At 55.5% G+C, this 57,671-nt stretch carries 53 protein-coding genes, 1 tRNA gene, 1 pseudogene and 1 riboswitch (1 of these 56 running past the window's edge); of the genes and pseudogenes, 40 read left to right on the top strand and 15 right to left on the bottom strand.

Going from position 1 to position 57,671, the window contains the following annotated elements; all coding sequences use genetic code 11:
* From nusA to M0Q23_02455, 15 genes are all read left to right on the top strand, one after another.
* Positions 1-913, top strand: partial view of a transcription termination factor NusA gene (gene nusA / locus M0Q23_02525; GenBank protein ID MCK9527520.1) — the 3' portion only. Its footprint begins 449 nt before the window's first position; 913 of the gene's 1,362 nt are visible here — the last part of the coding sequence; its start codon lies off the left edge, out of view; it ends in the stop codon at positions 911-913.
* A gap of 46 nt (positions 914-959) precedes the next feature.
* Positions 960-3,452: a translation initiation factor IF-2 gene (gene infB / locus M0Q23_02520; GenBank protein ID MCK9527519.1), complete on the top strand. Its 2,493-nt coding sequence runs from the start codon at positions 960-962 to the stop codon at positions 3,450-3,452.
* A 126-nt stretch (positions 3,453-3,578) separates the two neighbouring features.
* On the top strand, positions 3,579-3,917 hold the full coding sequence (locus M0Q23_02515; GenBank protein MCK9527518.1) for a DUF503 domain-containing protein: 339 nt from the start codon (positions 3,579-3,581) through the stop codon (positions 3,915-3,917).
* Positions 3,907-5,235 carry a 30S ribosome-binding factor RbfA gene (gene rbfA / locus M0Q23_02510; GenBank protein ID MCK9527517.1) on the top strand — a complete coding sequence of 443 codons (1,329 nt, stop codon included), beginning with the start codon at positions 3,907-3,909 and terminating at the stop codon, positions 5,233-5,235. Before M0Q23_02515 ends, rbfA begins: the two co-directional genes overlap by 11 nt.
* Complete coding sequence (gene truB, locus M0Q23_02505) at positions 5,222-6,193, top strand: tRNA pseudouridine(55) synthase TruB (protein ID MCK9527516.1); 972 nt, start codon at positions 5,222-5,224, stop codon at positions 6,191-6,193. Before rbfA ends, truB begins: the two co-directional genes overlap by 14 nt.
* Positions 6,194-6,237: 44 nt before the next feature.
* Entirely contained in the window at positions 6,238-6,504 is a 267-nt protein-coding gene (gene rpsO / locus M0Q23_02500) for a 30S ribosomal protein S15 (GenBank protein MCK9527515.1), read from the top strand.
* A 22-nt stretch (positions 6,505-6,526) separates the two neighbouring features.
* A complete protein-coding gene (gene pnp, locus M0Q23_02495; GenBank protein MCK9527514.1) occupies positions 6,527-8,653 on the top strand; it encodes a polyribonucleotide nucleotidyltransferase in 2,127 nt (708 codons plus the stop codon).
* A 26-nt stretch (positions 8,654-8,679) separates the two neighbouring features.
* Entirely contained in the window at positions 8,680-9,120 is a 441-nt protein-coding gene (gene dut, locus M0Q23_02490) for a dUTP diphosphatase (GenBank protein ID MCK9527513.1), read from the top strand.
* Positions 9,121-9,223: 103 nt separating this feature from the next.
* Positions 9,224-10,402 carry a homocysteine biosynthesis protein gene (locus M0Q23_02485; protein MCK9527512.1) on the top strand — a complete coding sequence of 393 codons (1,179 nt, stop codon included), beginning with the start codon at positions 9,224-9,226 and terminating at the stop codon, positions 10,400-10,402.
* 172 nt (positions 10,403-10,574) lie between these two features.
* Positions 10,575-10,844, top strand: coding sequence for a septum formation initiator family protein (locus M0Q23_02480; protein ID MCK9527511.1), 270 nt, complete (start codon positions 10,575-10,577; stop codon positions 10,842-10,844).
* 27 nt (positions 10,845-10,871) lie between these two features.
* The gene (locus M0Q23_02475; GenBank protein ID MCK9527510.1) at positions 10,872-11,966 is read left to right on the top strand and encodes a pilus assembly protein PilM; all 1,095 of its coding nucleotides are present in this window, start codon (positions 10,872-10,874) and stop codon (positions 11,964-11,966) included.
* Positions 11,963-12,508 carry a PilN domain-containing protein gene (locus M0Q23_02470; protein MCK9527509.1) on the top strand — a complete coding sequence of 182 codons (546 nt, stop codon included), beginning with the start codon at positions 11,963-11,965 and terminating at the stop codon, positions 12,506-12,508. The genes M0Q23_02475 and M0Q23_02470 overlap by 4 nt, the downstream gene beginning before the upstream one ends.
* A gap of 3 nt (positions 12,509-12,511) precedes the next feature.
* Positions 12,512-13,114, top strand: a complete 603-nt coding sequence (locus tag M0Q23_02465; protein MCK9527508.1) for a type 4a pilus biogenesis protein PilO — start codon at positions 12,512-12,514, stop codon at positions 13,112-13,114.
* Positions 13,115-13,127: 13 nt separating this feature from the next.
* Positions 13,128-13,634 carry a pilus assembly protein PilP gene (locus tag M0Q23_02460; protein MCK9527507.1) on the top strand — a complete coding sequence of 169 codons (507 nt, stop codon included), beginning with the start codon at positions 13,128-13,130 and terminating at the stop codon, positions 13,632-13,634.
* Entirely contained in the window at positions 13,631-15,328 is a 1,698-nt protein-coding gene (locus M0Q23_02455) for a hypothetical protein (GenBank protein ID MCK9527506.1), read from the top strand. Before M0Q23_02460 ends, M0Q23_02455 begins: the two co-directional genes overlap by 4 nt.
* A gap of 85 nt (positions 15,329-15,413) precedes the next feature.
* On the opposite strand, the gene M0Q23_02450 is transcribed toward M0Q23_02455, so the two are convergent.
* The 6 genes from M0Q23_02450 to M0Q23_02425 form a co-directional block, all read right to left on the bottom strand.
* Positions 15,414-16,034 carry a hypothetical protein gene (locus tag M0Q23_02450; protein MCK9527505.1) on the bottom strand — a complete coding sequence of 207 codons (621 nt, stop codon included), beginning with the start codon at positions 16,032-16,034 and terminating at the stop codon, positions 15,414-15,416.
* Between the two features lie 285 nt (positions 16,035-16,319).
* Positions 16,320-19,469 (bottom strand): PilC/PilY family type IV pilus protein, encoded by a 3,150-nt coding sequence (locus M0Q23_02445; GenBank protein ID MCK9527504.1) that lies wholly within the window; start codon positions 19,467-19,469, stop codon positions 16,320-16,322.
* Positions 19,470-19,478: 9 nt separating this feature from the next.
* Positions 19,479-20,003: a pilus assembly PilX N-terminal domain-containing protein gene (locus tag M0Q23_02440; GenBank protein MCK9527503.1), complete on the bottom strand. Its 525-nt coding sequence runs from the start codon at positions 20,001-20,003 to the stop codon at positions 19,479-19,481.
* The gene (locus M0Q23_02435; protein MCK9527502.1) at positions 19,987-20,703 is read right to left on the bottom strand and encodes a prepilin-type N-terminal cleavage/methylation domain-containing protein; all 717 of its coding nucleotides are present in this window, start codon (positions 20,701-20,703) and stop codon (positions 19,987-19,989) included. The genes M0Q23_02440 and M0Q23_02435 overlap by 17 nt, the downstream gene beginning before the upstream one ends.
* Positions 20,700-21,146 (bottom strand): prepilin-type N-terminal cleavage/methylation domain-containing protein, encoded by a 447-nt coding sequence (locus M0Q23_02430; protein MCK9527501.1) that lies wholly within the window; start codon positions 21,144-21,146, stop codon positions 20,700-20,702. The genes M0Q23_02435 and M0Q23_02430 overlap by 4 nt, the downstream gene beginning before the upstream one ends.
* Positions 21,124-21,612 carry a GspH/FimT family pseudopilin gene (locus tag M0Q23_02425; protein ID MCK9527500.1) on the bottom strand — a complete coding sequence of 163 codons (489 nt, stop codon included), beginning with the start codon at positions 21,610-21,612 and terminating at the stop codon, positions 21,124-21,126. The genes M0Q23_02430 and M0Q23_02425 overlap by 23 nt, the downstream gene beginning before the upstream one ends.
* A 426-nt stretch (positions 21,613-22,038) precedes the next feature.
* Here M0Q23_02425 and M0Q23_02420 point away from each other — a divergent pair.
* A pseudogene (locus M0Q23_02420) lies at positions 22,039-22,146 on the top strand (prepilin-type N-terminal cleavage/methylation domain-containing protein).
* 650 nt (positions 22,147-22,796) lie between these two features.
* On the opposite strand, the gene queF reads toward M0Q23_02420, so the two are convergent.
* Positions 22,797-23,123 (bottom strand): preQ(1) synthase, encoded by a 327-nt coding sequence (gene queF / locus M0Q23_02415; protein MCK9527499.1) that lies wholly within the window; start codon positions 23,121-23,123, stop codon positions 22,797-22,799.
* Positions 23,089-23,712: a queuosine precursor transporter gene (locus tag M0Q23_02410; GenBank protein ID MCK9527498.1), complete on the bottom strand. Its 624-nt coding sequence runs from the start codon at positions 23,710-23,712 to the stop codon at positions 23,089-23,091. The genes queF and M0Q23_02410 overlap by 35 nt, the downstream gene beginning before the upstream one ends.
* A gap of 167 nt (positions 23,713-23,879) precedes the next feature.
* On the opposite strand from M0Q23_02410, the gene M0Q23_02405 reads away from it, so the two are divergent.
* The 6 genes from M0Q23_02405 (at position 23,880) to holA (ending at position 28,997) form a co-directional block, all read left to right on the top strand.
* Positions 23,880-25,010 (top strand): Xaa-Pro peptidase family protein, encoded by a 1,131-nt coding sequence (locus tag M0Q23_02405; GenBank protein ID MCK9527497.1) that lies wholly within the window; start codon positions 23,880-23,882, stop codon positions 25,008-25,010.
* A gap of 68 nt (positions 25,011-25,078) precedes the next feature.
* Positions 25,079-25,474, top strand: a complete 396-nt coding sequence (locus M0Q23_02400) for a glycine cleavage system protein H (protein MCK9527496.1) — start codon at positions 25,079-25,081, stop codon at positions 25,472-25,474.
* 7 nt (positions 25,475-25,481) lie between these two features.
* Entirely contained in the window at positions 25,482-26,303 is an 822-nt protein-coding gene (locus M0Q23_02395) for a lipoate--protein ligase family protein (GenBank protein MCK9527495.1), read from the top strand.
* Between the two features lie 317 nt (positions 26,304-26,620).
* The gene (gene rpsU, locus M0Q23_02390) at positions 26,621-26,812 is read left to right on the top strand and encodes a 30S ribosomal protein S21 (protein MCK9527494.1); all 192 of its coding nucleotides are present in this window, start codon (positions 26,621-26,623) and stop codon (positions 26,810-26,812) included.
* A gap of 81 nt (positions 26,813-26,893) precedes the next feature.
* Positions 26,894-27,547: a TIGR00730 family Rossman fold protein gene (locus M0Q23_02385; GenBank protein MCK9527493.1), complete on the top strand. Its 654-nt coding sequence runs from the start codon at positions 26,894-26,896 to the stop codon at positions 27,545-27,547.
* Between the two features lie 67 nt (positions 27,548-27,614).
* Entirely contained in the window at positions 27,615-28,997 is a 1,383-nt protein-coding gene (gene holA, locus M0Q23_02380; GenBank protein MCK9527492.1) for a DNA polymerase III subunit delta, read from the top strand.
* Here holA and M0Q23_02375 read toward each other — a convergent pair.
* Complete coding sequence (locus M0Q23_02375; GenBank protein MCK9527491.1) at positions 28,984-29,520, bottom strand: NYN domain-containing protein; 537 nt, start codon at positions 29,518-29,520, stop codon at positions 28,984-28,986. The two genes, holA and M0Q23_02375, sit on opposite strands and share 14 nt — an antisense overlap.
* A 150-nt stretch (positions 29,521-29,670) precedes the next feature.
* Here M0Q23_02375 and M0Q23_02370 point away from each other — a divergent pair, with 150 nt between their 5' ends.
* The 17 genes from M0Q23_02370 (at position 29,671) to M0Q23_02290 (ending at position 49,352) form a co-directional block, all read left to right on the top strand.
* Positions 29,671-30,741 (top strand): branched-chain amino acid ABC transporter permease, encoded by a 1,071-nt coding sequence (locus M0Q23_02370; protein MCK9527490.1) that lies wholly within the window; start codon positions 29,671-29,673, stop codon positions 30,739-30,741.
* A gap of 93 nt (positions 30,742-30,834) precedes the next feature.
* Positions 30,835-31,710, top strand: coding sequence for a branched-chain amino acid ABC transporter permease (locus M0Q23_02365; GenBank protein ID MCK9527489.1), 876 nt, complete (start codon positions 30,835-30,837; stop codon positions 31,708-31,710).
* A gap of 199 nt (positions 31,711-31,909) precedes the next feature.
* On the top strand, positions 31,910-32,386 hold the full coding sequence (locus tag M0Q23_02360) for a hypothetical protein (protein MCK9527488.1): 477 nt from the start codon (positions 31,910-31,912) through the stop codon (positions 32,384-32,386).
* 162 nt (positions 32,387-32,548) lie between these two features.
* Positions 32,549-33,739, top strand: a complete 1,191-nt coding sequence (locus M0Q23_02355; protein MCK9527487.1) for an ABC transporter substrate-binding protein — start codon at positions 32,549-32,551, stop codon at positions 33,737-33,739.
* Positions 33,740-33,848: 109 nt separating this feature from the next.
* The gene (locus tag M0Q23_02350) at positions 33,849-34,628 is read left to right on the top strand and encodes an ABC transporter ATP-binding protein (GenBank protein ID MCK9527486.1); all 780 of its coding nucleotides are present in this window, start codon (positions 33,849-33,851) and stop codon (positions 34,626-34,628) included.
* The gene (locus tag M0Q23_02345) at positions 34,628-35,410 is read left to right on the top strand and encodes an ABC transporter ATP-binding protein (protein ID MCK9527485.1); all 783 of its coding nucleotides are present in this window, start codon (positions 34,628-34,630) and stop codon (positions 35,408-35,410) included. The genes M0Q23_02350 and M0Q23_02345 overlap by 1 nt, the downstream gene beginning before the upstream one ends.
* A 62-nt stretch (positions 35,411-35,472) precedes the next feature.
* Complete coding sequence (locus M0Q23_02340) at positions 35,473-37,278, top strand: AMP-binding protein (GenBank protein MCK9527484.1); 1,806 nt, start codon at positions 35,473-35,475, stop codon at positions 37,276-37,278.
* 723 nt (positions 37,279-38,001) lie between these two features.
* On the top strand, positions 38,002-38,988 hold the full coding sequence (locus M0Q23_02335) for a diaminopimelate dehydrogenase (GenBank protein MCK9527483.1): 987 nt from the start codon (positions 38,002-38,004) through the stop codon (positions 38,986-38,988).
* Between the two features lie 135 nt (positions 38,989-39,123).
* A riboswitch (cobalamin riboswitch) is annotated at positions 39,124-39,293 on the top strand.
* Positions 39,294-39,870: 577 nt separating this feature from the next.
* The gene (locus M0Q23_02330; GenBank protein MCK9527482.1) at positions 39,871-40,893 is read left to right on the top strand and encodes an iron ABC transporter permease; all 1,023 of its coding nucleotides are present in this window, start codon (positions 39,871-39,873) and stop codon (positions 40,891-40,893) included.
* Positions 40,894-40,897: 4 nt separating this feature from the next.
* Positions 40,898-41,674, top strand: coding sequence for an ABC transporter ATP-binding protein (locus M0Q23_02325; GenBank protein ID MCK9527481.1), 777 nt, complete (start codon positions 40,898-40,900; stop codon positions 41,672-41,674).
* Between the two features lie 340 nt (positions 41,675-42,014).
* Positions 42,015-44,069, top strand: a complete 2,055-nt coding sequence (locus M0Q23_02320) for a TonB-dependent receptor (protein ID MCK9527480.1) — start codon at positions 42,015-42,017, stop codon at positions 44,067-44,069.
* A 381-nt stretch (positions 44,070-44,450) separates the two neighbouring features.
* The gene (locus M0Q23_02315; protein MCK9527479.1) at positions 44,451-45,419 is read left to right on the top strand and encodes a cobalamin-binding protein; all 969 of its coding nucleotides are present in this window, start codon (positions 44,451-44,453) and stop codon (positions 45,417-45,419) included.
* Positions 45,420-46,070: 651 nt separating this feature from the next.
* A complete protein-coding gene (locus M0Q23_02310) occupies positions 46,071-46,691 on the top strand; it encodes a MotA/TolQ/ExbB proton channel family protein (protein MCK9527478.1) in 621 nt (206 codons plus the stop codon).
* A complete protein-coding gene (locus M0Q23_02305; GenBank protein ID MCK9527477.1) occupies positions 46,688-47,149 on the top strand; it encodes a biopolymer transporter ExbD in 462 nt (153 codons plus the stop codon). Before M0Q23_02310 ends, M0Q23_02305 begins: the two co-directional genes overlap by 4 nt.
* A complete protein-coding gene (locus M0Q23_02300) occupies positions 47,146-47,883 on the top strand; it encodes an energy transducer TonB (GenBank protein MCK9527476.1) in 738 nt (245 codons plus the stop codon). Before M0Q23_02305 ends, M0Q23_02300 begins: the two co-directional genes overlap by 4 nt.
* A gap of 238 nt (positions 47,884-48,121) precedes the next feature.
* Complete coding sequence (pyrE, locus tag M0Q23_02295; GenBank protein MCK9527475.1) at positions 48,122-48,703, top strand: orotate phosphoribosyltransferase; 582 nt, start codon at positions 48,122-48,124, stop codon at positions 48,701-48,703.
* 427 nt (positions 48,704-49,130) lie between these two features.
* Positions 49,131-49,352 (top strand): divalent-cation tolerance protein CutA, encoded by a 222-nt coding sequence (locus M0Q23_02290; GenBank protein ID MCK9527474.1) that lies wholly within the window; start codon positions 49,131-49,133, stop codon positions 49,350-49,352.
* On the opposite strand, the gene nfi is transcribed toward M0Q23_02290, so the two are convergent.
* Positions 49,327-50,022 (bottom strand): deoxyribonuclease V, encoded by a 696-nt coding sequence (gene nfi, locus M0Q23_02285; GenBank protein ID MCK9527473.1) that lies wholly within the window; start codon positions 50,020-50,022, stop codon positions 49,327-49,329. The two genes, M0Q23_02290 and nfi, sit on opposite strands and share 26 nt — an antisense overlap.
* A gap of 323 nt (positions 50,023-50,345) precedes the next feature.
* Positions 50,346-51,281: a bifunctional riboflavin kinase/FAD synthetase gene (locus tag M0Q23_02280; protein ID MCK9527472.1), complete on the bottom strand. Its 936-nt coding sequence runs from the start codon at positions 51,279-51,281 to the stop codon at positions 50,346-50,348.
* 157 nt (positions 51,282-51,438) lie between these two features.
* Between M0Q23_02280 and M0Q23_02275 the strand changes: the two genes are divergently transcribed.
* Positions 51,439-51,525: transfer RNA gene (locus M0Q23_02275), tRNA-Leu, on the top strand.
* A gap of 1,011 nt (positions 51,526-52,536) precedes the next feature.
* Here the strand turns inward: M0Q23_02275 and M0Q23_02270 are convergent.
* The 4 genes from M0Q23_02270 to M0Q23_02255 form a co-directional block, all read right to left on the bottom strand.
* Positions 52,537-54,231: an ATP-binding protein gene (locus tag M0Q23_02270; protein ID MCK9527471.1), complete on the bottom strand. Its 1,695-nt coding sequence runs from the start codon at positions 54,229-54,231 to the stop codon at positions 52,537-52,539.
* Positions 54,232-55,260, bottom strand: coding sequence for an SIR2 family protein (locus tag M0Q23_02265; GenBank protein ID MCK9527470.1), 1,029 nt, complete (start codon positions 55,258-55,260; stop codon positions 54,232-54,234).
* 95 nt (positions 55,261-55,355) lie between these two features.
* The gene (locus tag M0Q23_02260) at positions 55,356-56,141 is read right to left on the bottom strand and encodes a nucleoside 2-deoxyribosyltransferase (protein ID MCK9527469.1); all 786 of its coding nucleotides are present in this window, start codon (positions 56,139-56,141) and stop codon (positions 55,356-55,358) included.
* A gap of 76 nt (positions 56,142-56,217) precedes the next feature.
* Positions 56,218-57,084, bottom strand: a complete 867-nt coding sequence (locus tag M0Q23_02255; protein ID MCK9527468.1) for a hypothetical protein — start codon at positions 57,082-57,084, stop codon at positions 56,218-56,220.
* Positions 57,085-57,671 lie beyond the last annotated feature (587 nt).

Genomic DNA, 57,671 nt, shown 5'->3' with positions numbered 1-57,671 from the left:
CATCATCGTGAATCTCGGAAGGGCGGAGGGAATCATTCCGACATCTGAACAGATTTACCGGGAGACCTTCAAGCGGGGTGAGCGCATCAGGGCCTATATCGTGGATGTCAAACATATATCGAAGGGTCCCCAGATCATCCTGTCGCGAACACACCCCGCTTTTATCAAGTGCCTCTTTGAACTTGAAGTCCCGGAAATATCGGAGGGTTTTATCGAAATTGTCAACGTGGCACGGGAACCGGGCCACCGAACAAAAATTGCCGTCAGAACAAAGGACCGCGATATCGATCCCGTGGGTGCCTGCGTGGGCATGCGCGGATCGCGGGTCCAGGGGGTTGTCCAGGAACTGCGGGGAGAAAAGATCGATATCGTCCCCTACGCCGACAATCCTGTTTCCTATGTCTGCAGCGCCCTTTCACCGGCAAAGGTTGACCGTGTTTTCATCGACGAGGAGGGACGGTCAATCGAAGTCATCGTCCCCGACGATCAGCTTTCTCTGGCCATCGGCAAGAACGGGCAGAACGTGCGACTGGCGGCACGCCTGACGGGCTGGAAGATAGACGTTAAGAGCGGCTCGTCCGTGGACGCCCAGAGAGAAGAGGCGATCAAGGCGCTCCAGAGAATCCCCGGTGTGGACGCCACAACCGCGGAGATGCTCTTCAACCAGGGATTCAAGACAATTCCCATGATAACCTCGGCCGATCCCGAGGTGCTCGGAACCGCCCTCAAAGTAACCAGAGACAAAGCGGCCTCATGGATCGCCCAGGCCTCACGGTTCGATGGAGCCGACGAGGAGGAGGAAGCCGAACAGGAGCATGAGCACATCGATGCCGGAGCACGCACTGTAACTGAACCAGAACCGGAACCGGATGAAGACAGGGAAGAGATCAATAAAGACGCGCCCGCTCAATAGAGGATGCTCCGCGAAAGCACCCGGCGTATAAGCAGGAGTTTCAAGCATGCCCAAAAAAAGAGTGTACGACCTTGCAAAAGAACTCGCCATCGAAACGAAAGAACTCATCGCTCGCCTGGAAAAAATCGGCATAGCCGTGAAGTCTCATTCCAGTACTCTCGAAAAGAGTGACGTCGATCGTGCCAAGCGGGAATTTGCCTTGGGCGAACCTGACAAAGTTGTAGAAAAGCGTGTAAAATCAACGGTTATTCGCCGAAGAGCAGTTCGGAAAGAAAAGCCGGCGCCACCCGTCGTGGAAGAAACGCCGGAGGACAGCAAAGCCTCTGAAGCCGCGACGCCTGAACCTGCGGCAGTTGAACTTGCGGCACCGGAACCCACGGCACCCGAGCCTTCGGCACCGGCGGAAGAAGAACGGCGAGCGCCTGAAAAACCGAAAGAAGTCAAACGCGATAAAGTCGCCGACAAGTCACCGGTTCAGCCGGAGGCGGACGTGATTCCGATCCCTCCCGAGGCGGAGAAAGAACTGGAGGAGAAAGAAAAACCGGCCACAGCCGCCGAGGACGCCGTCCCGGAAGCGAAAAAGAGGAAGCGGCCCGTTCCCGTCCCCGTGGAGGAAGTGCCCGCCCGCAAGAAGGCCTTTGTCAAACAGATCGTGGAACGAAAGGAACGGCGTGGCAGGAAGGAACGGGACCCCGAAGCGGTCGTTGCCTGGAAGGCACAGAGAAAGCCGGTTGCCGTCGTCCCCAAAAAAACGGAAATCACCACGCCCAAAGCGATTAAAAGGCGGATAAAGGTGGACGAAGCTATCCAGGTCGGCGATCTGGCAAAGAGAATGGGTGTAAAAACAAACGAGGTGATCTCGAAGCTCATGGGCATGGGCATGATGGTAACCATAAACCAGTCCATCGACGCCGACGTGGCGACGCTGGTGGCCGGTGAGTTCGGATACCAGGTGGAAACGGTGACTTTCGAATACGATGAGGTTATCCCCAAGACAGAAGCCACGCCCGAGAAGCTCCGTCCCCGGGCCCCGGTGGTAACCGTCATGGGACATGTGGATCACGGTAAAACATCCCTCCTGGACGTTATCCGGAAGACCAACGTCATTGACGACGAAACGGGGGGAATCACCCAGGCCATCGGCGCCTACCACGTTCATATCAACGACCGGGACATTGTTTTCCTTGATACGCCGGGCCATGAAGCCTTTACCACCATGCGTGCCAGAGGCGCCAAAGTAACCGACATCGTGGTTCTTGTTGTCGCGGCCGACGACGGGGTCATGGACCAGACCGTGGAGGCCATCAACCACTCTCGTGCCGCCGGTGTTCCCATTATCGTGGCCGTCAACAAAATCGACAAACCCGGAGCCGACAGGGAAAGGATCCGGACTCAATTGTCCCAGCACGGTCTGGTCCCGGAAGACTGGGGCGGCGACACCATATTCGCGGATGTTTCAGCCAAGGAGAATCGAGGGATCGACGACCTGCTCGAACTGATCCTGCTTCAGGCAGACATTCTGGAACTCAAGGCCGATCCCGACAGGCCCGCCCAGGGCATCATCATCGAAAGCAAGCTCGACAAGGGCCGGGGGCCCGTGGCGACGGTCATCATACAGGAGGGAACGCTTCACGAGGGAGACGCCTTTGTTTCAAGAACAGAATACGGAAAAGTGCGGGCCATGATTGACGACCAGGGGAAAAGAGTCTCATCGGCCGGCCCCTCGACGCCCATCGAAGTTATCGGTTTCTCGAAAGTTCCTTCCGTGGGCATCGATTTCGTCTGCGTTGAGGATGAGAAGAAAGCCAGGGAAATAGGAGAGTACATGGCCCGTAAGGAGCGGGAGAAAAAGCTTTCCATGACCTCCAAGGTCACCCTGGAACAGCTCTATGAGCGGATTAAAGAAGGGGCGAAGGAACTCAGGGTTGTACTCAAGGGCGACGTGCAGGGATCCATCGAGGCTCTTTCGGAAGCCCTGCAGAAAATCAGCACAGATGAAATCAAGCTCTCCATTATTCACGCCTCGGTGGGAACTATTAACGAGAATGACGTCATGCTCGCCTCCGCTTCAGAGGCGGTCATCATAGGCTACCGGGTCCGTCCCGACGCCCGCATTATTGACCTGGCAGAACAGGAAGGCGTGGATCTCAAGTTTTATGAAATCATATACGAAGCCATCGCTGAAGTCAGGGCCGCAATGGAAGGTCTCCTGGAACCCCTGTACGAAGAAGAGCGAGAAGGCACCGCGGAGGTACGGGAAATCTTCAGGATCCCCAAGGTGGGTGTCATAGCCGGCAGTTATGTCACAAGCGGCAAACTGGCGAGAAGCTCCCTTCTCCGGCTTATCAGGGACGGGATTGTCATACACAACGGCAAGTTCCTATCCCTGAAACGATTCAAGGACGACGTCAAAGAGGTCGCGTCGGGGTATGAGTGCGGCATCGGCGTTGACGGGTTCGATGACATACGGGTAGGGGACATCGTTGAAACCTACACGAAACGGAAAGTTGAGCGGACTCTCGAGGGAACGAAGGGTTGAGGCGAGCCCCGCGCCGTTGCTCTGAAGAACAGGTCGTTCCGTATGGCACGCCCCTCCCGGGGGCGACATTCGGAGCAGTGTTCGGCGGCCCGCGAGGAACCTCCGGGAACCCGAAGGAGTTTCAGTGTGGTAGTGGGAACAGGCATAATCAAGTTATTTATACCCGAGTGCCGGTCGCTGAAGGAAAAGCGCGCCGTGGTACGAAAAGTGACGGCCCGTGTTCGAAATACCTTTAATATATCCATGGCGGAAGTCGGCGATAACGACAACTGGAAACGATGCACCCTGGGCTTTGCCGTCGTGGGAAACGAACGGGGGCACATCGATTCCACCATGAGTACCATCATGAATTATATGGAAGACCTTCGTCTGGTTGAAATAGTGGACGCGAAAAAAGAACTGCTCACCCTGTCCGATTACGGCGAAGATGTCTATCTTCGAGAAGGTAAGTTCGATGACTCATAAGAGGGCAGACCGGGTAGCCGATCTCATAAAGGCGGAGCTGTCGCGTCTGATACTTCGCGACGTCGCCGATCCCCGAATTCAGAATCTTACCGTAACGGGCGTAAAGATGTCCGACGACCTGCGGTTTGCCCGGATATTTTTTGTCAGGATGGGAGAAGAAGGCTACACAAAGGAAACGGCGGAGGGGCTTAAAAAGGCTACGAGCTTTTTCAAGCGGGAACTGGGAAAGCACCTGAAGCTTCGGTACGTGCCGAATATCGAATTCACCTTCGACGAATCCTTCGACTACGGGGCGCGCATAGAGCGGATTCTGACCAGGATCGAGACTCCCGCGGCGGATCGGGTGGCCGATGCCATCCGCCAGTCCCGGTCGCTCCTGCTCGCGTCTCATGTGCGTCCCGACGGAGACGCCATAGGCTCTCTTCTTGCCCTTTCCCACGTCCTTCGGGGCATGGGCAAGGAGGCTCTCGTTTTCTGCCAGGACAAAGTACCCGACATATACCGGTTTCTTCCGGGAGTCGGCGCGATTGCCCACACGCTCGGTTCCGTGGACCGGTTCGACGCGGTTGTTCTGCTCGACTGTAACGAACCGGAGAGGATCGGGACTGAAGCCGAAAAAATCAAGTCCGTGGACAGGCTGATCATCATCGATCACCATCGTCCGAACGATACTGAGGGGCCCCTTTCCCTGATCGACACCACGGTCAGTTCGACGGGAGAACTGCTGGTGCGCATCATCGACAGGCTGGGTGTTCCCCTGACGACAGAGGTTGCCGTGAACATTTACACGGCGGTGATCACCGACACGGGCTCTTTCAGGTATTCAAACACCGGCCGGGACACCTTCGTCCTTGCCGCCCGGCTCGTGGATGCCGGCGCTGATCCCCGGGAGGTATCGGAAAACATTTATGAGACACGGGCGCTTACAGCCGTGAGACTCATGACCCGGGCCTTGGGAACCCTGCGCCTGAGCCATGGGGGAATGGTCGGCTCCGTGGTCCTGGACCAGGCCACCATGAGAGAAGAGCGGGCCCTGCCCGAGCATGCCGAAGGCATCGTCGATCAGGTCCGGGCCATCGAAGGGATCCGCATAGCCCTGACATACTTCGAAATGGTCGACGGATCCTGGAAGGTCAGTTTCAGGTCAAAGGGATCGGCGGACGTGGAACGGGCGGCCCGGGTCTTCGGGGGAGGAGGCCACCGAAACGCATCAGCCTGCAGGATTGCGGGAAGTCTGGAAGATGTGAGAAACAGGGTTGATGCCGTTGTGGCCGACCATCTGGATGATGAGGAGGCCGGAGAGAATGACCGGACATGAGCGGACCGAGGAACGAAAGGCGGATATGAGCGGCATCGTCGTTGTGGACAAGCCGGCGGGCAAGACCTCCTTCGATGTCGTACGGGACCTGCGAAAGATACTGGGAATTCGAAAAATCGGACACACGGGAACGCTCGATCCCCTGGCAACGGGAGTACTTCCCCTCTGCATCAATGAGGGAACGAAAATGGCGCCTTTTCTCGCGGAGGACGACAAGGAATACCGGGCCACAATGATGCTGGGCATCACCACCGACACACAAGACATAACAGGCACCGTCCTGTCCGGGCGGGACCCGGGAAACGTAACGCGGCAGGCGTTGGAATCGGCGGCCGGAGCCTTCGTGGGAAGAATGGAGCAGAAAGTTCCCCGTTATTCAGCAGCGAAATACCGGGGCAGGCCACACCATCGCTGGGCAAGAAACGGGGTTGTCCTCGATACTCCGGTGAAGGAAATCACCATTCACGGCATCGAGATTGAGTCATTTTCACTGCCTTATGTCACGTTTATGGTGGCCTGTTCGAAGGGGACATACATCCGGACCCTGTGCAACGACATGGGGGCCCGTCTCGGCTGCGGAGCAGCCCTGGCGAGTCTCAGGAGAACCCGAAGCGGCCGGTTCTGTGAAAAGAACGCTCTTCGTCTGGATGACCTGGTCAACGGTGGGGGCGCCCGTATGGTGCGGGACAACCTGGTCCCCCTTGAGCGGGTGCTCGACACCTGCCGAGCCATAACCGTCGACGACGAACTGGCCCGCAGAATTCGGGAAGGGTATCAACCGGAGGGTGGCATTCTGAAGAAGGCGGCCATCCCGGCGGTGGACCGGGGAGACCTGGTCCGGCTGGTACGCGATGACGGACGGATGGTTGCCGTAGCGCGGATGATGCTGTCTCCGGAAGCGCTGAAGACGGCAGGGGCACGGGAACAGATACTCAAGCTTGTTCGTGTTTTTAACTGACACAGTACGAGGATGACTCATATACACAGAGAGGAGTGATAACGGTGTTAGACGAAAGCAAGAAAAAGGACATTATCAGCACATACAAAAAGCATGACAATGACACGGGTTCCCCCGAGGTACAGATCGCCCTGCTCAGCGCGCGTATCGAATACTTGACGGAACACTTCAAGGTACACAAAAAAGATCATCATTCCCGCCGGGGCCTGCTGAAGCTGGTCGGAAAACGGCGGCGCCTGCTGGACTACTTAAAAAATACCCAGATAGACCGTTACCGGGACATTATCCAGCGACTCGGCCTGAGACGGTAATCTTCATCATTTCAAGGAGGAAATGAAAACAATGAACAACGTGTTTACTGCAGAATTTGCGGGCAGGGAAATATCTATCAGAACCAATTATGTGGCGGGTCAGGCCAACGGGTCCGCCTACGTCCGTTACGGTGATACCGTTGTTCTGGTCACTGCCGTTTCCCAGAAGACGAAACGGGAGGGCATTGATTTTCTTCCCCTGACCGTTGACTACCAGGAAATGACGTCCGCGGCGGGCAAGATTCCCGGAGGATTCTTCAAGCGCGAAGGGCGTCCAAACGAAAAGGAAACCCTCACTTCCCGGTTTATCGACCGGTCAATACGCCCGCTTTTCCCCAGAGGTTGGAGCTACGAAACCCAGATAATTGCCACGGTCCTTTCCTATGACAGCGACAACGGCTCCGATATTGCCGCCATGCTCGGGGCATCGGCGGCCCTCACCATGTCGGACATACCCTTTGACGGTCCTATCGCCGGCGCCCGGATCGCCCGCCGGGATGGACAGCTCATCTGCAATCCCAGGGCGGAAGACCTGGAAGCCGGCGACATCGATCTCTTCCTGGTGGGCAGAAAAATCCCTCGTTCTCCCGGCAGCGATGAATATGACATCAACCTTGTCATGGTTGAAGGAGGATCCCTGGAAGCGGATGAGGACTCACTTCTGGAAGCCATCAGCTTCGGCCTTGATTCACTGAAGCCGGCCATTGAACTTCAGGACCGCCTGCGCGACGCCGTGGGCAAGGAAAAGCAGGCCTTTGAAGTTCCCCTTATCCCCGACGAACTTGTAGTTTCAGTCAAGGAACGGGCCCTTGAAGGTCTCTCGGCGGCATACCGCATCAAGACAAAGGCACAACGCTCCGCCGCGATCAGAGACGTCCGCCTGGCGGTAAAAGAAGAACTCGCGACCGATGACGTCCTGATGGCGTCCCAGGTGGGAACTGTTCTTGAAGGGCTTGAAAAGGCCGTCATCAGGAGCATGATTCTCGATGAGAACGTGAGGATCGACGGACGTTCCCCCAAGGAAATACGTCCTATAACCTGTGAAGTTGGAATTCTGCCCCGGACCCACGGATCGGCCATATTCACCCGCGGGGAAACCCAGGCGATGACCATGATGACCCTGGGAACCTCGGCCGACGAGCAGCGCCTGGACGGTATCGGTGGAGAAGAACTGCGCACCTTCATGCTGCATTATAATTTTCCGCCCTACTGCGTCGGTGAAGCGCGGTTTCTGAGGGGTCCCGGCCGCCGTGAAATCGGACACGGCGTTCTCGCCCGACGCGCTCTGATTCCTGTCATGCCGTCAGCGGAGGAATTCCCCTACACCATCAGGATCGTTTCCGAGATCATGTCCTCCAACGGCTCGTCATCCATGGCCACTGTCTGCGGCGGAACCCTGTCGCTTCTTGACGGCGGCGTTCCCATAAAGACTCTTGTTGCGGGAATCGCCATGGGTCTTCTCAAGGAAGGTGACCGGGTAGCCATGCTGTCCGATATCCTCGGCGATGAAGATCACGCCGGCGACATGGATTTCAAGGTCTGCGGAACCCGGAAGGGAATCACGGCTATGCAGATGGACATCAAGATCGACGGCATCACCGCGGACATTCTGCGGCAGGCTTTGTCACAGGCAAAAGCGGGGCGGCTTCACATCCTTTCAGAAATGGAGAAGACCCTTTCGGAGCCGCGACCCGAAATGTCTCGTTACGCTCCGCGGATCACCGTCATCAAGATCAATCCCGACCGCATCCGTGACGTCATCGGAACGGGCGGGAAAAATATCCGCCACATCATCAGCGAGACAGGCTGCTCCATCGACGTCGAAGACGACGGCAGCGTGAGCATCGCTTCGAGCGAGCCGGAAGCGTCGGAACGGGCAATCGCCATGATCAGGGCCCTCACGGAAGAGGCGGAGATCGGAAAAATCTATATGGGAACGGTCAAGAGAATCGTTGATTTCGGCGCCTTCGTGGAAATCATTCCCGGTCTTGACGGCCTCGTACACATCTCACAGCTTGAAAACAGGCGGGTGACCAAGGTTACCGACGTACTGAAGGAAGGTGACATCGTTCCCGTCAAGGTGATCGATATCGACAAAAACGGCAAGGTCCGGCTGAGTCGGAAAGACGCCCTCGAGGAACTGCCCTGACCCCATTAATCGTGGTGAGACAGTCGATGCGCATACCTCTGCGGAGGGTCGGCAACACGGCCGACCTTCCCCTTCCCCGATACATGTCCGACGGAGCGGCGGGCATGGATCTCTACGCCGCCGTTCTCCGGGAAGAACAGCTCCTTCCCGGAGAACGGAAGATGATTCCCACGGGAATCTCCGTGGCCCTCCCCCGGGGCTGCGAGGCGCAGATCCGTCCCCGAAGCGGCCTGGCTGTGAATCACGGCGTCACGCTGCTGAACAGCCCGGGGACCATCGATGCCGATTACCGCGGGGAGATATGCCTCATCATGATCAACCTTGGAAATGAACCGTTCCTCGTCCGCAGGGGTGACCGCGTGGCCCAGATGGTTGTCCAGCAGGTGGTCCGTGCCGTCTGGACCGAAGAGACCGAACTGGACACCACGGCCCGCGGCGACGGCGGCTTCGGCCACACGGGACTGTGAGGTCCTGCAGTCACCGCTTTCACCCACCGTGCCTCCCTTATTCTCTCCTTGAGTTTTCCCGGTCTTTGGTATATCCCACATAGGAAAGATCGAGGGGCTATCAATGAAAAAACACGTCGTTACCAAAACCTACCAGGAGATTAACCGCAAAATACGGGAAGGCTCCGTCGTCGTCGTAACGGCCGAAGAAATTATAGACATCGTTGAGCGTAAGGGAGCCGTCGAAGCGGCGCGGACCGTTGACGTGGTAACCACGGGAACCTTCGGTATCATGTGCTCTTCCGGAGTCTTCCTGAATTTCGGTCACCCCTCGCCGAAAATCAAATCATCGAAAGTCCGGCTCAACAACGTTCCCGCCTATGCCGGCATCGCCGCCGTTGACTGTTACCTGGGAGCTACGGCGGTTGTGGAGGGTGATCCTCTCAACAGCGTCCACCCGGGAGAATTCAATTACGGCGGCGGGCACGTCATCGAGGACCTGGTGGCCGGCAATGTCGTCAAGGTCCATATCGAAGGCTACGGCACCGACTGCTACCCGGCCCGAAAATTTGAAAAAAGTATCACCCTCAGGGATCTGAGGGACGCCATCCTTTTCAATCCAAGAAACGCCTATCAGAACTATAACTGCGCCGTCAACATGTCGGACCGGACCATCTACACCTACATGGGCGTATTGCGTCCCCACATGGCCAACGCGAACTACTCCACGTCGGGGCAGCTGAGTCCCCTTCTGAACGATCCCTTTTTCAGAACCATCGGCGTGGGTACCGCCCTGTTCCTGGGAGGGGCCCGGGGATACGTCGCCTGGAACGGAACGCAACACAATACGAGTGTCATGAGAGGTGAAAACGGCGTCCCCCGCGAGGGGGCCGGAACACTCGCCGTCGTGGGAAACCTGAAAGAGATGAGTGACCGCTGGCTCGTGGGGGCCAGCGTCCTGGGCTACGGGGTTTCGCTGTATGTGGGAATCGGCGTTCCCATCCCGATTCTCAACGAGGACATGGCACAATTCACCGCCGTGAAGGATGAGGATATCTTCGCCCAGGTCTATGATTACGGTGTCGACTATCCCGGCGGTTCCGCCCGAAGTATCGCTGAAGTGAGTTATAAGGAATTGCGAAGCGGAACCATCCGTATCAACGGAAAAACAATTGACACGGCACCCATGTCCAGCTACTATAAAGCACTTGAAATTTGTCATATTTTAAAAGAAGAGATCGAGAGGGGAAACTTTTTCCTCGGTGAACCGCAACGGCTGCTCCCCTCGGGAGACATCTCTTAGCATTCAGGGCACATCCCGACGAAAAGACCTTTGAAATCCTATCGATTGGGTCATTTCGACCGTGGGGGGGAATCCTGTCCGATGACGACTGTAAGGAACAAGTTCTCGTCGCGATGCTCCTCGAAATGATGCAAGTCAAAGGTCTTGTGAACCGGAAGCGGAGTGGAAAGCCATGAAAATCGGCAGGTATTTTGTGGCGGGATTCTTCGCCATGGTTCTCCTCATCCTGTTCAGCGACAGAGGACTTGTCGAATATTTTGAAATCAAGGAAAAGCTTTCTCTTCTCGAAACCGAAACCGGCCGAATTTCAGCGGAAAACGAACAACTGCGCGAACGCATAGTCCTTTTGCGAAGCGATCGGGACTACCTGGAACTGATTGCCCGGAGAGACCTGGGCATGGTCAGGGAAGGCGAGATCATATACCGGTTCAGGGAACCGTGAATCACCGGACCTTCTGAAGGAAGGCACATGAAGCTGAAGCTTGATTTTCTGTCACGAAAGAAAAAACAGGGTATCGTCGGCATCGATATCGGTTCGAGTTCCATAAAACTGGTTGAAATCATCCATACCGACGGCGGGTACCGTCTCGCCCGCGTCGCGCGGAAATCCCTTGAACGGGGAACCATCAGCAAGGGCCTCATGAACAACAGCTCCGCCGTGACGCAGTGCATCAAAGACCTGATCAAGGAATCGGGCTGCAAGACAAAAACGGCGGCCATGGCCCTGTCCGGATATTCCGTCATCATCACCAAGGCAACCTTCAGGGAGATGGCAGAAGACGAACTGCGCCGGATAATCCGGGACGAGGCCCGAAACTACTTGCCCATCGACAGCATTGAAGATTATTATTTCGACATCCATGTTCTCGGCGCAAACGCGAACAACGCCGAACAGAACGACGTGATCATCGCGGCGGCCAAACACGACGTCATAGCGGAATATCGGAGTGCCGTCGAAAGCGCGGGCCTTCGGCTGGTCCTGATGGATGTGGATGCCTTTGCCCTGGAAACGGCATACGAAGAAAATTATGATTTTTCCGAAGAGGATGTGTTCGCCCTGGTTCATATCGGCGCCGCCATGACCAACATCAACATCGTCAGGGGCGGAAAGTCGGTCTTTACCAGAAACATCCTCATGGGTGGGGACCTTGTCACCGAAGCCGTTCAGGAACGGCGCGGCGGCACCTTTGAAGAGGCGGAGGCATGGAAGATCCGGCGTGCCGGAGAAAGCGACGGCTTCCTTCCCGACGAAAGCCTGCGGGGAGAAAGTCTGGTCATGCTGGCAAATCCTGTCCTGGCTGAAATAGAACGATCCATTGACTTCTTCAACTCATCTCAGGGCCTGGTCTTCATCAGCACGGTCTTCCTGTCGGGAGGCGCGTCATCCCTTCCGGGCATCACGGACGATCTGACCCAGAGACTGCGCTGCGACGTTGAACCCCTGGACCCGTTCAAGGCCGTGGCATACGACGTGAAAACCTTCAACCGTGAATACATGCGGGAAATGGCCTCGATCGTCCCCATAGCCACGGGCCTTGCCCTCAGAAGCGTGGAAGATCTATGATCAGGATCAATCTCATTCCCTATCGTGAAGAGATGGCAAAACTGAGGGCCCGCAAGCTGCTCATAACCTTCGCCGCTTCCTTCGTTATCCTGGTACTCGTTGTGGGAAGCTTCCACACCTGGATGACCCTGTCGATATCGGCCCTTGAAAGGCAGGTCACCGACTCGCGCACGGAACTGGACCGGCTGAAAAAACTCACCGGCGATATCGACAAGTACCGGGAAGACAAGGCCCTGGCGGAAAAGAAACTCCAGGTCATCACCAGCCTCGAAAAAAATCGTGACGAGGGATACCTTCTGTTGAGAGAGTTTTCCCTCACCGTCCCGGAAGGAGATCTGTGGCTTACCCTTCTATCCAAAAGAGGCACGGACCTTCGAACCGAGGGGATGGCAAAAGACAACAGGACCATCGCCCTCTTCATGGAACGGCTGACGGCATCGCCGGAAATCTTGTCGGTAGATCTAGTGGCCGTGCGGCAGGTTCCCTACGCCGGAACGGAGCTCAAAAGTTTCACCCTGACCGGATCGACGATCCGGAGGTAACCCATGGCCATAACCGCCGACGACATCAAAGCGCTCCCCATGAAATACAAGATCCTGATCGGTGTGGTTCTTGTACTCCTCCTGGGGTATTTTTATTATTTTTTCTTTCTCCAGGCGGCGCTGGATAAAAAGGCTTCTCTCACTGAAACACTTGAAACCCTGGACCGCCAGATCATCCAGAGACAGGCCGTCGCCCGTCAGATTGAACGTCACCGGAAGGAAATCGAAGAAATCAATGAAAACCTGCGCCTAGCCCTGGCAAAGCTTCCGGAACAGAAAGATATACCGAGTCTGCTGAGCGCCCTTTCAGGGGCGGCGCAAACGGAAAAACTGGATATCCTGCTCTTCGAACCGCTCAATCCGATATCGCAGGAGTTTTACGCGGAGTTGCCTGTGAAAATGACAGTCCGCGGGAATTACCGGGATATCGCGGCCTTTTTTGATACTGTCTCGCGGCTTCCCCGTATCGTTAACGTGGCCGATGCCGTCATTCGGGGACCCACCCCTAAAGATGCCGGAGGGCCTTTACTGCTCGATGCCGAGTGCCTGATGAAAACGTACATGTTTCTGGAAATGACCCATGACGACCCCCAAAAGGAATCATAAAAGAATATCCTCCATGGATGTTACGATGAACATCTGCATGCCGATTATCGTGACCATCCTGGTTCTGCTGTGGCCGGCCCTTTGCGTCGCGGAAACAGGAGCGATGGAGCAGGGATACGAACATACTTCCGTTGGTATCATTACTGTCGACCCCTTTCTCCCCTTTATGGCCCCTGTCCCGGCACCGGCTGAACGAACGATACCGCAAAGAACCGAAGAGTCGGAACCCCTCGGGGGACCGTTTTTTCGCTCCCCTCTGGAGCTTCTCACAATTCAAGAGATACGATTAGTGGGAATTGTGATCGGCGGAGGCAGAAGACTGGCAATCGTGGAGGACCCAAAAGGAACGGCATACGATCTCTACAAAGGAACAGCCGTCGGTATGGATGAAGGAAAGGTCGTGGAAATCCTTCCTGATCAGGTTATAATCGAAGAAAAGAAAATCGATTCCTTCGGTGAGATCAAAATACAGCAGACAATACTCAGGGTTGAAGGAAACGACCGTAGAGGAACGCTATGAAACGAAGAAGCAGAATTTTTTGCGGCTTGGCGGCGCTGATCGGGATCCTGTTCCTCCTGGGCTGCGCGGGGAAACAAAGTCCGATCGGCACTCCATCACTGGACAGATTTTCCGGTGATACGGTTATGGGACAGGGAATCGATGACGACAGCTCTTCTTATGCCCTTCTTGAAGACATCCTTTTTCAACGACGGGAGGGGAAGGAAGACATCGCCATGGTATTTACGAGGATACCTGAGGAGATGAACCTGTCACAGTTATCGGAAAACACTATCGTCCTCACATTAAAAGACACGGTCAGGAACGAGGGAACCCCGGAGCGATACCTTCCCGGGGAATTGACACAGATACGGGAGGTATCTCTTCAATCTCATATTGACCTGGACCGTCCCTCCCTGGACATTATCATGGAGCTTGCTGATACAGTTCCCTGCCGAATGCACCGCTCGGGATCAACAGTGGTAATTTCTTTTGACACGGCCGCCCGCATGACCTCATCATCCCCCGTATCATCGTCAACAATCGCATCAGGAAACCTTCCCCTGCCGAGCACCGATACAATCAAGACCCACCTTGAAAGTGAAGCCCTCCGGCTGCACGAAGAGGATCCCCCTGAATTCAAGGGAGAACGCCTTTCCATAGTGGTCCAGGACACGGATATACAAAACGTTTTCCGGCTTATATCTGAAGTGAGCGGCTATAATATCGTCGCCTCCGATCTTAAAGAGAAGGTGACGCTTCATATGCGGAACGTTCCCTGGGACCAGGCCCTGGAAACAGTACTGGAGGTGAACGAACTGGGCATGACTACCCGGGGCAGAGTCATAACCGTCATGCCTTTGAAGAAAATGGAGGAAGCCGAAGGACAGCGTCTGGCAAAGAAAGTTGCCGAGGGACGAGTCAGGCAGGTTTCCATCGAAGCCCGGATTGTCGAGGTAAACACCAACTTTTCCCGCGAACTGGGCATCCGGTGGGGCGCGGGAACCACGACTACCTGGGGGGGATCTGAGAACACCAAGGACCTTGGCATACTTTTCGGCAGTTCAGCTCCGTCACTTAATACATCCATGACCACACTACCGAATAATATAGGACTGACAAACAGTAATATCGCCGTCAATTTCCCTTCCATGGCCGCCGCGACGACACCCGCGCTGGGTATCATCGCCGGTTCATCACGCTGGATTCTCGATGCAAAGCTGCAGGCCCTTGAGGAAGTGGGTGACGGCAAAATCATATCATCGCCCAAAGTAACCACGGTTGACAAGGTTAAGGCCACCATCAGCCAGGGGGAGGAATTCGACGTACAGATAACGGGTGCGGACGGCGAATTAACGACGAAAACGATACGTGCCATACTGTCGCTCGATGTCACCCCGCAGATCACCGCCGAGGGCAGGCTCTCCCTGGATATAAATGCACAGAATAAATATGCCGACTGGGCCAGGGCAGGAGACGGAGGCATAGTAGGCCCTCCCATAATGACAAGCGAGGTCCAATCCAAGGTCATAATCAATGACGGCGACACCATCGTAATTGGAGGAATTTACAAAAGTGAAGACACGAAGGGCGGGTCGGGTATTCCGGGGCTGTCGAAAATTCCCATCCTTGGCTGGCTTTTCAAGGAACGTTCATTCCGCAAGTCACAGATGGAACTGCTTATTTTTATTACACCGGTGATTCTCGATGGATAGATCATACGATCCGGGCAGAACCGAACGGGTTGTATCATGATGGACACTGGAAAAAGACCGTAAGAATATGATCTTCCTTCGCGGTTTATTCAAGTGTCATTTCAAGCTCAAATATTTTAGTGACCTTCGTGCCTTCCGAATTCTCAACGGCGGCTCCGAAAAAGATCGTCCCCTCCTTTTGGTCCTCCGAAGGCGTAAAGATAATTTCACCACTCCTTTCGTCAATTATCATTCCCTCTACGAACGGCTGCTCCAAGCTGAAGGTTATGTCCATACCGTCAGGATCCTCGCCGACCATTCGCAGGGGGATCGACTCTCCCGACCTTATGGGCAGACGGGCTGGCTCCAGACTCAGCGTTGGAGGTTCGCTGTGAATTGCCGCCACGGGGCTTTCAACGGAGAAGCCTTGCCGATCCTTATCGTAGGGAAAAACGGAAACCGAAACAAGATCCCTCACCTGAAAGGGGAACAGTTCGAGGCTGTTATCGTCGGATTTCTTGACGGTCCGGTAATTGACTTTCCATTCATACAAATAGTGCAATCCACTGGGGCCGTCATCCGCGGGAACAACCACGGCCTTCAGGACATCCCGCTTTGTAGGCGTGGGAGGCGTCAGAAGGACCCGTCGAATCATGATCCTGTCATCAGCCTTCGAAGCATTCGTCACTCGCATGTCGCCCCTGGCGGCGGCACCTGTTTCGGTCACCTTGCCGCCTGAAGTCTCTCTAAAATCCGGAGGATGCTTGTCGGAAGTCCTGAATGAGGACCAAGAGAAAAGCATTAGCGCAACAAGAAGCATTGCCAGGCCCCCAAATGCTGCATGAGTTCGAGAAATCAAGGATTTCAGCCCGGCCTTCTTCCGGGAATCAGTATCGGGCGTCCTTGAATTCATCCCCGGGGGATGCTCTTTCCCCGATGATGGTCCGGCCTTAAGGCTGGGGCGGCGCTTCATCATGCGGCTTATCGATTCTTCAGTCTGTCCGGTCGTCCGTCACCGTATCCGACGGTCCCACCAGTAAAGCATATTCGTACGACTTGAGACCCCGGGCGGGGTTATATCCACCCGTTGTGTGCTGGCCGACATGCCATCGCCGCCGCTTGTAGTAACATAAAGATCAGGGCTGCCGCTGCCGTCGGGACTCAGGGACAAGACAGGGGCTGAAGGGATACCCACGCCTACCGCCATACTCCGCGTCGGTGTGCCGTCCTTCTTCAAAGCCCCGCCGCCGGTCGTCCCTTGAACGGCATAGAGCTCCGCCGATCCACCCTGCTCGCAGGGATTATCTCCATAAGCAGGGGTAAAAGTGGTGAAATAAACGATACCGCCGAAAACGGTGGGGTCGGCAAGCAGTTTTTCCCCTTGTCCCGCGAACTGGATCCGGTATCCCGGTCTACCCGGGCCTGGATTATAGGTTCCGGAGGCCTGCGTAATGTTGTCCAGATCGCTTATAGCGAAGGTGCCGGTCCGGTCGTTGTCCTTGACACCGTAAAAATGCTCCTGAGCGTTTGCGGCAGTGGGATCAGTCTTATCCCCTGTGCCCCAGTACACCCAAAGGTTGCCTGTGCTGTCCCGAGCCACTGCGGCAGAGGTATAAATCGGCCGTATCTGACCCGACGAAGCATTGAAAAATATACTTCCGGCCCAGTCATTGGCGGAGCAATCCGGCATATCGACACCTCTGCAGAATTTGAAACGCCACATATTCGCCCCAAGGTCTCCAACGTAGACCGTGTCGATAAATCCGTCATTGTCTGTGTCCACTATGGCCGGCGGGGCGGCAAGGCTGAAATCCATGCCGATGTTATCCGAACGGGTGTAGCTCCAGAGAATAGAACCATCATTCAGATCGACTACGAAAAAACCCTTCCCGCGCGGGTCACACCCGGAGGCCTTGCAGTTGCCCGCGTTGTAACCGGCTCCCACAAAACCCACCCATTTCTCGACTTCCTGGCCGCCTTCCCTGTAGCGGACCCGGCCGGGCATCATTTTACTCCAGGGATCCCCAACATAAGGGGCTCGAGCGGCGTCGGGATCGAAGCGCCACATAAAGACCGGATCAAGTGAATCGTTGAGGTCGAAGGCCCAGAAACCGCAGTAGAAGGGCGTATCCGTCGAATAGATCGGACTGAGACCGGCATCACATGAAGCGGAAGAGCTCCAGGAGACATCCACCGCTCCTCGTCCCTGGCCAAAGATAAGTACTGTTTTCCAATCGGCAGTTTTCGCCCTTCCGTCGCCCGTACCAAGCCAGACATCGGCTACGGTGACGGGACCGTCGACAAAATACTGATGGGACAGTGATGTCGGGTGGCTGCCATGGGTCATGAGTCTGAGCTTCGTCAGAAAATTAGGGGGGACAAAACTCCACGCTTCCGTCCCGTCTCCGGTTTTAAAAGCGTGGAACTGGCCGTCGTTGGCTCCCGCGACTATGAGCCGGTTTCCCGCTACGGAACTTCGATGGTGGGAGGTTCGGTGGGCCCCCCACTGGTTATTGAGGTCACGCTTGTCTTCGTAAAAAGGAGAAGGAGTACCTACCGTAATGGGTGTGGATCGAAACACGTCGCCCAGTTTCCACACCTGCCCCAGAGCGTTCTGCTCGGGGTTGTAGGTCTGCTCGCCCCGGACGTAGCCCACCACGCTGTCCCGCAAAGCATCCGTAGTAACGCCCACATCGGCGGCGGTGATGTTGGCCGCAGTAAAGCCCGTCAGAGTACCCCCTTTGACGGTGAAAATAGTCCTGTCGGCAGCCGGCGTGGACTGGAGAATCTCGCCGGAGTCCCAGAGTACGCTCCCTACCGTTCCATCGGCGTTGATCTCATATTTCCTGAGGTGCCCCTTCCAGAATGAATCGTTGTCCACGGGCTCAAAGGAGCCTTCGTAGAGGTGGTTCTCATCGGCTATACGTACGGATTGAACTGAAGACTGGGAGAAAGAATAATTCGCCTGGCGGATAATGCTGATCGCGGTTGTGAGCGCTTCCGTGAGCTGCGCAGCATTGGAAGCCAGAAAAGCGTATCCCCGGAGGCTCTTTGTCCCCGGATCGTTTACTGTGGATGAGGGACCGCAACTCGTCCACAATGAAGGATCGTATCCGCCTGTGTCGCCCATGTTCTCCACATTGGGATTTTCCGTTCCCCCGTAATAGGCCATCCAGTTAAGAGTATTGAGGTCCACCTCGGGCATGTCGGCGCCGAATCCTATAACGAAAACCTTGTAGCCGTCGTCGTGGAGGGCCTTGGCCCGAGCCACCGATTCCCTCCGCCGCCGGTCCATGCCGGGCTGGTCTTCCTGGCCGTTTCCATTGCAGGCGAATGTATCGGCGCCGTCGGAAATAAGAATAACGAACTTTTGTCGACATTCGGCGGCTATGTCGCCTGCCTTGTGGGCGCCAAGGTATATTTTGGCAACGTTCAGCGAGTTCGCCAGAGGCGTGCCGCCCCAAGCCTTCGCCGCTCCGATTGAATAGGTGCCGGTGCTGGAAATGTTGCAGCTTGTGTTGCTGTTGCAGTAGATCTGGCTGTACCGGGAGCCAATGTAGCGCCGGTTGCCGCCTGAACCCGGAATCTGTATGCATCCGCTGGTATAGCTGGTTTCTGTTTCGGAGCCGGCATTGCAATCATAGAACTGCATGTAGCCGAAACGGACCCCCAGGCTTCCCTCGTCAGCGTTATTTATCGTTCCATCGCGGGTGTCGTCCAGCAGGCTGAACAAAGCGCGTTTCGCGATGGCAAGACGGGTGCAATCGGTGCTATAGCCCGCTCGGGACGAAAAGTAAAACGGTCCGGAACATTCCGCGTTTGACCATGTGGGCGTGTACATATCATACAGAGCGGCGCTGTACGAATAGCCTGAAAAGGGATAAGCCCTGCAGAGCCTGGCATGACCCGATCCGCTGGTCGCATAATAGGGAGCGTTCTGGCTCCCGCAACTGTAGGACGTGCTGGTGTACATGGGTATTCCCCCCGGAGTCCAGAGCATGCTCCCCGAAAGATCGAGAACGACGAGGGCATCCGGTGAAACCGAATTGGTGAAGAGCGCCTCTTCTCCCTCTGCCGGCTGCGCCGCCTGCAGGGTATGGGCCCCCAGGGCCACAAGTGCCGTAACGGTGCAGGCGATGAATATGCTGCGTATGTGTCTCATGACAGTTTCCTACCTTGAAATGGTTGAAATATCGACGGGGCCAAATCCCAGGCCGATTTCGATCTCCGCCTTCGCGTCATGACCGGTACTCCTTCCGATGACGGTCACCTTTAAGCGTTGCTGCCCCCACGATTGTCCGCCGCCTATCGAGTATCCTGTCATGGGAAGAAAGGGATGTCCCGTAGGCGGCGTTACCGGATCGCCGTGATGGTACATCGATGTGGAGTCCGTGTCGGGATCGGCCTGCAGGTACCACAGCCCGTCACTGTGTTGAATGGCGTTGAATGTCCCCGATGTTATGGCGTTGCCGGCTGACGGGTCGTAGCCCCGAATGAGCCGGTGAATTCCCGATTCAGCGGCGGCCAGCGCTTTTTTGTCGGACACCGCCCTGGCACTGACCTGGAGATCGCCCGTGGAAAGCCGTATGACAAGCAAGCCCAGTGCCAGCAGAATGGCACAGGCGATGATTGCCGTCACCAGGGCGATGCCTCGTTCAGAACCCGCCTCTTGTATCTCCTCAAGGTATGATTGCATGGTTTCTTGGTATGACGCTGGTTGCATAAATCATGCGTTTTCTCTTTCTCGTGATGAGGTCGATATCTTCCGTTTCTACCGCCAGAACAATCTCGATGCGCCGGATGTCCGGAATTGTCCCCGGGAGACTGCCCGCGGAGATTTCCATCCCCGTGCCGTCATAGTAACGGAATAGGGGGATGTTCAGTGTCCCGTTTATAACCCTGACGGCGCGGTGATTTCCCGGCGAAGCGCCGAGAAAAGGCTGACCGGAACCGCAATTGGTTGCCCGGGTAATGAATTGCTTCGCTTCGTCATAGTTGTAACGGATCATCTCGTTCGGGTTTCCCAACGCCCCGTTCCCGGCACTTCCGTCGGCACTCCCGCGTATGTCCATCTGAACGGTAATGGACGTGGCAGTCGCTTCCTGTATGCCGCGATAATCCTGGTTTGATGACGGGTCTCCGCAGACGCCTGCTCCCACGGGAGGATTGACCCAGAGATCGGGCGTATAGTTCGGGTTGAAGGAAGCCATGGCTATTTCCATGGCCATCAGGTCCAAGGCAGGCTTAACCGCCTGCTGGGCGTCTACACGACGCTCAATTCCTGTTGAACTTTTCTGTACGGAATTCACCGCTCCATAGAGGGCGGTAAGAAGAATCATCATCACCGCGATCGTTACCAGCAACTCAACAAGTGTAAAGCCGCGATCATGTTTCATTGGTCCGAACACCCCGAAGGAAATCGAAAACTTTCCTGCCTTGTAACCATTATGCTCTCCGATATCCCATCGTGACCAGGCCAGGCGACGGTAACCGTGACGCGCCAGATTTTCGTTCCAAGGCTTGAAATTGTGGTGGTTACGTTAAAAGTCATATCACCCGTATCACCCGGCAGGACCGTGGTATGACCGCTCACCGGAACCGCTGCCGGGGTCGTACCCGGAGTAACCGCGTTGCAGGGGTTCATAATCCAGAGCTCCCGGCGCTGAAGTTCCTGGTGGAGAATACCCGCCGCTCTCCCCATGTAATCGGCCCGTGCCGACGTTTTCCAGGCAGCCGGCTGCAGTCCCAGGATGGCCATGACGGCTACCGTGGCGATGAAAATGGCAATCACCACCTCCAGCAATCCCAGACCCCTGTTATTTCGTGGAATACAACACATGAGATCTTCCGGTAATATTTATGGTTATGGTTGCCTTGGAATCGCGGCTGTTCCTAACGGTAATCGTACCCGGACTCACCGTTCCGCGAGGTTGAAAATAGATACGGTCCGAATTAAAGGTGGTGGTGGACACCGACAATCCACTGTCAATTGAAGCCAGATCGCGTTGCACCGCTGGATCAGGAGCGTCACAGGACGGGGTGTTGATGGTATATGTCGAGGATCCCTCCTCGAATTGCATGCAATATTTTACCCCCTCCGCCACGGCCCTCTGCCTGCTCAAAGAAATATCGGCCATCAACGACCCGCCCGCTGTCTTGAGGTTCACGTTACGCACGTACTGCTGCCAGGAGAAGACCACCATCCCTCCAATAATCCCCATGATGGCTATGACAATAAGAAGCTCGATCAGCGTGAAGCCTCCGGTTCCGGACTGTTCGTTTGTTGTGCCGCTTCGTATCGCCATATCACACACCTGCAGTCAAGAAGCATAAACCGCACCGGGTATCGACGGGAAGCCGGCGCGCAACACCCGGGTAAGCCTTTTTGACGTCAGTATAGTTGAATCAAATCAGCAAGGCAAGACATCCGGAAGGGGCAAAGAGTGAAAGTATTCACAGGAGCATACGAAAGGAACAACCCCCTCGTGATCCGTGAAAATCACGGGTACGATCCGTAAAAATCACGGATCGGGGCTCCTCCATGGTGGCATTGTGGAGGGGTGTGCCGATTTCACACCCCTCTATCCCATTGGTATTGCTGGCGTTGCCGTGAGGACGGCCCGGAACCATCGACGACAGGCACAACAATTGCTCTTTCCGTACCGTAGCGAAGCGGGGATATTCCCTCCCCCAATCACAAAAAGAAAACAAACGAGGAGGAAAACATCATGATGCAAGCAGTCAACAAGAAAACAAGTCAGAAGGGTTTTACCCTGATCGAGCTGATGATCGTCATCGCCATCATCGGCATTCTCGCGGCAATCGCAATCCCGCAGTTCAATGCGTACCGGGTGAGGGGCTTTAACGCGTCGGCCCTCACGTCGGCGAAGAACGCCTATACGGCTTCCCAAGCCTTTTTCAGCGATAACCCGGGCGGAGAAATTGACGACATTGCAGACATTTCAACTGCCGAGTATGGTTTCGTTCCTACAGCGTCCGTTACGACGACATGTGCGGGTACATTAAACGACCTTGAAATCACAGCCCAGCATACAGGCTCAGAAAGGATGTATACGCTTGACGAAGCCGGAACGGTTTCACACAATCAGGAGTGAGGAAGCTGACCGGGGAATGAGCAATCAACGGGGGATGTCCTGGACGTATTGACGTAAGCAGTTGAAAACATCCCTCGACCGGGAAAAGCACGCGGGAACGGATAATCATCCGTTCCCGTTTTTTTGACTATGGGGACGTTCTTGACGTGTGAACGCAAGCCGGAGCGGAACACTCGCAAACAATGACGGCTTTGTAAAAAGCTCCCTGCGGTACGGCGCGCACATCCTTAAGGAATGAGGCGTACTGTGCTCTACGCCGCAGTGATGAAGGAAAGAGCGCAATCAAGCATCCGGTTCTCGTGCCGGAGACATGCCTCCGGCACCATTTTACGAAGCCGTTTTACATCGGATGTTTTCGCCGTTGTACGAGTTCTTCAGGGATAGGCCACCCTTACCGTAGTGTAGATTCCCCCCCTGACGTTGAAGGTTCCCGTGATGACCGCCCGTTTCGGCTCAACGGCCTCGACGAAATCCCGCATGATCCGGTTGACGGCTTCCTCATGGAAGATTCCCCTGTCGCGGTAGGCATTGAGATAGAATTTCAGGGATTTCAGCTCCACAAGGCGGTCGGCGGGCACATACTCGATGACCATCTCGGCGAAGTCCGGCTGGGACGTCATGGGACAAAGGCAGGTAAACTCGGGGAACCTCATGGTAACCTCGTAGTCACGATCCTTGAATGTGTTCTCCAGTGTTTCCATAATACCTCACAAGCAAATAGCACAGCGGCGTGTCCAGAACGGCGATGACCACCTTGACCAGGTACTGGCTCCCGACCATGGTGGCGATATCCGCCCAGGCATAGAGACCGCCGAAGGCAATAGTGATGAAGAGGACCGTGTCGATCCCCTGGGACAGCACGGTGGACGCCGTGTTTCTCAGCCACAGATGCCTGCCTTCCGTTTTGTCCCGCCACCAGTGGAACGCCCAGACGTCATGTGTCTGGGACACCAGATAGGCGATCATGGAGGCCATGACGATCCGCGGCGTCGCCCCAAGGATGGCGTCCCAGGCTTCCCCGTGATCCCAGAAGGGTGCCGCCGGAAGCCATCGGGCGATACAAAGAGCCAGCACCATAAAGAACGACATGTAAAAGCCGGCCATGACCAGGCTTTGAGCACTCTTCTTCCCCTGCACCTCCCCCACCACGTCGGTCACGAGGAACGTCAGGGGGTAGAGAATGATGGCGGCCGGCAGCAAAAGCCCGCCCACGTTGATTATCTTCGTTGCCAGGATGTTCGACAGCAGGAGCGCCGTAATAAAAAAATATTTCAACAGTCGAATATTCAATCCGGCTCGGTACTTTCTTGTTGAAAGATGTGAAAAAATAGTTTTAAAGTTTCAGAAACGTAGCATCAGGACAGGAACAGAGTCAATGTTTTTCCGTCCGGCGTACCAACAAGCGAGTGTTCCCGACCACGGAGCGGCCCGCGAGAAATTTCCGGGGAGATTTTCCCATGACCGAAGAACAGCCTGCCCGTGTCATCAGCGAACTTTCACGGTGGCTTTCCCGCCTGGAGAACAGGAATCGTACGGCACGGCTTCGATCCTTCATGGACGCCGAATCCATCGACGGAATGCTCTTGACAAATCTTTTGAACATCCGCTATTTCTGCGGGTTTTCAGGCAGTGAGGGGCTTCTCCTGGCCCATGGGGACGGTATGACCCTGCTGGTGGACGGCAGGTACACGGTTCAGGCGGGCCGGGAAACGACGGGAGTCGACATCAGAGAGGTTACAGATATGATGGGCGGTCTTGTGGAGTTTCTGTCCCGGGAAACCATCTCAAAACTCGGCTTTGAAGCTTCGGCCCTCACCCATGAACGGTACCTCGCACTCAGCCGGGGATTACCCGACGGCATCGAGCTGGTTTCTTTTTCCGGAACCGTCGATAGCATGAGATCCCGCAAGGATGCCGGAGAAATCGGGCGTTTGAAGACGGCCGCCGCCATGGCCGCCCGAGCCCTCACGAAAACGATCGAATCAATCAGGCCCGGCATGCAGGAACGGGAGTGCGCAGCCCTGCTGGACTGGAATCTGGTCATGGAAGGAAGCGAGAAGCCCTCCTTCGACACCATCGTCGCCTCCGGACCGAACGGCGCGCTTCCCCACGCGCGTCCCGGTTCGCGTCGCATGGAAGCGGGGGACTTCATCGTCATCGATTACGGGGCCATATACGAAGGCTATCACTCCGATGAAACCTGCACCATTGCCCTGGGCTTCGTCACCGATGACCGGCGCAGAATCTATGATACAGTCCGGTCAGCTCATGACAGGGCCGTTGAAGCCGTCAAACCCGGCGTGTTATGTAAAGACATCGATGCCCGGGCGCGCGCGTACATCGACGACGCCGGGTTCGGCAGATATTTTGTTCATGCCACCGGTCACGGCATCGGCCTGGATGTTCACGAGGCTCCACGGCTGTCCGCCGCGAGCGACCAGCGGCTCGAAGAAGGCATGGTTGTAACTGTTGAACCAGGCATCTATATTCCCGGGGTCTGCGGGGTGCGAATCGAGGACATGGTCCTGGTCACCGCCGACGGATGTGAGTGCATCACCGAAATGTCCAAGGACCTTTTGATACTGTAGATAAGGGGACGGCAAACCGTCCCGGTGACCGGCCGCTTTCAGCGCCGATGTTTTCAAGGAGGTAGTGCATGTCATATCCCGACGATCTGCTGTACTCGCGGGATCACACCTGGGCTCGGGTTGATGACACCATCGTCACCATCGGAATCACCGATTTCGCTCAGGAAAGTCTGGGTGAAATCCTCTCCATCGACCTTCATCCAGTGGATTCGCCTGTGAAGCAGGGTGAACCCTTCGGGGTCATCGAGACAGACAAGACGACGGCAGAACTGATTTCTCCCGTTTCGGGCGACATTATCGGCATCAACGAAGATATCTTCGACGATGTGGGCGTTCTGGAATGTGACGTCTATGACGCGGGATGGCTGATCTCTGTTGAAATCGATGATCTCGGTGAACTTGACAGCCTCCTTGACGCCGACGATTACGAGGAGCTGGTCGACCAGGCCCTGGGGAGGAGATAAACGGCCGGTGGAGTCCTGGAGATTGCTGCCCCTGGAAGAACTTGACGGCAGCGAGAACATGGCCGTTGACGAGGCGGTCCTCAGGGAAACCATCCTCAGGGGAGGTCCCCCGACGCTGCGATTGTACCAATGGCGGCGTCCGGTGGTCACCATCGGCTACGGGCAGGACATCGACAGTGACGTCAACCGTCCCTTCTGCCTGGAGCACGACATCGACATCGTCCGGAGACCCACAGGAGGCAAGGCCGTCTACCATGAAGCGGACCTCACCTACGCCGTGGTGGCCGCCCAGTCATGGCCGCCCTTCACGACGGATGTGGTGACAACGTACCGGGTAATTGCCGACTGCCTTATCGGGGGCCTTGAAAAGATCGGCATCAGGGCCGGCCTGGCCGAGAGACGGCATCCTTCACGGACGGACCCCCTGAAAAGTTGTTGCTTTGCCGTCCCTTTCCGCAATGAACTCCTGGTGCATGGGGCAAAGATATGCGGAAGCGCCCAGTTACGGGCTCACGACTGTTTCCTTCAGCACGGTTCGATCCTGATTGATTTCGATCCCTCCATGACCATGCGGGTGCTGTCGAAGAACTCTCCCGACGAACACGAGTGGATCGATTACCTGAACCGGGCCGTAACGTCCGTTCGACGGCAGGAAGGCCGTTTCGCGGGAGAAGAAATCCTTGCCCGCTGCATCAGGGAAAGTTTTGAGGAACGCATGGAGATCAGGCTCCGGCCGGGTGCGCTGACACCGACCGAAGAATCATTGAAGCAGGAGCTTCTTGAGGGTAAATACCGGACAGAGCGATGGAATCGAGAGGGTCGCCTGTAACGGATCGAGTACTTTTTCGTTGTACCGGGGGAAAAAATAGTGTATATAATTTTCTTCCCGAAAGGGGGTTTCTAGTTCAGACATTGTCCTCCCCCGGCATCGACCGCAGAACGCTGGAAGGGTCAATCACGGAAGCGGAGGAAGGGCAGTGCCCGTAAGCGACAGGGGCGCTGTCCCGAGCGAAGGAGAGTGATACGGGTTTATAGAACAGGGGTGGTAAACGGCGCATGAGAACGCGTGTGCCGTTCTGCCCCTTTTTTGTATCTGATGCCGACAACCGCCCCGCGGGGGCAAACACATACAAAGGAGGATACTCTTTGGAAGTACGCGTAATCGACAATGACGTTGAAAAGGCCTTGAAAATCCTGAAAAACAAGCTGTCCAAGAACGGTTTCTTCAAGGAACTCAAACTCCGGAGGGCCTATGAAAAGCCCTCGGTAAAGAAAAAAAGAAAAGCCCTTGAGGCCCGCAGAAGAATGGTGAAAGCAGCCAGACGGCGAAGCCGCTGAACTGTGTGAGAGCCTTTCCGGGCTCCGGACACAGGAATACCCCGTCACGCGCGGGCAGCGCCCCATCCTGAGGAGGCGGTCATGATAGAGAAGCAATATGTCGTCGACGCGATCAGCATCGAAGAATCGTGGCGGCTGTTTCGGATCATGGCGGAGTTCGTCGAGGCCATCGAGGAGCTGTCCGGCATCTCCCGGGCCGTGAGTATCTTCGGATCCGCCCGCACCGGACCCGATGACACATATTATCAGACGGCGGAGAAGCTCGCCGGCCTGCTCGTCAAAAGCGGCTTCAGCGTCATCACCGGCGGCGGTCCGGGCATCATGGAAGCGGCCAACAAAGGTGCCGCCGAAGCCGGAGGCATTTCGGTGGGACTGAACATTCGCCTCCCCTTTGAGCAGGTACCGAACCCCTATGCCAACATCGAACTCGATTTCAAATATTTTTTCATCCGCAAGGTCATGCTGGTCAAGTATGCCGTGGCCTATGTCATACTTCCCGGGGGATACGGGACCATGGATGAGCTTTTTGAAGCTCTCACTCTTATTCAGACAAAACGGATCAAAAGTTTCCCCGTCATTCTCATGGGAAGCGGCTACTGGGAAGGGCTCCTGGAATGGATGAAGGAGCACATGCTGAAAGATGACAAGATTCTGAAGGAAGATTTCGACCTGATCCAGGTCATCGACGATCCCGCCGACGTTGTGAAGGTAATCAAAAAATACGTTATCGTCTGATCGTCTCCGCCGCGCGGCCGTCGGAGTGAAATCCGGATACCCCCGTCCGTCCCGAAAGAAAAGGCTCATGAGCGGAATGATTGACCCTATCCTGGACTCCATAAAACGGGGAGGAGAACTCTCCGCCTGTCTCCTTTACGGCGAGGAGCGCTTTCTCCTGGTCGAAGCCCGCCGACGCATCGTACACGCGCTTCTGCCCGAAGGAGCCGACGACCTCAACTGCTTCAGGTTCGAAGGTGAAGCCGTTTCTGTCGACAGTATCTGCGAGGCCCTTGTCACCGTGCCCCTCGTTCCGGGCAGAAAAGTGATCGTCATTCAGGACACGACGCTCTTTGCGTCCAAACCGTCCAAGCCGTCACTCCCGGAAGATTTTCTCACTCTCCTCGAGGACAATGCTCCCGCAGCGGCACGGGCCTTCATGAATCTTCTTGAACCCACGGGATGGACCCTGGAAGACCTGCGCGACGGAGGATGGCGGAAGGTTCCGGACGACGAGTGGGATCGTCTTTTCGCCGGCAGCTCCGTGAACGATTATGCTTCGGTGCTTCCAAAGGTTATCGCTCTCTGCCTCGCTCTGGATACCAGGAACACCCTCCAGACGGGGGACGTCGAGCGCCTGGAGCGGCTGATCGACGAAGGTCTTCCCGCCGGAGTGACGCTGATTCTCACGGCCACGGCCGTGGACAAGAGAAAAAAGCTTTTCAGGATACTCTCGGAAAAAGGAACTGTTCTGCACTTTCCCCGTGAAAAGAGTGAGGCCGCCCAGAAAAACCAGGTCTTCCGAAGAGCCAGGGAATACCTCGCGGACCGGGGGAAAACCCTGACGCCCGAAGCAATGGCGCTCCTGGGCGGGCTTACGGGTCTTGATTACGGCGATGTTTTCGGCGAAATCGACAAGCTGATAACCTACATCGGTGACGAAGGTTCCCGGATCGACAGGACCGACGTGGAGTCAGCCATCGCCTGGACCCGGGAGGAACGGATATTTGAGCTGACCGAAGCCGTGGTGGAAGGAGACCGGGGTCGGGCGCTGAAAGCCTTCAGACGACTCATGGAGCGGGGTGTGCATCCCCTGGTGATGCTGGCCATGCTTGCCAGGGACGTGCGGTTGCTGATGCAGGTCCACCTCCTGTCAGAATCGGGAGCGGTCTCCCTGGGCGGCCGGATGCCGGCCTACCGGGAATTTCAGGATACCGTTCTTCCCGCTTTGTTGAAACGGACGGGCCGGGAGAAAAAGGGTTCCGCCCTCTTGACGGGGCAACACCCCTACGTGATCTACAACACCGTGAGACAGGCGGGCCGTTTCTCCTGGAGCGAACTCCTCCGGTATCTCGATATGCTCATCGACACCGATCTTGCCCTGAAATCGACCGGAACCGACGCGGGTATTCTCATGGAGCGGCTGATTCTCGACCTGTGCGGGAAACGAGGCCGGGCTAAAGCTTCCTGACGGCCCGGATGGTTTTACGCTTCCGCTTCGACAGTCTGCGGGCAGGACCCTTTTTCCTGGTCGTCAGGCTCACATCCCGCTGATCTTCCTCGTCCCCCTCGAAGTGATGGTTATCACGAAGCGGCGGTTCGTCACCCGGGTCCATGAGCCTTACTTCAAACTCCGGCGACGAAAGAGAGACGCCTCCGGACCGCTCCGCGTACATCGCCACCTCCCGGTCGGAGCTGACCACCACCAGTTCCGACCCTCCCGCCCGCCGGCACAGGCGTTTTATCACCTCGTCAGCCCGTTCTCCGCGGCGGGAATAAACGATATGAACGCCTCCTTCATCCATGTGCTCCTCGCGGAAGGAGCCCTCCTCCCACCCGTCAAAAACGACGGTAACCCTGTGACGCCTCTTCCTGTTGTACTTCACCAGCTCCGTCACCAGAAGATGCCGCCCCGCTTCGAGGCTGATCCTTTCGGCCTCTCTCAGAAAATCGGATTGTCGTATCAGGTTGTACCCGTCAATGATGATATGCATGCCATGAAAACCTTCGTCTCACGGGAGAAAAGCCGAGGATGAATGTCTGTTGTTTTCCATAAAAGCATGGTAATGTACAGTTCAAAAATAGCCGCGTGGTTATTCCGAATGTGATATATCGAGCCCGGCGATTCCTGTGAGGTGTGGCCTATGGATATGAAACGTGACTATTACGAGGACATCGAACTCTTCAGTAGCGGTACCATTCTTTTCTGGACCATCGCTCTCCTGGCCGCCCTCATCATAGTCCCGCTGTTCTGCTCCACCTACCATGTCTACCTCTTCAATCTCATGCTGGTCCATGTCATTCTCGCCGTGGGACTGAACATACTCGTGGGTTCAACGGGCCAGATCGCCCTGGGCCATGCCGGATTCTTCGCCATCGGGGCCTACATGACGGTGCTCCTGATGACGAAGCTGCAGATTCCCTTCTGTGCGGCCATCATCGCCGCCGCGTTCGTGGCGGCTTTTTTCGGCTTTATCCTGGGCCTGCCCGCCCTCCGGCTTGAAGGACCTTACCTGGCTATCGCCACGCTCGCCTTCGGCCTGGCTATCATGCACGTGATCGGACACACGGAACTCTTCGGCGGGCGTCAGGGCATGCTCGCGCCCCCACTGAATATCGGCATACCGCAGTTGGGATGGAACTGGGTTCTGAAGACGGAACTCAGCAAGTACTATCTCATACTCGCTGTCGCGGTCATCATGGTACTGTGCGCCGTCAACATTCTGAAAACACGGGCGGGGCGGGCCTTCGTCGCCATCAGGGACAGCGACATCGCCGCCGAGGTCATCGGCATCAACCTTACCATGTACAAGACCCTTGCCTTTGCCGTGAGTGCCTTTTACGCGGGAATCGCCGGAGGACTGTTCGCCTTCGTCCTTGGATTTTTTGATCCCTTTACCTTCCACCTGATCCTGTCGATCATATTCCTCGTCATGGTCGTCGTGGGCGGACTGGGGTCGGTCATGGGCTCAATAGCGGGAGCCACACTGATTACCTACCTCATGTATGACCTGTTCAAAAACATTGATGAAGTCCCTGTCATAGGGGGGATCCTGCTGAGCTTTTCCCGGAAGTGGCTGACCATTTCGGGAATGGATAACGTCAACCTCATTGCCCTGGGTCTCGTCATGATCGGTATTATCATATTCGAGCCTCTGGGAATATTCGGCGCCTGGATACGCGTCAAGAAGTACTGGAAAACCTGGCCCTTCTAGGAGGGGCGGGATAGCGAGCTGCGACATAGATTTTTCTCGTCGCCGTCCCCTGGACACAGGACGGACCGGGGATTCAGCAGAAAAGGGGAAACCATGCCGTTTGGGCAGTTGTTGATCGAAGGATTGGCCATGGGGGCCTGTTACGGTCTTTTCGGGCTGGCAGTGGTCATCATCTACAAGACATCCGATGTAGTCAATTTTGCCGCCGGCGATATGGCCATGTTCTCAACCTTCGTGGCCTTCCATGTGCTGGCCGTCACCGGCCACCCGTTCTGGGTCGCCTTTCTCGTGTCCCTCCTGTTCGCCGCCCTCCTGGGTGTCTTCGTGGAGTTTTTCTTTCTGCGGCCGGCCAAGAACCCTACGATCGTGGGTCTCATCGTCATTACCATCGGGGCCCAGCTGCTCCTGGCAGGCCTGGCGAGCTGGAAATGGGGCGCGGAACAGCAGGCCTTCTCCATACCCTTCTCCTACCAGATCACCTACCGGATTATGCCGGGGTTCGTCATCAGCCAGTGGGCCATAGCCGTGTTCGTCATTGCGGCCCTCATCATGACCTTCCTCTACATATTCTTCAAGCACACGAAGATGGGGACCGCCATGCGGGCGACGCAACAGAACAAGCATGCCGCAAAAATCATGGGAATCAAGACGGAGCGGGTGTTCGCCTTTGCATGGGCCTTCAGCTCCGTCATCGGTGTCACCGCCGGAATGCTCATATCGGCAAAGACCATCCTGGATCCCCAGTTTATGATGGAACCCTTTCTCCGGGCTTTTGCCGCCGCCGTTCTGGGCGGTCTTATGAGCGTACCGGGCGTTCTCATAGGCGGAGGAATCATGGGATTGATTGAAAACTTTTTCGGCTACGCCTGGCCTGCATGGAAACCCATAACGGCGTTCGTGGTCATCGTCCTGGTTCTCTGTATCCGCCCCAGCGGGCTTTTCGGGAAACACTACGTAAAGAAGGTTTGAGAACTTGGACAGAGTCGAAATACGTCCCGTCCAGGTCGCCTCTGTAAAAATTTCGCGGGCAGGGCGCGCGCAGTCCGGGGAAGAAGGCGTGCTGCGAGACACGCCCCGCTGACGAAAGATACCGCGCGACGAAGCATCCGGTTATCATGCCGGATATCATGTCTCAGGAAACGTTTGACAACGCCGTCGGGTTCAGCCCGTGAAAGCACAGTACCGTCGAAAGATAAACATCAGCATCACATCAGCGCCGACGATCGCTCTTTTCCTGGTTGCGGCCGTTCTGATTCTCTCCGGTCCGTCCTTCAGTGAGCCGTCGAAAGATCCGGAGGAAGCGGCGGTTCTTCAGGCGGCACGGAATTTTCTCGATGCTGAAACAAGCCGGGACTTCAAGGCCGTGTACGCCTGCCTGGCCCCGTCGTCTCCCTATACCGACACGCATAGCTACGATGATTACCTGCGGGAAGCCCTGGCAGCGGAAGATCATGTCGTTGACTACACCATTGTCGGGGTTACCTTCATCCAGGACAATGACGACCGGGAGACATGGCCGTCGGTGGAAAAGTTCGCCCAGGTCGAGGTGGATGTGGTATACTTGCACCTGCCCACGAAACAGATATCGGAAATCAATATAGGATTTATTTTTATCAGAGAAGGCGGCCGGTGGTATAAAAGTTGACGGCTCCATCATGGTTTTCCTCAGAGTGAGCCGCGTCACCTTTTTTTGCAGGACAGCGTCGGATGGCAAGGGGTGTGAATGTTCGCTTTCAGACAATCCCCGCGGCACGCTGAAAGCGATAAAGAAAAAATCGGTGCAAGCGTCGATAAAAGGAGGGAAAGTATGAAGACGAAAAGAATTCTTGTAACACTGCTCGTAACACTGTGTGCCCTGTTCCTTCTCGCCGATTACGGGTTTGCCCAGCGAAACCCGGGATTCGATGACAAGGAGATTCGCATCGGCCAGTGGGGTCCCCAGACGGGCCCCGCGGCCCCCTGGGGTTCTGTCGCCCGGGGAAGCAAACTTCTCTTTGAAATGATCAATGAAGATGGTGGTATTCACGGGCGACAGATACGCTACTTTATCCGTGACGACCAGTACAACCCGTCCCAGACCATGGCGGCGATACGGGATCTCGTTGACCGGCAGGGTATCTTCGCCGTGGTAGGCGGTGTCGGAACGGCCTGCGGCCTTGCCGTGCAGGCATACCTGCAGCAGAACCGGATCATATGGACGGGCATAACCTCCGGAGCACGGGTGTTCCATGACAATCCCTGGCTGTGGAACATCTGGCCCGACTATTTCGACGAGGGGAGCCTTCTGGCAAAACATGCCGTGGAAAACATGGGCTTCACCAGGGTCGCTCTCTTCTACCAGAACGATGACTGGGGCCTGGACAATCTGGACGGGGTCAAGGCGCGGCTTCATAAGAACAATCTCGACCTGTCGGCAGCGATTCCCGTGGAACCAACCGAGCGGGACCTCTCCTCGCAGATAGCGCGGCTCCAGGCCTCGGGTGCTGAAGCGGTCATCGGCATCATGGCTCCCACCCAGGCGGCCATCGCTCTCCGGACGGCGGTTTCAATGGGGTTCAAGCCTCAGTGGCTCTTTACCTACAACCTCTGTGACTTCGCCCTTATGAGCCACATTACCGACGGCCTGTGGGCCAGGGAAGGCGTGATCACGGCAGCCTTCACGGACCAGCCCCTTTCTGAAACGCCCTTGATGACCAGCTACCGTGAAGCCGCCGCCAGACTGGCACCGGAAGAGCGGTGGGGGGTTTTCTACATGGCCGGCATCGTCGTTGCCGAACCACTGGTATACGCCCTGCAACAGGCGGGCAGGGACCTGAGCAAGGAGGCCGCCCGGGATGCCCTGAACTCGATAACCGACTTCCAGGGAATCGGTCCGAAAATCACCTGGCGGGAAGGAAACCACCGGGCCCCCCGGATGCTTCAGATGTGGCAGTGCGGACCCAACGGGGAAACTATCGTCGTTCAGGACTGGTTTGAAAACGAGTTGGTTCGCGAATAGGCGGACCGACCAGGCATGCCGGAACCGGCGGGGCCGGTCTCAGCGGTCCCGCCGGCATTCCGGAACCACGCCTGTACCACCATTTCCCCCTGCAAAGGACACAACCTTCATGGCGTATTTCAGCATTGAAAACCTGACCATCAGTTTCGGCGGTCTGCGAGCCGTCAATAACGTCAGCTTCAGTGTCGAGCAGGAAGAGATTTTTTCAATCATCGGCCCTAATGGATCGGGAAAAACCACCATCTTCAACCTCATCAGCGGCATCTATCGACCCGATGCGGGGAGGGTCCTCATGGGAGGGGAAAACCTGGTGGGGAAGACTCCCGATCGCATCGCCAGGCGCGGAATCGCCCGGACCTTTCAGAACATCGAGCTCTTCTCAAACGCCACGGTCATGGACAATCTCATGCTGGGCAGGCACATTCACATGAAAACGGGAATCTTCAGCGGCGCCTTCATGTTCGGCAAGCGATCGCCGGCGGCCCGGGAGGAGGTTCGTCACCGGGAAAAAGTTGAAAAGATAATTGATTTTCTTGAACTTCAGTCCGTGCGAGATCAGTATGTGGGCAGCCTTGCCTACGGGAAACGCAAGCTTGTCGAGGTGGGGCGGGCGCTGGCGATGGAGCCGAAGGTGATGTTGCTCGACGAACCCTCGGCAGGCATGAACACCGAGGAAAAGGATGATCTTACCATCTGGATCAAGGATATACGGGAAGATTACAAGGTAACGATTCTGCTGATCGAGCATGACATGAACATGATAATGGGTATTTCCGACCGGGTCTTCGCCATGAACCAGGGACAGGAAATCGTTCTGGGCACTCCCCGGGAGGTCCAGCAGCACCCGGAGGTGATACAGGCCTACCTCGGAGAGGGGGAAACCAGCTGATGCTCAAGGTCGGCAACATCGAGACCTGGTACGATCTGATCCGGGCCCTTCACGGGATTTCCTTCGAAATCGGCAAAGGGAACATCGTGGCGCTTCTCGGCTCAAACGGCGCAGGGAAAACGACAATCCTGAAGACGATCATGCGACTCTTCTACGACGCCAAGCATGAACAGCCCGAAAAGGGCTCCATTGAATTTATGGGCGAGCGTATCGACCGCAAGAGAACCGACCAGATCGTCAGGATGGGCATCGGCTACGTTCCGGAAGGTCGTGAAGTCTTTCCGGAACTCACGGTCCTCGAAAACATAACGATAGGCGCCTATACGAGAAAGGACAGGGACGGCATCAAAAATGACCTGGAGAATGTATTTCATCATTTCCCCATTCTCAAGGAACGGATAAACCAGCAGGCGGGCCTGATGAGCGGCGGGGAGCAGCAGATGCTCGCCATCGGCCGTGCACTCATGAGCCGACCCAGGCTGCTGATGCTCGACGAACCATCCCTCGGCCTCTCGCCGCTTCTGACCCATGAGATATTCAGTATCATACAGGACATCAACGAACAGGACGGCGTCACCATTCTGCTCGTGGAGCAAAACGTCAACATGGCCCTCAAGTACTCGCATTTTGCCTATCTTCTTGAAAACGGCCGGATAGTCAGGGCCGACAAGCCGGACGTTCTCCGCGAAGATGAGGACATCAAGGAATTCTATCTCGGCATCGCCACCGAACAATCGGTGAAGGGATACAAACGCTACAGGAGAAAGGTCCGGTTCCGGTAGTCCGCGAGAATCGGCTGCCCTGTTCTTCGGCCACAGAATCCGTCGTTCAAGGGGGTTGTACCATGGTAATCGACACGCTGCCCAAGGCACTGCTGAACATAGCAGAAAAACAGCCGAATCGGGTGGCAATGCGGAGAAAATACCTGGGAATCTGGCGGGACATCACCTGGGCCGAGTACCTGGAAAAGGTCAAGCATGTGGCCCTCGGGCTCCACGCCCTGGGGGTCAGGTATGGCGAGCACGTATCGATCATCGGAGAAAACCGTCCCGAATGGCTCTACTCAGCCCTGGGGGCCGTCTGTGCCGGCGGTGCCTGGGTGGGCATATACACAACCAATCCGCCTCCCGAATGCGAATACGTGGTGGGCCATTCAGACTCGGTAATCTACATGTGCGAAGACGAGGAGCAACTGGATAAAGCACTCGTTTTCAGAGAAAAAACACCCAAGCTACGGAAACTCATCGTGTGGGAATTGGAGGGGCTCAAACATTTCGAAGACCCCATGTTCATGAGTTTCGACGAACTGCTCGAACTGGGCAGAAAGACGGACCAGGACGATCCCGGCCTCTTCAAAAAGCTCGCGCTGCAGGCAAAGCCCGGAGACACGGCGGGCATTATCTACACTTCGGGAACGACGGGACCGCCAAAGGGCGCCTTGCTCGCTCACGAAGGCTACCTCTGGGTGGGACAGGCGGCCCGGTCCATCCTGGACACCACCGTCGATGATGAAACGATCTCCTTCCTTCCCCTGAATCACGTCTACGAACAGATATTCGATATCATGTTCCATCTCTCAGTGGGACATATCGTGAACTTTACTGAAAACACGGACACCGTCATGGCGGACATGCGGGAAGTGTCGCCCACGGTGTTCCATGCCGTTCCACGCATCTGGGAAAAATACTACTCCGCTATCGTGCTCAAGATGGCCGACGCAACCTGGCTGAAGCGGACACTCTATGACATTGCCATCACCATTGGCACCCGCTACAACAACAAGGTCATCGCCCGGGAAAAGGTTCCGCTTCACCTGGCCCTGGCCTATCAGGCGGCCTATTTCGTCATCTTCAGAAAACTCAAGAAGCGGCTGGGATTCGACCGGGTTCGCTTTGGCGCTTCCGGCGCCGCTCCCATCTCCCATGAAGTGCTGAAGTTTTTCCTGAGCATCGGTATCCCGATCCGCGAAGGTTACGGCATGACGGAAACCACCGGGGTTACCCATATATCGGAAGAGAAAAACTACAAAGTGGGGACGGTGGGGCGGCCCCTGCCGGGCACCGAGGTGAGAATCGCCGATGACGGCGAGATCGTGGTCAGGCACAAGGGCATTTTCAAAGGCTATTACAGGGATGAGGAACTGACGAAGGAAGTCCTCCGGGACGGATGGATGTACACCGGCGACGTGGGCGAGGTAGATGATGAGGGGTTCCTCAAGCTGACGGACCGGAAAAAGGATCTCATCATCACGGCGGGAGGGAAAAACATCGCTCCCCAGTATATTGAGAACCTCCTTAAAACGTCCCACTATATCAACGATTCAGTGATCATCGGCGACGGCAGAAAATACCTGACGGCCATCATCGTCATCGACGAAGAGAATGTCACCAAGTTCGCCCAGGACCGGAAAGTTCCGTTCACCACCTTTGCCAGTATGACCAGGGCACCGGAGGTTGTCGAGCTGATCCAGGAAGAAGTGGACAAAGTGAACCGCCAGCTTGCACGGGTGGAGAACATACGGAAGTTCCGCATCCTGGACAAGAAACTCTATACCGAAGACGGCGAGGTGACACCCACCATGAAGGTCAAGAGAAAGGCGATCAACACGCAGTTTGCCGACCTGATCGAGTCCATGTACCAGGAGCCTTGAATTCCGTCGCCGCGAAGAGCGTTGTACAGCCCGTTTGGAGGAGCGATCTCGGCCCGTCAACGAGACGGGCACTGTAACTCCAGTCATTTCGAGAAGCGCCTTAAGGCCCGTCACTTCGGGGAGCACCTTAAGGTCCGTCATTTCGAGGAGCGAAGCGACGAGAAATCCTGATGATGGCCGTTAGTGAAAGATTTCTCCCTCCGGTCGAAATGACAAAAATGGCTGGTATTCAAAACGCTCCTTGTCATTGCGAGGAGCGCCTTAAGACCCGTCACTTCGGGGAGCATCTTAAGGCCCGTCACTTCGAGAAGCATCTTAAGGCCCGTCATTTCGAGGAGCGAAGCGACGAGAAATCCATGTCCCGAGCAAAGCGAGGGATCTTTCAGACTTCTCACATGCGTTCGAAGTGACAGGGGAATGTTCGAAGTGACGGGGGAACGTTCGAGGTGACCTTTAAAAATGTCATTTCGAGGAGTGTTTAATTCCGTCACTTCGGGGAGCACCTTAAGGTCCGTCATTTCGAGGAGCGAAGCGACGAGAAATCTTTCCTTGATATCGACATGACACAATCGACAGTTGTGCAAAGGTTGCACTCAGCGATCGGAACCGGGCTCATCGAAGGATGCATCACCCGATTCCAGGGTGCTTTTTTCTTGACAGGGCCTTCCCCGCGCCGATAGACTGCCTCTCGGTTTCTTCACGACAGAACCCGAAAGGACACCCTTGAGCGAACGGATCAGAATCGGCATTATCGGCTACGGCAACATCGGGCAGGCCGCCGAGAAAGAGGCGGCATCGGCCCCGGACATGGACGTCCGCGGTATTTTTACTCGAAGAGCCCCCTCGTCGATCACGCCGGCCAACGGGGAAATACCGGTGTATCACGTCGATGACGCGCCCGCATTCATACCGGACATCGACGTTGCCATACTCTGCGGCGGCTCCGTCACGGACCTTCCTGAGCAGGGGCCGCGATTCGCGGGAATGTTCAATACCGTCGACAGCTATGATACCCATGCCCGCATTCCCGAATATTTCGAGGCTGTGGACGCTGCGGCACGACAGGCGGGAACCACGGCGGTGATCGCCACCGGATGGGACCCGGGCCTCTTTTCGCTGGTACGGGTCCTCGAGGAAGCCTTTCTGCCCCGGGGAACGAGTTACACGTTCTGGGGGCCCGGTGTGAGCCAGGGCCACTCCGACGCCATTCGGCGGATAGAAGGGGTTCTGGACGCCCGGCAGTACACCCTCCCCACCGACAGCGCCCTTGACCGGGTCCGGTCGGGAGACGAGCCGATCCTGTCGACAGGAGAGAAACATCTCCGGATCTGCTACGTGGTAGCCCGGGAAGGAGCCGACCAGGCGGCTATAGAGGCATCAATCAAAGCCATGCCCCACTACTTCGCCGGGTACGACACCCGAGTAACGTTCATCTCCCCTGAAGAAATGCGGGAACGTCACGGAGCCATGCCCCACGGCGGCTGTGTCGTACGGTCGGCCCGAACCGCCGACAATTCAAAACAACTGATGGAATTGTGCCTGAAGCTGGAAAGCAATCCCTACTTCACGGCGAGTATCCTGATCGCCTACGCCCGCGCCGCCTTCAGACTGAACCGCGAAGGCTCCGTAGGAGCGAAGACGGTCTTTGACATCGCTCCCTCCTATCTCACAACACGCACATCTGAAGAACTCCGCCGCACCGAACTGTAGACATGTACGGAAATATCTCCTGACACCGGAAGACAGTACCGCACAATTCCATGTCAAAAGCACCTGACATCCCGGGGTGTTGCTAACATCATCAAAAAACATTTGACCCCATATCCCCGATCATGTAGTATGCCGTCTATTCATATCGCCCATGGATGTGAGGAAGAGGGGTGAAAAGCCCCCGCTGCCCCGCAGCCGTAAAGGGAACGAACGTCCACCATGTCACTATCACGCCCGCGTGATGGGAAGACGGACCAGTAGGTCGCCCTGAGCCGGAATACCGATCCATGAGGAAAACCTCGAGGGAGGTGCGTCGCGAAGCACTCGTTTTGCACAATTAATGTACAATCGCTGTCTCCACCGTCGTAATCGGTACCGGCGAGGCGTGTCCGGCCCCCAGGCCCGAACCCCACTGGTGCATCTGAAAAACTGCCCGTTATGTAGTTCCCACAAAGGCGGAAATCCGGAAGCACCCGCGGGGATGGAGCTGTCCAGCCGGGCGTGACAGGTCCTTGACACGTAGTATCCCCCCGGCAAAAGCAAACGAGACCTTTCATTGTGTCATTTCGAGGAGCGTCTTAAGGTCCGTCATTTCGAGGAGCGGAGCGATTTTGTCATTTCGAGGAGCGAAGCGACGAGAAATCTTTCCTTGATATCGAAATGAGGAAATGCACACGGCACACTGAAATGGCGAAATGCACACAACCCGCCGAGAGGGATGAATGTCCGGTACCTCCCGGGATGACAGAATATACAAGGCTCAAAGTGATGAGACAGTACGTGTCTTCAAGGTGACAAAATTTTGAATGATCCGCGAAACGACATAACTCGAAATCCCCGTTTCGGCCTGATACGAAAGGGCCTCGCGAGGAAAGGACTCGTATGAACACAAGGGTGACTTTTCCCCGCGTTCTGGCTGTGACGGCACTGTTTGCGCTGCTTTTCGCCGTGACGCTTGTGTTTTCCATGGCCATCGGCCCCACGGGAATCGACATCCCCGGCGCTGTTGAGGAAATTATTCGATCCTGGACCGCCGACGCCCCCGTCCCCGCCACGGTGGACCGGGTCATCCTGTTCCGGATCCGCCTCCCCCGCCTGCTTTTTGCCGGCATCACGGGAGCTTCTCTGGCAACGGCGGGCGTTCTGTACCAGGCGCTCCTGCGTAACCCCCTGGCGGACCCCTTCATCCTGGGAATTTCCGGCGGAGCCGCCCTGGGGGCGGTGGTCGCCATCATTGCCGGCCTGGGCGCCTTCTTCTGGGGAGTACCCGCCCTTTCCTTTCTGGGCGCCGCCTGCGCCATGACACTGGTCTTTTTCATCGGCCGGACGGGAACATCGCTTCGACCCGCGACACTTCTTCTTGCCGGTGTGATCGTGAATGCCTTTTTCTCGGCCCTGATCATGTTTTTCCTGTCCCTCAGCACCAGCGGGGAGCTGCTGGATATCACCCACTGGCTCATGGGCAACCTGGGATCCGCCGACCGGGTGAACCTGAGCCTGCTCTTCGCGCTCCTGGCAGCGGGATTCTGTATCGTTTACGCCCATGCCCGGCCGTTGAACCTGATCGTCCTGGGTGAGGAAACGGCGGGACACCTGGGCGTCAATGTCGAAGCCGTAAAGCTCACGCTTTTTATAACGGGATCACTCCTGACGGCCCTGGCCGTCGCCTTCAGCGGGATTATCGGATTTGTGGGCCTCATCGTTCCCCACATGGTTCGTATGATTTTCGGTTCCGATCACCGGATCTTACTGCCGGCGGCTTTCTTCTTCGGAGGCATTTTCCTCATGGCAGCGGACACGCTGGCCCGTTCGGTGATCCCCTATGCCGATCTCCCCGTGGGTGTCGTGACAGCCCTCTCCGGGGCTCCCTTTTTTGTCTACCTCCTGAAACGAAGGGACCGGTAGTACCATGAAGGCACTCTTCCTCGAAGGAATCTGGTTCCATTATCACGACGGCCCCTGGGTACTCGAGGATCTGTCCTGCAATTTCTCGACAGAAGACTTCTGGGGAGTAATCGGGCCCAACGGCTCGGGAAAAACGACACTCATCAGGATAATCAGCGGCCTCGCCGTTCCGCAGCGGGGAAGAGTGTCCCTGGACGGTCTGAATATGCAGGATATGAGGCGTGCTGACATCGCCCGGCGCATCGCCGTGGTACCCCAGGACAGCAGTCCGGTCTTCCCTTTTTCCGTCGAGGAAGTGGTGCTCATGGGCCGGGCCCCCCACCTGGGCCGCTTTCAATTCGAAAGCGACAGCGACCTCGCCATTGCCCGGAACGCCATGAAGCGGACGGGGCTGTTGTCCTTCGCCCGGCGGAGCATGACCGAATTGAGCGGTGGTGAGCGTCAACGGGTACTCATCGCCCGTGCCCTTGCCCAGCAGCCCCGGATGCTGCTCCTGGACGAGCCGACGGCTTTCCTCGACATCAAGTACCAGAAGGAAACCTTCGACCTGCTGACGGAACTCAATCGGGAGCAGGGACTGGGCATCATTGCCGTCACCCACGACCTGAACCTGGCGTCGCTTTACTGCGAGCGGCTGCTCCTGCTTTCGGGAGGAACCATCCACTCCCTGGGCAGCCCGGAAGAAGTCATCACCGAAGAGCGCGTCACCGACGTCTACGAAACAGACGTTCGGGTGGAACGTGACGCGAAGTCGGGGCGACCTCGGGTCATGATCAGGTGAGAACTTTGAATTGTGTCATTTCGAGGAGCAGAGCGATTTCGTCGTTTCGAGGAGCAGAGCGATTTTGTCATTTCGAGGAGCGTAGCGACGAGAAATCCATGTCCCGAGCACAGCGAGGGATCTTTCAGACTTCTCACATGCGTTCGAAGTGACAGGGGAGAGGTCGAAATGACACAAGAGACAGCCCTCAAAGAGCTCAAAGGAAACAACCTTGACGGCTTCAGAAAAAGTCCGGATGTTTAATTGCGCTCTCAAGGAGCTTTGTACAAAGCCGCCCTCTATCAGACGTTTTCCGGACTTTTTACGAGAACATCAACCTTGAAAGGATAGGAGTGATTTCATGAAACATCTCACACTGTTCCTTGCCGCAACCTCGATCCTCTTCGTCAGCCAGACAGGATGGGCCCAGCACGCCCGGGGAACGGAACAGGAACACACCGTCGTGCTGGAAGAGGTAGTAGTGACAGCCACCCGTGGGATCGAAGAGGTTCGCAAGATCCCGGCCAACGTGAGTGTCATAACCGCCGATGACATCGAACAGTCGGGGGCGACATCCGTCGTGGAGCTCCTGGAAAAGCTGGAAAGCGTCAATGTCCGATCTTACAGCGGCAACCCCTCGGAAGCCATGGTCGATCTGCGCGGCATGGGCGGCGACAACCCCTTCGGCACGGTACTGGTCATGCTCGACGGACGGCGACTCAACCGTCCCGACATGCACTCCATCAACTGGCTCCAGGTTCCCCTGGCCACAATCGACCGCATCGAGGTGGTCCGCGGATCCGGGGCCGTTCTCTATGGCGACTCCGCCGTCGCCGGTGTGATCAACATTATTACAAAGAAAGGTACAGGACCCCCCACCCTCGATGCGTCGGTCATGATCGGCAGCTACGGCCTTCACAACGAACGGCTCGGGGTATCCGGCTCGAAGGGAAACCTTTCTTATAGCCTGTTCGGTGAAAACCTGAAAACCTTCGGATACCGGGAGCGATCGAAGTTTTCTTCCCGGGGAGCCGGTCTCGACGTGGGGTATGCCGCCACGGATACCATCAAGCTGTCTTTCGGCTTCTCCTGCAACGAGACAGACTATGACATGCCGGGAGCGCTTACGAAAGCCCAGATGGCGGTGGACCGGAAACAGGCCCAGTCTCCTGCCCACCTGAATGACGAGTCGTCCGATCGTTACAGTAACATCCATATCCTCATGGAAAAATACCTTGGCGATTCCGGTGAATTTTCTTTGGGAATTGCCTATGGATCGAAAAAACTGGAGCCGGATATGCCCTCCCAATGGTCGAACCAGTACAACACCTACGATATGGGAACCCTGGCGATAACGCCACGCTACGTCCTTGAAAGCACCATCGCGGGACAGACCAACAAGCTTACCCTGGGACTGGACTTCTACAGGGAAACGATGGACCTCGACAAGTACGGCGATCCGGGACGATCAGCCAGGACCCATGCCATCGAGTTCACGAAACGCAGCATCGGCGGCTATCTTCGCAACGAATTTTCCCTGCTGCCATCACTTGTTTTGAGTGCCGGCCTGCGTGCCGAACAGGCAACCATCACCGGCGGCTATCACAACGCCGCCGATCCCACGGAACGATTCGACCAGACGAAAAAAGTACACCGCGCAACAGCGTGGGATGCGGGTCTTACCTGGCTCTGTGGAGAAAAATCGAACCTTTTCGCCACCTACGGCACCTTCTTCCGGTATCCCTTTCTCGATGAACAGGCGTCCTATCTCGGCTTTCCCATTACCTTCCTGGAGAACCTGGACAAGGAACGGGGGCGCTCTTACGAGGTGGGAGGGCGGTTTTCCCTCCTGGAAAACCTTCGGGTCGGTCTTACCGCCTACAGGATCGACATGAAAGACAAAATCGTTTACGTTGGTCTGTGGCCCACGGGACAGAACAGGAACCTGGACAGTACGCGCCACGAGGGTCTGGAGTTCAACGCCCGTTACCGGCTTGACGATCTCTTCACCATGGAAGGAAACGCCGCCTTCAGCCGTTCAAAATTCCGGGAGGGCATCTGTAGTGGGAACGATGTGCCTATGGCTCCTCGATTCATGTCCTCCCTGGCCTTGGAGATTGTCCTGCCCGGCGACCTTATTTTCCGACCGGAAGTTCATCACGTCGGTGACGCCTTTCTTGCCGATGACTTCGACAACAACACGGAAAAACTGGAAGGACGAACCACGTTCGACCTCTACCTCCACTATCGTCCCGTCCTCGAAAGGGTTGAGCTACGCGCCTTCCTCGGGATTGAAAATATCACCGATGAAGAATACGCTACCTACGGCTTCGACATGCAACAGTGGGGAGGCGACAACACCTACTATCCCGCTCCGGGTCGCACCATCAAGGGAGGGCTGTCGGTCCGGTTCTGAATCGAGACCTTTAAATTTTGTCATGAGACCTTTCATTGTGTCATTTCGAGGAGCATCGCGACGAGAAATCCCTGTCCCGAGCGCAGCGAGGGATCTTTGAGACTTCTCACATGCGTTCGAAGTGACAGGGGAAAGTTCGAAGTGACTTTTAAAAATGTCATTTCGAGGAGCGTAGCGACGAGAAATCTTTCCTTGATATCGAAATGACATAATCGACAGTTGTGCAAAGGTTTCGACAGGTTTTCAAACGGTCGTTACACCCTGGATGTACCTTGGCGGGCACTATAGCCTACCCCGGCGGGAATAACAGGATTCCTGATACGGGGGAAATACCAGGCTCGCCGGTTTTCTACGGACCCTTCAAAAAAGGTCATCATTGCAATGAACGGACACGCCAAGAGAACCACCATCGTCACCGTTTTCACGGTGGCCTGGTGCATCCTCCTCATTCTCCTTCTGCTTCCGCGCCTTCCCGCCCGGGCGGAAGCGGCTTGCTACACCGACGCCCTGGGCCGGACCGTCATTATTCCAGAGCCCCCGAAACGGATCGTATCGCTTGCGCCTAATATCACGGAGACCCTCTTCGCCCTGGGCCTGGATGAGGAGATCGTGGGCGTCACCACTGACAGTCGTTACCCCGGCGCGGCCCTGGACCGGCCCAAGGTGGGAGGATTCACCTCCCTTTCACTGGAACGGATCATCGGTCTCGACCCGGACTGCATCATTGCCACCGTCGATGGCAACCCCAGGGAGACAGTGATCCAACTGGAGCGGGCGGGCTTTCCCGTGTATGTCACGAATCCCCGGGACCTGGAGAGCATGCTCGCCATGATCGTCGATCTCGGCATCATTACGGGGACATCCGAGAGGGCGATACTTCTTGTGGACGATCTGGGCCGTCGCCTGGACCGGGTGGCCGCGCGCCACGCCGGCAGAGCGAAACCCCGGGTGTTTCTCCAGGTTTCAGCTGATCCGCTCATAACCGTCGGTGGAGGAACCTTTCATGAGCGGGCCATAGAAACAGCGGGCGGCATCAACGTTTTCAGCCATTCCGCCATCCGCTACCCGAGGGTGAACATGGAGATGGTCATCGCCGCAATGCCCGAGGTCATCATCCTCGCGTCCATGGGCACCGAAACGACCGGACGGTCCCGGACAGAGCGCTGGACGTGCTGGAGGGACATCCCCGCCGTCACCGGCGGCCGTATTTACTCTATCGACCCGGACATACTCTACCAGCCGACGCCGCGGCTCGTCGAAGGAATCGAAACACTGGCGGCCTTCCTTCACCCGGCGGAAGAGACAGGCCCTGAAGACGTGCCGGACGCGGGAACAGGAGAGTTTTTTTAACCCCGTCATTCCGAGAAACATTGTGCGTTCCGTCATTTCGAGGAACATTGCGCGTTCCGTTACTTCGAGAAACGTTTAATCCCGTCAGGAGAGCGTTGAATTCCGTCATTTTGAGGAGTGTTTAATTCCGTCATTTCGAGGAACATTGTGCATTCCGTTATTTCAGGGGACATTGTGCATTTCGTTATTTCGAAGGACATTGTGTATTTCATTATTTCGAGAAACGTTGAATCCCGTCAGGGGAGCGTTGAATCCCGTCATTTTGAGGAGTGTTTAATTCCGTCATTTCGAGGAGCGAAGCGACGAGAAATCTTTCTCTTCTAGTGCGATCTCTTCAGATTTCTCCCTCCGGTCGAAATGACAGGGAGGGCAATCGAAAAGACAGAGAGAGCGGGCAAAATGACGGAAGAGGGCGGTCGAGACGACGGAAGAGGGCAGTCAAGCTGACGGGGAGGGCGGTCGAGACGACGGAAAGAGCGGGCAAACTGGCGGGGAGGGCGATCAAAATGATAGAAGAGGGCAGTCAAACTGAAACAATCGAGCGATATAGAACAATCTGAAGAACACGATAGACCTGTTGAAATGAAACAGCGGTCGTAACACCGCAAACGACGCTTCTTCAACGCTCGCATCAAAGGAAAGGTTCGCAACATGATCGACTATTTCTGCCGGGGCGGTCCCGTCATGTATCCGCTTCTGTTCTGCTCCATCCTGTCCCTCACCGTTATCATTGAACGGGCCCTGTTCTGGATTCGTCAGGGGCGTGACAGCGACTTTGCCGGAATCGAGAACTTCATGGCCTGCGTCGAGAAAAACGACCTCCAGGGTGCCCGCCGGCTGGCTGAAGGTTCCCGTGATCCCCGCATCAGGGTGCTTGTCTGCGGTATGGTCCACCGGGAGTTCTCTCTCCGGGAAGCCCTCCAGATGGCCGCCGGCGAAGAAATCAGCCGCATGAGACGCTACCTGCCCGTTCTGGACACCATGATCACCCTGGCTCCGCTTCTGGGAATCCTTGGAACCGTCACGGGTATCATCTTTTCTTTCACCATCCTTGGAGAGGCCGGCGTTAACAATCCCGCCGCCGTTACGGCCGGAATCGGCCAGGCACTGATAACCACAGCCTTCGGGCTGGTCATCGCGATCTTCAGTCTCATCCCCTACAATTATTTTTCCGATCGTGTTGAAAAGGCGACGGACGAGATTGAAAAATACGCCACAACCCTTGAAATGCTCGTGGAAAAAAACAAGAACGGAAAGGGCGACGGCCGATGAAGATCGCGCGACCCCGGCGACACAAGGCGCGCATCGAGATGATCCCCCTCCTCGATGTCATTTTTCTGCTACTGGTCACGTTTATCCTCTTTTCCATGACCATGACGGCCCAGAAAGGCATCAGCCTGGAGCTCCCCGGTGCCGGCACCGCTTCGGTTGAAAAGGGGGCGCCCGTCACTGTCTCCATCGATGCCGACGGGACCATATTCCTTGAAGGCCACCGGGTCGAACCGTCCACACTGTCCCGACAGGTCACCCTGCTGCTCCGGGGAGATCCCGATCAGCGAGTCATGGTTTCCGGTGACAGGAACGTCTCCTATGACCGGATTATCTTCGTCATGGACGCCATCCGATCGGCGGGCGTGACGGGCGTTGTGCTCGAAACAACAGGAAAAGCGGGAGAGGGGGAAGCCGGCGAAAGAACCTTCAAACCACCAGGGGAGTCTTCAGAGAGATGAGAGAAACGGGACGCTTCGGTATCGCCCTGGTCATCGCCCTGGCCCTGCACGGGTCCATGGCCGTGCTACACCTGCCGAAGCCCTTCTCGCCCGTAATGCTGAAAATCCCGTCAAAACGAACATTGGAGGTGTCTTTCGTCGGGACAAAACCGGACGCGTCGGTTCAGGCCCGTCCCGGCGAAAATGAGCCCGCGCAACCGGGAAAACGACAGCGGCCTGTTGAGGCAAGCCCCTGGGTGACGGCCCATCCTCGAGACAACCATGGGCAGCACCGACCTCCGGCGCTGGCGGCGGCACCCTCAAAACGTCCACAACCAGCCCCCGAAACGAAGTCGAAGAAATCGGTTGAAAAACCGGCCGAAGATGCACTACCCTTGCGGCAGCGACCGGAAAGAACGGCGGATGAGACCGAACCAGACCGGACTGGTCGGAAACAGGCAGGTTCAGTCGTTCCAGCCCTTCCACGGTACCGTGGCAATCCGCCCCCGGAGTATCCCTTGGCTGCCCGCAGGAGAGGCTGCGAAGGACTGGTGGTGCTTTCGGTCACGGTGGGAACAGACGGGAGCGCCCGGAACGTCGAAGTCACGCATTCATCAGGACACGAACTCCTGGACAGAGCAGCCCTCAACACGGTCCGCGCATGGCGGTTCGATCCGGCAACACACCGGGGCGTTCCCTTCGTCATGACCGTCGAGGTTCCCGTCAGGTTCGAGCTGCGAGATGAACGATGGTGAGAGCAATGGTACCGGAAGGCTTCAACGCTTTTAAAAAACTATTGATTATGTCACTGCAACCGCAATCCCCATCATTGCGACCGCTCTTTCCGTCATTTCGACCGGAGGGAACCGGAGGGAGAAATCTTTCACAGTGGCGATAGTCAAGAAAGATTTCTCGTTGCCGCACGAGTCGGTCACGGGGCTACCCATGATGAATACATAAAAACAGCAAATCGCCTGGAGGAGATACAACAACATGGATCAGGATGCCATAAAAACGCGACTTCGGGAGATGGTCATCGAAAAGTCATTCCGCTATCGGGACGATCCTCCCTTCACCCTGGCGTCGGGCAAGACCAGCACCTATTACTTCAACTGCAAACCCACGACCCTCGACCCGGAGGGAATGAACCTGGTGGGAGCCGTCCTTTTCGACATGGTCGCCGACCGGGATATAACGGCAGCGGGGGGACTCACGCTGGGCGCCGATCCACTGGCGAACGCCCTGTCCATCATTTCCTGGCAGCGGGGGAGGCCCATCAAGTCCTTTGTCGTGCGCAAAGACGCCAAGTCACACGGAACCCAAAGCGCGCTCGAGGGCAATGTCGAAGCCGGCGAACGGGTCATCGTCCTCGATGATGTCATAACAACCGGTGGTTCGACCATACAAGCAATACATCGGGTCCGGGAGGCGGGACTGGTCGTCGATTCGGTGATCGCCTTCATCGACCGCGAAGAAGGCGGCAAGCAGGCAATAGAAGCGTTCGTACCCGACGTTCGGGCGATCTTCAGCCGCACGGAGATTATGGACTACTACACAAGGATGAAGAAAGCCTGAGACCTTTAAACCTATCGATTGTGTCATTTCGACCTCTCCCCCGTCACTTCGAACGTTCCCCTGTCACTTCGAACGCATGTGAGAAGTCTGAAAGATCCCTCGCTTTGCTCGGGACATGGATTTCTCGTCGCTTCGCTCCTCGAAATGACAAAATGAAAGGTCTCTGAATTGTGCCGCCTGAAGAAGCGCTCACAGTGCCGTCATGTCCAAAAGCTCTCAAGCTGCCTGTTATTTCGAGGGGCACCCACATACCGTCATTTCGAGGAGCGAAGCGACGAGAAATCTTTCTCCGCAGCCATCCTGCCGTCATTGTGAAAGATTTCTCCCTCCGGTTCCCTCCGGTCGAAATGACGGAAGGGGGGCAGTCGAAATGACAAGGAAACGTCGGTGACGGAAGGGGGGCAGTCGAAATGACAAGGAAACGTCGGTGACGGAAAGAGCCGCTGGTGACGACAAGAGGCGGTCGAAGCAACGGAATGAACCGGAAGCGATGCTTCTGATAAAGACCGCCGCCGGCCGATACACAGCCGTCGAATCATGCATAGAAGAGAACCACAACTACGATGTACCTGAAATCATAAAACTGCCCGTCCAGGGAGGGTTCGCGCCCTGCCTTGCCTGGATCAACGAGGAGACTGCCGGAGCATGACGCGCAGCCGGTTGACGGCCAGGTGGGCTTGCCGCGTCGGCTCAGGCAACCGGTAGCCTCGGCAGCAGGACAGGACGATCTCGAGCGCGCTCTCCAGTGAAATGTTGTGGCCCGGGGATATATAGAGAGGCTTTACACGGTTCTTCGTTCGAAGGACGGCTCCCACCCGTTTCCCCCGGTGCTCGAGGGGGGACGAATCTCCCCGATCGCAGCCCACATCGTCATATTCACCACAAAGACGGCTTTTGGCGCATCCGATGCTGGGCAGGTCAAGCAAAAGACCCATGTGCGACGCCAGCCCCAGACCCCTGGGATGCGCGATGCCCTGCCCGTCGAACAGGACAACCTCCGGCTCTGTTCGAAGGTCTCCGAATGCCGCAAGGAGCGCCGGTCCCTCCCGAAAGGAAAGAAGACCCGGGATATAGGGAAAGTCGACCGTGACAGCCCGACAGGATTCTTCCACGGTCTCCATGCTCGCGAAATCAAGGACAACCACGGCGGCGTACATGACGTTGTCGCCCCGTGAATAGGAAACGTCGGCGCCGGCCACGAGCGATATCCGATCGGGCAAACCCCTGTCGCGCAGGATCACCCGGCCCGCCAGATCCTTTTGGATACGCGCCGCCCCGGCGTAATCCACCTTCCAGTCGTGAAAATGTCTGATGTTCATCGCATGGAAACGGACTGCGCCGTCACACCCCTTCAACGGCTTGAGACGTTTGAAAAACTATCGGTTGTGTCATTGCGACCGCCATCCCCGTCACTGCGACCATTCCAGTGGGTCATTTCGACCGCCATCCCCGTCATTTCGACCATTCCAGTGGGTCATCTCGACCGTCCCATTGTGTCATTTCGACCATTCCAGTGAGTCATTTCGACCGCCATCCCCGTCATTTCGACCGCAGGGAGAAATCTTGCAGGATGATGATACCAAAGAAATAATTCTCGCCGTTGGGCTCCTTAAAAAAGACACGATTCATAGGTCCCGGATCGTCACGAGGAAGACTCCCGGGCAAGAATTTCTTTTCCCCTGAGGATGTCTCGTGAAATCTGTTCGGCCAGTTCCGTTGGTCCCGGAAATTTCATTTCGTCACGCAGACGTTCGACAAAAAGAATGGTCACATCCTTTCCGTAAATGTCTCCCTGAAAATCGAACAGGTGCCCTTCAATGGAAAGCTGGTTGTCGCCGAACGTTGGGTTGAAACCGATGTTAAGGACGCCCTCGTAGCGCCGATGGTCGATAACGGCGTAGATAACGTAAACGCCGACCCTGGGTATGACCTTTTCAGACGCGATATTGGCCGTGGGAAACCCCATGCCCGTACCCCGGCGGTATCCCTTCACCACGGTGCCCCTCACGTCATAATAACGTCCCAACATTCGAGACACCAGGCGGACGTCGCCGTCGAGAATGGAAAGGCGGATGTTGGTGCTGCTCACCACGGTGTCCCCGACGGAAACGGCCTCCACCTGGTGCACGGCGAATCCCAGCCGCTTCCCCTGCTCCTTCAGGAACGCGGCGTTGCCGACCCGTCCTTTTCCGAAGGAATAGTCGTACCCGATGAAGAGCTTCTTCAGGTGAAGGCCTTCCCAGAGGATCGAATTCACAAAATCATGGGCCGTGGTTTCAGCGAAATCCTGGTCGAAACCGATAACAAGCACCGCGTCGACACCGCAGGACTCGATGAGACCGAGCTTTTCCTCCAGCGGCGTGAGAAGGAAAAAAGGACGCCGCTCGGGATGAATGACCTTCTTGGGGTGGGGATCAAAGGTAATGACAACCGTCGGATCCCCCAGGGGACGGGCTTCTTCGATCATGGTTTTGAAAATAAGCCGATGTCCCCGGTGAACACCATCGAAGTTGCCGATGGTTACAATGGAATTCCGCATTTCCGCCGGAATATGGTCGACCGATCTGATTACACGCATCATTATTTCCGAAGGTGTCGTTTCTTCTGTTTTTCCCTGTTTCCCCGTCCGAACCGGATCAGGAACCATATCACATATGGGCATGCTGGAAAACATAAATTACTTGACAAGGATCAAGCCTTACGTATAGTAAGCATCTGCCTTAAACATAAAGCGTGCCGAAGTGGCGGAACTGGTAGACGCGCTAGGTTCAGGGTCTAGTGGGCGTACGCCTGTCCGGGTTCAAATCCCGGCTTCGGCACCATAAGAATTACGGGGGGTTAGCTGAGCAATTGGTTAACCCTCTTTTGCGTTTAAGGGCCCGTGGTCAACGTTTTGGTCAACACTTTTTAAAAACTCTTCGAAAATGATGTTATAGGGGTGTGTCAAATATGCAACAGCTACTTCGTCAGAACGACGAAGCACATGAAAAAAACATGCGGGCATGCTTGCTCAGTAAAAAATTTTGCAAAGAAAACCTGGGAGACGGATCCTAACCGGGCAAGGAAGAAAAATAATCTGTATACATATTTTTCTCGCCTCCGTCAGAGAGACTTGAATAACCAGGCCATGCGGTCCAAAATTCGTAACTATGTGAAGACACTAAACTATACACCCGATGAAATCCCACCGTCAGTCAAACGTTTCCTTGGAGAGGGATGATCAACCACCTATGATCGGAGGAAGACCAGGACATTCAAATACTGAATGACTATTATTCATAATCAGATAATGGCCAGCGAAATCGAATGCCCCTGATCTTTCTGCCCATTATCAACAATAACATATAGTTATCATAAACCTGCTCTGTCAGGACATGTACTGAATGCTTCACATTTATGAATCTCAGCTTTATGACTCCCGCGGGGCTTGCAGGCACAGAAGGAAGAATCGATACTATTTGAATTACTGACTATTTGCGGTCCATGCGACAGAAAATATGCCAAGGATCACAGGTTATATGGGGGTATATAGAAAACAATGTTCACTGTCCCGCTACAACCGCAGCCACTCGATTATTGAATCCTCAAAAATCGGAAAGACTCCATTTTGTCATTCATTCTTACTTTTGCGGTCGGCAAACACGGGCGTCAAACCGGAGCCAGCTTTTCGGCGATAGGGTGCACGTAATAGGTAATAGGTGGGGACTCTCTTTCTCCGAACCTCAAGGACTTAGCTCTGGCTACAGCCACGAATTTGATAATTCAATCGGCGTCCCTCATGGGCCTCCAGATCTGGCCCCGCACCTCTTAATCTCGGCGGGATCTGCTACTCTTCACCTCTCCTGGCTGCGCCAACGCCTAACAATTGCGTCTACGTCCAGATCATCCGGTCCTGTCCTCCACTTATTGTAAAAGTCAACGTCATCACTGTTCGGAACTGGCCTTGGCTTGTCGAACACTATCCGGGTTGGGATAGGGACGGCCTCCCCAAGAACAAGCGCCTCGCCTCGACCCAGGCCCGCAAGAACACTGACTAGATCGCCTTCGCTCTCCGGTACCAGACTACGTATGTAAGACTGATCATCTGGGTTTGTTATTCGCAGACAGATGAAAGTGCCGCATTGAGCCAGTACTGTTTCCGATACTTCGTGAGGCCTCTGGCTGACGGCAGACAGGCCCACTCCGTACTTGCGGCCCTCCTTGGCGATACGCTCCATTGACTTACGTGATCCTGCGAATTGGTTTTCAGCAGCACGAGGAATGTAGACATGGGCCTCTTCACATATTAAGAGGACCGGAAATTCCCGATATTGAGGGTTCCAATAGTTGAACTCGAACGCCAACCGACCTATCTGGGCGGCGACGGTCGGACGAACGTCAAACGGCACCGAAGAAAGATCGATTACAGTAACCGGGACCTTTCTGTCACCAAGACCAACAAAATCACGCAAAAGAGACGATAGCGACGCGGATGTTGAGCGGATCTTCGGCTTCAGAAGAAAGTCGTATCGAGTGTCGTTTAGCTTGCTTTCGATCCGCATCAGGAAACGATCAAAATCACCGAACATAGGTCCTTGCCGGTTTCCAACGCGCTCAATGTTCTTGGCGCGTACTTTATCTAAGATAGCGTCCAGGGAGAAGAAGATGGGTGTATCAACAGTCACTCTCGCGAGGCCGAGAGCCGGGGTAGCGGTGGCGTTCTCTGATTGCCGCCCTTCCAACAGGCAGTCACGGAAGAAGGCTGTTTGATTGGTTGCCTCGCGCTCGCTACGTTCAATCAAGAGATCAACGAGTTCAGCATAAGTCATTAGCCAGTATGGGATCTCTAAATCGCAGGCATCAACGTGCCGAACAGCGGGGTCAGGAAAGGCATAGTAGCAGGTTCCATCGTCCTGTCTCCAGCAATACTCCCCATGAAGATCAAGTATGATGATGTGGGCCTTGGACATGACTTCAATGGTCTTCTGCACCAGGGATGCTACGGTCCAAGATTTGCCTGATCCCGTCTGCCCCAGAATGGCAGAATGTCTCCCAAATAGGTTAGATGGTTCAAGACAAACTCTGAGGGCCGGATGCGTTGCCACTGTTCCAACGGCAAACCCCTTTGAGTAGAACCGCTCAAATAGCTTCGCGATCTCTACGGTTCCGAGCGCATGCACCTCAGCCCCAGTTGTCGGATAGGAGCCGATTCCTCGATCAAACGCCCTATCTGATCGTATTGACCCAATTGGCGTTAGTCGAGCTATTCGCTTCGCAAAAGGGAGCCGCGCAGTATGGTCACCGGGCGTCTCGATCGTTGGAGCCGCCAGTGCTTCCTGTTCGGTCATTCGCGTAACGATGGCAACGAGGTGCACCTCATTCTGACGTACGGCAACATATGAGCCAATCTGGCCGACCGTAATGTCTTCGTCACCTATTGTTACGGTCGGAACTTGGCCCTGTTCATCCTCGACCAGTGTAGCCGTAAGGGTGGTACCCTGAACGTCTATAATGTGTCCTATAACCGTTTTCGAGGATTCCGAATCCATTCAAACCTCCTTTGCGACGCGTTCAAAATCCCAGAAGTCGCGGTGACCCGCACCCAATTCGCCTTTCAATGCACAACGTGACTCCGTGACAATCACAACGTTGGTCTTAGCGTACCAACGGTTCCAAGCAGCTTCAGAAAGCTCTCTGGTAAGTATCAAAACAGTGAAATCTTTTCGCGCGAGTGCATTTTCGATCACGGCATTCACGTGTTCATCGACAAACCCGTATCCCAAACAAATTAACCGGTTTAGTGGTATGGCATCTTGCGCAAGTGCTCCCCGAAAGGCAGACCAGAGGGTTGCGTACGGAGGGCTCATGGTGTCACTTGCCTTACGTCGCTGTGGGGGGATCATCAATCGTTTGGTTGCAGCCGGAAGGCCAACATCAAATGCACATCTACGGACTCCATTTGCAGGGCATTCATACCAGCCTAAAGATCCATGAAGTTTGAATAGCCGAATCGGTCTTGCCGTTTCCTCAAACTGCCTTCCCTTATGCGACCCGCGAATCCGCCCGATACGTTCCTCAAATGTAGCAGGATCAAAAAAGGCATGCTCATTTCCTGAGAATCCGTCGCATAATCGCACCCGGGCCTTTTCTGATGCTCTCTCAATGAGTGGGTCGTAGTTCAGACTGAAAACCTTTACGCCGGGATCTGAACGGAGGCCCAATCGGCGGACAAACTCAATATGAGCATCTAAGGGCGGGGCCAGTGGCTTGAACAATTCAGCAATCGCAGCGGTCACTAGGTGTCTATGCGGGCCTTCATTGGGCAATCCATTATCGAGCAAGTCCAAAGCTTGCTCAATCCCATTAGCCCCTGCATCGAGCTTGGACTGGATTTCATCTCGTTTTGCGGAATCAGCTATGCGTTCCTTGATTTGGTCCCAAAGCTCAAAAGCGAGTGGGTAGCCGACTCCACGCAAATAAGAAGAGCCAGCACCAAGGAGATAACCGACACGCTGCGCCTTCAGTTGTTCGGTGATCTTGATCTCAAGTCTTTCAGTAAACTCAGGCGATATCGTCATATCTGTTCAGGCCAAAAACGGATGAATCACGGGCTGATGCTACTGGACTCTAAACCGCAAAGCGGGCAAACAAGTCTGTTCGCCAGTCCGTGTATTCACTGGTTCGTCTTATGACTTGCCTGCAGTCCGCTGATCCGCCTCTCAACAGCATCCTTCAGCTCTTTGAGATTTCTAAAGAACAAAACAGGATAATAATCTTTAAGGTCGAACTCTAGTTTCGTTCCTTGCCTAGCCACGTAGATGGGTATCTTACCCAGGGCGTGGGCGTAGCCAGCTTCAAAGAAGACATTTGGTCGAGAGTTAGTCAGATCAACAATGACGTGTTCCGCTCTTGAGATAGAGTCGAGGATTCTATCGGTGATCCTCTCGTTTGATTCGGGTTCATCGATTCTCTCGGCACGGACGCCGCACCGGAGCGCTGCCTCCTTTAGCGCATCGAGGACGTCCGCGAGTGCATGGTCGTCGGGATCCATCGGCATGGCAATGAAGGCATAGCCTAACTTGACAAGGCGACGTTGGCCACGAGGGGTTCCTGGAGGAGTAGACTTGAGCAACGGAGAACCGAACAAGACAAGTGCACCCGCCAACAGTTGCTGGATTTGGTGCACGAGAATCGACTTACTGTGATACCTCCGAGATGCCTCCTTCATCTTGGTGTAGTCCTTGCACAGATCGGCGAATAGAGGGGAGAGTTGGGCCAAGTTAGTCAGAATCGCTCGCGCCTCAATCTCCCACGTGACGAGGGCGTCAGAATTAAGGTTCTCATCCGTGACAGTGCCATACATACCTGTGCCTTGGCCCACCCGAGAGATTGAGGGAGCTACAGCGCTTGCCTCGTCAATCAGCCTCTTGAGTATCCCTTTGAACTCCTCTGTTTCCACACCATTCCTCCAATAACGCCTTTCTCACCTGACGGTGTAGAGCGGCCAGCGGGACGACGGTCAGAGTAGGAAAAAGCTATGGTTTTGCTTTACCGAGAATTTCATCACGACTCAGTGGAAAGCGTTGAGCATTCTCAGGATAACAGTCAATGAAAAAATACCGATCTTTTAATTTTACGAAATGCGCGTCCTCTGCATCGAGGCCCTCTTTTATTTTATTCCTCGCCCAATTTACTCCACGTCGCTTTACGTCAAGGTTTTGCATGGCTTGAGTTGTCAAATACTCTATTCGTTCACGGCGACCTTTCCCAATGCAATGACTCTTGTAATATTTTGTGTATGCTCTAATAAACAGCCCTTGAGCACTCATGAAGTGGTATTTACGCTCTATCCTTGCTTCTCCGCTGTTCAAGGCATTGATAGCTGCGTCTCCGTCAAACCTTTCGAAAAACGTTTTATAGAAAGCGCCGAAGTCTTTCTCTATTTCCCCCGCCTTGACTTCGGCTTCTGGGCCAATGATTGCCCAAAACGGTGCTCGATCCATCCTTGTTGAAACATTAATCAAGTGTGCGCCGTTACATGCGGCAAGCACGATCACTAGGTTCAATCGACATGAGTGGTTAATCTCGATTAAGACTTCTCGTAATTCATCCCATTCTACAAATTCCCCGCTAGCCACACTGAGACCGTCGGGACAGCCGTGACATTCAACATGCAGCATCGGATTTATACCACCGGTTTTCGCTTCATCTCGTATCCGTTTCAATACATTCAGGAAATCACATTTAGTTATCGGCTGCTCAAAGGCTACCAGTAAATCTGGATGTTCCAGTTTTGCTCTTTCAAGGTGGTTTTCCACCAGCCTTGTTCCGGTTTTAAGGTCTCCAACCGGCAGGGACTCAATGACCCATAGCTTGTTGAAAAAGGATCTGCCATCCATCATAGTTCGTTTACCCTAACAATAATTATACGGATCGGTATAGACCCCAAACAACGCGATTTTTGCTGTAAAACACGCAGCCGAAATCTTCAGAAAACTGGTTATTACATTCCTGTTATTAGAATGTTAAATGCATTCCTGATTTTTATCTTGGCGTTTTATACGAATCGGCATAAAACTCCACCGGAGTGGCGTTCCAAAATAGAAGAGCCCCGCCTCTTCTAAGAAAACGAGGCAATGGTCAACTCGTCCATATGACCCTCCCGCACGGAATACGGGTGGTATCTTTTCAACGTCCTTCTATCCCGGGGATTGCTATCATGATTCCCATTTGAAACCCACTATATTTTGGAGATTTCCGGGTCTGACAGTTACAGTGAGGAAGCATTGGTCAAAGGAGAAATCTCTCTCCGCTTTCAGTGCGGCTTTCGCCCCGTATTCAATAACCTGGCCACCTCGGCCAAACTGAGGAGTATTTAACCCAGATTTTCCATTAGCCAATTTGTCGGTTTACGTTGCTCCACGTGGCAAGCCTGAGGCATTGGTCCACAATCCGCAAAACCAGGCTCGTTTCCTTCGCGGAACAGACA

The sequence above is a fragment of the Syntrophales bacterium genome, from assembly GCA_023228425.1.
In the GTDB taxonomy this organism is placed as follows: domain Bacteria; phylum Desulfobacterota; class Syntrophia; order Syntrophales; family UBA2210; genus MLS-D.
Note: the sequence above shows the minus strand (reverse complement) of the source record. Positions and strands in the feature narration are given on the sequence as shown.

Bases quoted from the DNA above. Each gene is read 5' to 3' on its own strand.
- M0Q23_02465 (MCK9527508.1), top strand. From the start codon at position 12,512: ATGGCCATAACCGCCGACGACATCAAAGCGCTCCCCATGAAATACAAG.
- M0Q23_02330 (MCK9527482.1), top strand. From the start codon at position 39,871: ATGAACACAAGGGTGACTTTTCCCCGCGTTCTGGCTGTGACGGCACTG.
- M0Q23_02455 (MCK9527506.1), top strand. From the start codon at position 13,631: ATGAAACGAAGAAGCAGAATTTTTTGCGGCTTGGCGGCGCTGATCGGG.
- M0Q23_02435 (MCK9527502.1), bottom strand. From the start codon at position 20,703: ATGAAACATGATCGCGGCTTTACACTTGTTGAGTTGCTGGTAACGATC.
- M0Q23_02460 (MCK9527507.1), top strand. From the start codon at position 13,128: ATGGATGTTACGATGAACATCTGCATGCCGATTATCGTGACCATCCTG.
- M0Q23_02400 (MCK9527496.1), top strand. From the start codon at position 25,079: ATGTCATATCCCGACGATCTGCTGTACTCGCGGGATCACACCTGGGCT.
- M0Q23_02370 (MCK9527490.1), top strand. From the start codon at position 29,671: ATGGATATGAAACGTGACTATTACGAGGACATCGAACTCTTCAGTAGC.
- M0Q23_02480 (MCK9527511.1), top strand. From the start codon at position 10,575: ATGAAAATCGGCAGGTATTTTGTGGCGGGATTCTTCGCCATGGTTCTC.
- M0Q23_02320 (MCK9527480.1), top strand. From the start codon at position 42,015: ATGAAACATCTCACACTGTTCCTTGCCGCAACCTCGATCCTCTTCGTC.
- M0Q23_02405 (MCK9527497.1), top strand. From the start codon at position 23,880: ATGACCGAAGAACAGCCTGCCCGTGTCATCAGCGAACTTTCACGGTGG.
- M0Q23_02445 (MCK9527504.1), bottom strand. From the start codon at position 19,469: ATGAGACACATACGCAGCATATTCATCGCCTGCACCGTTACGGCACTT.
- M0Q23_02375 (MCK9527491.1), bottom strand. From the start codon at position 29,520: ATGCATATCATCATTGACGGGTACAACCTGATACGACAATCCGATTTT.
- M0Q23_02350 (MCK9527486.1), top strand. From the start codon at position 33,849: ATGGCGTATTTCAGCATTGAAAACCTGACCATCAGTTTCGGCGGTCTG.
- queF (MCK9527499.1), bottom strand. From the start codon at position 23,123: ATGGAAACACTGGAGAACACATTCAAGGATCGTGACTACGAGGTTACC.
- M0Q23_02325 (MCK9527481.1), top strand. From the start codon at position 40,898: ATGAAGGCACTCTTCCTCGAAGGAATCTGGTTCCATTATCACGACGGC.
- holA (MCK9527492.1), top strand. From the start codon at position 27,615: ATGAGCGGAATGATTGACCCTATCCTGGACTCCATAAAACGGGGAGGA.
- pnp (MCK9527514.1), top strand. From the start codon at position 6,527: ATGAAAACAATGAACAACGTGTTTACTGCAGAATTTGCGGGCAGGGAA.
- M0Q23_02300 (MCK9527476.1), top strand. From the start codon at position 47,146: ATGAGAGAAACGGGACGCTTCGGTATCGCCCTGGTCATCGCCCTGGCC.
- M0Q23_02385 (MCK9527493.1), top strand. From the start codon at position 26,894: ATGATAGAGAAGCAATATGTCGTCGACGCGATCAGCATCGAAGAATCG.
- rbfA (MCK9527517.1), top strand. From the start codon at position 3,907: ATGACTCATAAGAGGGCAGACCGGGTAGCCGATCTCATAAAGGCGGAG.
- M0Q23_02315 (MCK9527479.1), top strand. From the start codon at position 44,451: ATGAACGGACACGCCAAGAGAACCACCATCGTCACCGTTTTCACGGTG.
- nfi (MCK9527473.1), bottom strand. From the start codon at position 50,022: ATGAACATCAGACATTTTCACGACTGGAAGGTGGATTACGCCGGGGCG.
- pyrE (MCK9527475.1), top strand. From the start codon at position 48,122: ATGGATCAGGATGCCATAAAAACGCGACTTCGGGAGATGGTCATCGAA.
- M0Q23_02440 (MCK9527503.1), bottom strand. From the start codon at position 20,003: ATGCAATCATACCTTGAGGAGATACAAGAGGCGGGTTCTGAACGAGGC.
- M0Q23_02340 (MCK9527484.1), top strand. From the start codon at position 35,473: ATGGTAATCGACACGCTGCCCAAGGCACTGCTGAACATAGCAGAAAAA.
- M0Q23_02265 (MCK9527470.1), bottom strand. From the start codon at position 55,260: ATGACGATATCGCCTGAGTTTACTGAAAGACTTGAGATCAAGATCACC.
- M0Q23_02355 (MCK9527487.1), top strand. From the start codon at position 32,549: ATGAAGACGAAAAGAATTCTTGTAACACTGCTCGTAACACTGTGTGCC.
- M0Q23_02345 (MCK9527485.1), top strand. From the start codon at position 34,628: ATGCTCAAGGTCGGCAACATCGAGACCTGGTACGATCTGATCCGGGCC.
- M0Q23_02365 (MCK9527489.1), top strand. From the start codon at position 30,835: ATGCCGTTTGGGCAGTTGTTGATCGAAGGATTGGCCATGGGGGCCTGT.
- M0Q23_02305 (MCK9527477.1), top strand. From the start codon at position 46,688: ATGAAGATCGCGCGACCCCGGCGACACAAGGCGCGCATCGAGATGATC.
- infB (MCK9527519.1), top strand. From the start codon at position 960: ATGCCCAAAAAAAGAGTGTACGACCTTGCAAAAGAACTCGCCATCGAA.
- dut (MCK9527513.1), top strand. From the start codon at position 8,680: ATGCGCATACCTCTGCGGAGGGTCGGCAACACGGCCGACCTTCCCCTT.
- M0Q23_02425 (MCK9527500.1), bottom strand. From the start codon at position 21,612: ATGGCGATACGAAGCGGCACAACAAACGAACAGTCCGGAACCGGAGGC.
- M0Q23_02430 (MCK9527501.1), bottom strand. From the start codon at position 21,146: ATGTGTTGTATTCCACGAAATAACAGGGGTCTGGGATTGCTGGAGGTG.
- M0Q23_02475 (MCK9527510.1), top strand. From the start codon at position 10,872: ATGAAGCTGAAGCTTGATTTTCTGTCACGAAAGAAAAAACAGGGTATC.
- M0Q23_02255 (MCK9527468.1), bottom strand. From the start codon at position 57,084: ATGATGGATGGCAGATCCTTTTTCAACAAGCTATGGGTCATTGAGTCC.
- M0Q23_02310 (MCK9527478.1), top strand. From the start codon at position 46,071: ATGATCGACTATTTCTGCCGGGGCGGTCCCGTCATGTATCCGCTTCTG.
- M0Q23_02280 (MCK9527472.1), bottom strand. From the start codon at position 51,281: ATGCGTGTAATCAGATCGGTCGACCATATTCCGGCGGAAATGCGGAAT.
- M0Q23_02270 (MCK9527471.1), bottom strand. From the start codon at position 54,231: ATGGATTCGGAATCCTCGAAAACGGTTATAGGACACATTATAGACGTT.
- truB (MCK9527516.1), top strand. From the start codon at position 5,222: ATGACCGGACATGAGCGGACCGAGGAACGAAAGGCGGATATGAGCGGC.
- M0Q23_02470 (MCK9527509.1), top strand. From the start codon at position 11,963: ATGATCAGGATCAATCTCATTCCCTATCGTGAAGAGATGGCAAAACTG.
- M0Q23_02485 (MCK9527512.1), top strand. From the start codon at position 9,224: ATGAAAAAACACGTCGTTACCAAAACCTACCAGGAGATTAACCGCAAA.